The organism is Muricoccus harenae, assembly GCF_009848505.1.
Classification (GTDB): Bacteria; Pseudomonadota; Alphaproteobacteria; order Acetobacterales; family Acetobacteraceae; genus Roseomonas; species Roseomonas harenae.
In genome coordinates this window covers 395,019-449,002 of the sequence record NZ_WWDL01000001.1, presented here as the reverse complement: position 1 = coordinate 449,002, position 53,984 = coordinate 395,019, and the positions used below count along the sequence as shown (strand labels likewise).

Genomic DNA, 53,984 nt, shown 5'->3' with positions numbered 1-53,984 from the left:
CGTCCGGATAACCGCGCGCTGCAGCCCGCCGGTGGAGACGCGGCCGGCATCGGCAACCGCTTTGGCCGGAGTACGGAGAACGGGAGTCTTCGCGATGCTCTTGTCGGACATGGAAGGTTCCTTTGGTTACATTGCGGGGTCGGCATCGGGCGGATGGCCATCGGACCCACAGCCTTGAACCAAGACGAACACCTGCCGTGCATAACGCCGTCAAACAGGCGTCAAACCACCGCCAAATCGGTCTGAGGCCAGCGAAATGCGTGCCGCGGTCAGCGCCCCACGGTCTCCATCCGGAACACGGTGGGGGCCGGGGGCGGCGCGGGCTCAGCCGGAGCCGGTGGCTGGTAATGGGCCGAGGCGGTGGCCGAGCTTTCCTCCGCCGAGGCCATGCTCGGCGGGCGGCGCATGCAGCCGCGGATGATGGGGGCGCAGACGCCATCCTGCCCCACCGGGCGGTCGTTGTTGCCGCTGTAGAAGAGGCCGCTCACTCGGTTGTCGGTGAGGCGGACGGTAGCGGCGCAGGAGGTGCCGCTGCCGCCGATCGTGTAGCCGCCGATCACCGGCAGGTTCACCTCCACCCCACCGGGCGAGTCGATCTTGACGGCGTAGCTGAACAATTCGGTGCGCCCGTCGATGCGCTTGGTCTTGTCCGGAATGCCGGCGCAGGCCTGAAGATCGGCGGCGCTCATGCCCATCATGTCGATCTGGGCCTGATGGGCCATCCGGGAATCCGAATAACCGCAGGCAGCCAGCAGGGCGAGGAGCGAAAGGGTCGCGGGTCGGTGCATGCAGCCTCCATCGGATCGAGGCGCTATGCGGCCCGGCCCATGGCCCTCCGCACGCGCCCCTGGTCACCCTGGGCTTCCTCCCTGCCCGTCCCTTGTCCCATGCGGAGGCGCCGCCCCCCTGGAGGGTGAGCCCTGCGCCGTCGGCCATGATCCGGGGCTTGCGCGCGCCTTTCCGGCGCGGCCAGGCCGCCCTGGGGCGAAGCCGCGCCAACTTAGGTTCGCGTCGAGCCGGTGCTTCTGACTTCAAGGGAGGGGGAATGCGCCTCACAAGAAGGAGCGTGCGGGAAGCCTGAAGCGAGCTGCTCTCCAGCGTGGTCGACGGGAGCGCCGGCGACATCGCTCTAGCCCTGCTGACGGTCCTCTCTATGGAGACGGTGCGGCCGCTGGTGGAGGGCATTGTCGCGCAGATGCTGGTTGGTGCCACGGAGATCCTGGACGACGAAGCGCTGCCTCCTGGGCTTTCGAGCTGGGCCGAGCACGAAGGGTTCACCCGCCCCCCTTTGACTGAGGACGGTGGCGGGAGGTGCCCGAGGAGCTGCGGCGCCACGGCCCGCCCAGCGCTCCGATCCCCTGCCGGCAGCCCGCAGCATGACCCCGCACACCACCCCATCACGGAAGGCTAACCATAGCTGTGTTCCGGATCACGATTGCCCGCCAATGGACATGGCTGGTGTCCACCGCGCCAGACCCTCACGGCTTCCTGCAGACCGAGTTCCGAAAGATGACCGACTTGGTTATGCATAACGACGTCATCACTACCGATCCGCCCGAGTATGACGACGCCGCTCTGGAGAGGGCTGTGGCGAACATCCGGCCGTCATGAACTTGGCGGAGGATCTGCTTCCGCTCAAAGGGTGATGGCGGATTCCGCGAAGCCCTCACGTCTGTGTCCCGCACCCGGAACGAAATTGGAGTGAGGAAATACGGCTGGCGGGCTTAGTGTTCTGCCGGGAGAAATGCCAACACCGAGGCGATCCCAAGGAGACTTGGCAATGGGTAAAATCAGCCGGGAACAACGCTTCGACATGAGGGTGCTGGCGCTGGTCGCGCTGCTCCCCGTGGTCACCGCGATCATCATGCTCACGGTTGCCCGTGACATATTCTGGACGGCATTTGGGTAGGGACGACCTGGGCTGGGCGCCTAGGGAACCGGAAGGCTGCGGGCGGAAGCTATGCCGCCGAGAGGTCTGGCCCCCTCGGTCAACACTGAACCGAGAAGGTAACTGAGGTGAATGCCGCACTGCAGCGGTACCTGTGGAGCGACGAGCGTTACTCAGTATCCTTCAGGGAATTCAACTCATGGCCACTGCTCGGCCACCAAAGGGGCTATGTCCGCCTAATCCTGGTCGAGGTCACCGCTGATCCTGGCGCGGATGATCGGGCGCGGGTCTTCGTCGAGTACGGGACAGCCCAGGGCGTCAGGTCGACCATGCTATTCCCAGAGTGAGCCAGGGAACTCAGCCTTTTCGATGCACATTGGCGGAACCGGCTTGTTCCAGTGCCGAAGCCGTAGGTCTGCTGGTCGAACCGGGCACTGAGGCGATGCGCTCGGCGGGTTCACGCCTCGTGTCGGTCGGCCCGCAGTTCTAAGGCGAGGCCTACTAACCAGCACAGTCCGATGAACCCACCGAGAACTGCCCCGTACCATGGCTTAAGTGCCGACGCCTCGAAGGCTGCGGCACCAATCACTGCTGTGAGGGAAGGCAGCCCTATGGCCGCAAGGCAGATTGCTACAGGACCTTGGTTCCACAATGCCTTGAGCATCGACGCCCCCTGATCTGGTGACGGAACCATACCTTTCATCTCATAACCGCAACAAGCGTCTGCAGATTGAATTTATGTCGGTCGCCTACAACTGGATATCGCGCGCTCAGCGCGGCCGCGGTCCTCGCCCGAGTTAGACCTGAGCTGCCCCGCCAAGCGGCTTATACCGTCTGCATGCTCTCACGAGCTAGCAAACGGCCCAGCGGAATGCGGTTCGCTATCGGTCGCGCACTCGCTGGCACTTTCCATGCGCCACGGAACATCGACGCTGTGCCGGAGCCTATGCCTTCCACGCGCATGAGGGCCCGCATGCTGTCGGGCGTCTCCGGCGTCGCCAGATCTACCAACAGATCCAGCGGCGGCTTGCGGGCAGGCCGGTTCGCAATAGCCTCGGCGGCACGTTGGCATAGGACGAGGGCCCCAACTGTCCGGGCCGCCTCCCGCTCAACCAGGGGCATTGGCCAGCTCGGATGATGCGCCGCGAAGACAGCAACCGCCTGTTCCCAGGCTTGCCACTTCGGCACCCCTCGCTTCACAGCGGACCGGTAGAGCTGCTCGGCGTGTCGGGCAGCCAGCACGTCTAAATCGGCGGGAGGGGCATGGGGGTCTAGGATGTCGCTCATGGGCGGACGCTAGACCGACCGAGAACGATTCGGGAACACGATTCTTAACGAGCCGTTCTGCCTGCTAATCCCTCGCCAGAAAGCGGGCCTGATGCACTTCCTCCCCTGCCGATCGGCAGCAGGCGAGGCCCAGAAAGGATCTACGAGATTTCGGACCCCCGAGGGGTGGCTCGATCGGGAAATTGGAGCGGGCGATGGGAATCGAACCCACGACATTCAGCTTGGGAAGCTGACGTTCTACCTCTGAACTACGCCCGCGCTCCGTCCCACACCTAGCGCAGGGCATCCGGGCGCGCAATCCGCCGTTCGTCGCACTTCTCCCTGCCCCTTGCCCCTGGGCGGCCGGGGGACTAGCTTCGCCCCGCTTCCGCGCCCGGCGCGACGGCGCTCGCGATTTGTCGGCCAGCTTGCGGCGAGCCTAAATAAACGCGCTAAACGGCCGTGGCGGGGGGCTCCCCGCCCGACCGGGCCATCCATGACTTGATGGAACCCGCAATGCCCAGGACCCTCCCGGACGCCCCCCTTCGCCCTGCCACGCTGCTCGTTCGCGGCGGCCAGAACCGCAGCAGCTTCGACGAGATGTCCGAGGCGCTGCACCTCACCTCCGGCTTTATGTACGAGACGGCGCAGCAGGCCGAGGACACCTTCCTCGGCAACATCACGCACTACCAGTATTCCCGCTTCGGCAACCCCACGATCGAGGCGCTGCAGAACAAGCTGGCGGCGCTCGAGGGCGCCGAAGCCTGCCGCGCCACTGCCTCCGGCATGGCGGCGGTCCATGCGGCGATGCTGTCCCACCTCAAGGCCGGCGACCGCGTCGTCGCCTCCCGCGCGCTGTTTGGCTCCTGCCACTGGATCGTCTCCACCCTGCTGCCGCGCTACGGCATCGAGACGGTGTTCGTGGACGGCACCGATCTCGACCAATGGCGCGATGCCTTCCGCAAGCCCTGCGCCATGGTGCTGCTCGAAACCCCCTCCAACCCGATGCTGGAACTTGTGGACCTCCCGGCTGTGGCGGAAATGGCCCATGCGGCCGGTGCCATCGTAGTTGTGGACAATGTTTTCGCGACGCCGCTGCTGCAGAAGCCGCTGACCATGGGCGCGGATGTAGTCGTCTATTCCGCCACCAAGCATTTCGACGGCCAAGGTCGCGTGCTGGGCGGCGCCGTGCTCGGCACGAAGAAGTGGGTGGACGAGGTGCTGACGCCCTTCATCCGCAACACCGGCCCCAGCATCTCGCCGTTCAACGCCTGGGTGGTCCTGAAGGGGCTGGAGACGCTGCACCTGCGCATTCCCGCCATGTGTGCCAGCGCCGCGAAGCTGGCGGATTTCCTCGCCACGCGGCCGGAGGTGTCACGCACCCTGTACCCCTTCCTCGACAGCCATCCGCAGCAGGCGCTGGCGAAGAAACAGATGTCGGCCGGCGGCACGCTCGTCACCTTCGACGTGGCAGGCGGCAAGGAAGCGGCCTTCCGCGTGCTCGACGCGCTGAAGCTGATCGACATCTCCAACAACCTGGGCGACGCCCGCAGCATGGTGACCCACCCCGCCACCACGACCCATATGAAGGTCGGGGCGGAGGAGCGCGCACGGCTCGGCATCAATGACGGCACCGTACGCTTCTCCGTCGGCTTGGAAGACGTGCAGGACCTGGTCGATGACCTGACCCAGGCGCTGGACGGGTTGCGCACCAAGGCAGCGGGCGGCGGCAAGACGGGCGAGGTTCCACGCGCGGCCAGCCCCGCTCGCTGACAGCAGGGGCAGAACCGGCACGGCAGGACCAGCCCGCCCAGGAAGCGTGCCCGGACGCATAATGGACGCGGGGCGGCGACGGGTGGCACGCTCCGCCGCCCGGCGGGTCTGAGCCAACCGGAACCCGAGGACCCAGGCCCTGAGGACCCCAGCCCTGAGGAAAGGACGCCGATGAACCTTGAGACCTGGCTCGCCTTCCTGGCGGCGGCCGCGGCCCTGCTGGTCATCCCCGGCCCGACCATCCTGCTGGTGCTCGGCCAGTCGCTGGGCGGCGGCCGGCGATCCACCCTGCCTCTGGTGGCGGGCGTCGCGGCCGGCGATGCGCTGGCGATGAGCCTCTCGCTTGCCGGGCTGGGAGCGCTGCTCGCCGCCTCAGCCCTTGCCTTCACCGTGCTGAAATGGGCGGGCGCGGCCTATCTCATCTGGCTCGGGCTGCGGATGTGGCGCGCCCCGGTTGAGGGCGCGCCGACCCCACTGCCGCCCCGCCGCGCCGGGATGCAGGCCTTCCTCGTCACCGCCACCAACCCGAAGAGCATCGCCTTCTTCATTGCCTTCGTGCCGCAGTTCCTCGATCCCACGCGCCCCTTCCTGCCGCAGGCGGGGCTGTTGGTTGGCAGCTTCGTCATCCTCGGGGCGGGGAATGCGCTGGGCTACGCGCTGCTTGCCGGCCGGCTTTCGAGTGCCATCCGCCGCCCGCTCACACGGCGTATCCTCAACCGAACCGGCAGCACCATGCTGATCGGCGCGGGGGTGGCCACGGCGTTGCTGGGACGTCGCGCGTGAGCGCGCCGGAGGCAATACGCGTCGGTGCGCCGGGGATGCCGCATGCGAGCGCAACCGGGGCAACGCAAGTGGAAATACCGGGAACCATGCGCATCTGTGCGATGACCGGCATCACTGTGCGGGGAGATTCCGGATGAATGAGACCACCGCCTTCACCGCGGTCACGCGCGGCCTGCGCGTGACGGTGCGCGCCTTCTACCTTGCGGACCAGTCGGACCCGGAGGAAGGCCGCCATGTCTGGGCCTACCGTGTCCGCATCGCCAATGAGGGGCGCGAGACCGTGCAGCTCCTCAAGCGCAGCTGGGCCATCACCGACGGCATGGGCCGCACGCAGCATGTCCATGGCGACGGCGTCGTGGGCGAGCAGCCGGTGCTCGAGCCCGGCGAGGTCTTCGAATATACCTCGGGCACGCCACTCGCGACCTCCTCAGGCTTCATGCGCGGGCAGTACCACATGATCGTCACGGATACGGGCGAGCGCTTCGACGCCGAGATCCCCGCCTTCAGCCTCGACAGCCCGCATGGACAGTTGACGCTGAACTGATGCAGATGCGGCCCCTGCGCCGCACGGGACCGGGCAGCAAGGTCCGGCCAGCGCTCTCATCTGCCCGCGCGCCGAACGGCATCGCGGACCGGCCGTGCCCGAAGCTTGCGGCGCCGCCGCGCCCATTGTCGCCGCGGCCCGGCCGCACCCGGAGGAACGTATCATGACTGCATCCAAGCCTGGCCTTGAGGCCCTTCCGGATACCGCCGTTCCGGCCGAGCAGGCGGGCCACCGCCGTCCGACCCAGGCCGAGGCCGAGGCGGCCGTTCGCACCCTCCTGCTCTGGGCCGGGGACGACCCGGATCGGGAAGGGCTGCTCGACACCCCCAAGCGCGTCGCGAATTCCTACCGCGAGCTCTTCGCGGGCTATGGCACCGATCCCGTGCAGCTCCTCCAGCGCTCCTTCGAAGAGGTGGCGGGCTATGACGAGATGGTGGTGCTGCGCGACATCCGGCTCGAAAGCCATTGCGAGCACCACATGGTGCCCATCATCGGCCGCGCGCATATCGGCTACCTGCCGCGTGGGCGCGTGGTCGGGATCAGCAAGCTCGCGCGGGTGGTGGATGCCTTCGCCAAGCGCCTGCAGATCCAGGAGAAGCTGACGGCGCAGATCGCGACGGCCATCAACGACGTACTGGACCCCGTGGGTGTCGCGGTGGTGCTGGAGGCGGCGCATCAGTGCATGACCACGCGCGGCGTGCACAAGCATGGTGTGACCATGGTCACCAGCACGATGCTCGGCGCCTTCCGGGACAATCACGCCACCAGGCGCGAGTTCCTCTCCATCATCAACGGCCGCAGCGGCACCTTCGAGGGTTGAGCCCGCGCGGCGCCCGGCCCGGGCGCCGCGCGGCGGCACTCAGCAATCGCGGCGGTAGAAGCCCGCGGTGCGGTCGGCACGCGCCGCATCCGCATAGCTGCCGCTGATGGCGGCCTGCTGCTGCGCACCGGCGGCGGCGGCATAGGCCTCCCGGCAATAGGGATCGACAGCCGGGGTGGCGGCATAGGGGGCGCCAGCATAAGCCTGGGCCGCCGGCACCTGACGGTACTCGCCCTGGCCGATATAGGCCGGCATCGGCGTGGTATAGGTGGCGCCGTAGCCTGGGGCGGCGACATAGCTCTGGGCCGGCGTGGCGTAGGAGCCGTAATAGGGATCGGCCGGATAAGGCGCGCAGGCCGCGAGGCCGGCGCCCAGGGCCAGGGCCGGCAACAGGGTCGCGAGGCGGGTGCGGTTCATGGCGGTTTCTCCTTCGATGGAAGGAAAAGCGCGGCAAACCGGCCGATGGTTTCGTTTCAGCCCCGGGGCAGGTCCTGCCGCTGGATGCCATCGGGCGAGTCCACCGGCGCCACCGGGGCGGTCGGCGTGGTGTCCAACAGCCAGTCGCGCAGGTTGCGGCGGACCTGGAGCTCGAACTCCACGTTCAGGTCATCCATGGCGCGGGCGACGACCTCCTCGGCCGCGCGGGCGCGCGCGGAACCGCTATCGGCGGTGCCGGTCAGGCTACGCCGCGCCTCGGCCACGGCGAAGGCGACACGGCGGTCATTGTCCAGCACCTCCACCCGCGCGCGCAGCAGCACGGCGATGGCATCCCCGCTGCGGGTCAGGGTCGCGGCCTCCACCACGAAGCGGGCGCGGCCGGTGGTGCCAGAGGGGATGAGGCGGTCCCGCCCCATCCGCGCCACCTCAGCCGAGGGAACCAGCGGCGCCGGGGGGTCCACCCGGCCATCAACGGGCCGCTCGATCACCTCCAGATCCGCCACGTTCAGCCGCAACGGCGTCAGCCAGGCGTAGCCCTGGATACGCGGCGCGGCGGGCGGGGGCTCCCGCCCGCCGCAGGCGAGCAATAGGAGAGGCGCGCCGAGCGCAAGGCGACGTCCGATCATGGCGGTGCGGAATCCCCGGAAAACGAGGACTCCGCGTTACCCGATCAGGCCCGCCCAGCGCCACCCCTCACCTCTGCCCGGTCGAAACGGAAGGCGAGATTGCAGAACTCGCAGTTCATGGTGATCAGGCCGTTATCGGCCATCTCGTCCAGGTCGCTCTCCGGGAACCCCTGCAGCACGCCGGCCAAGCGGGCACGGGAGCAGCGGCAACCATAGGAAAGGGCCCGCGGCCGGTCGACCAGCAGCCCCTCCGCATGAAAGAGCCGGTGCAGCAGCTGCTCGGACGGGAGCGCATCGTCCAGCATCTCCGCTTCCGTGATCGTCCCCGCCAGGGTGCTGGCAGTGTGCCAAGCATCATCGGCCGCCTCGGTGTCCAGCCCGTCGAGGCCGCCCTGGGCGGCCACGCGCTCCAGGATTAGGGCGGTGGCGCGCCAGCCCTGCGGGCTGCGGCGGCAAGCCAGGCGTACGAAGGCCTGGAGCTGTTCGGAAGTCCGGAAATAGGAATCCGTCATCTCGGCCAGGGTCTCGCCTTCGATGGCGACGATGCCCTGGTAGCGGTCCATGTCCGGCCCCTGGTCGCAGGTGAAGGCCAGATAGCCCTTGCCCAGCAGCGCGCCCGCCTCGCCCTGGGGGCTACCCTCGGCGCGGGCATAGCCGCGGATCTCACCAGAATCGGTGCAGTCGGCCAGCAGCATGGGCACCGGCCCATCACCCTTGGCCTGCAGCGAGAAGGAGCCGCGGAACTTCAGCGCCGCCGCCAGCCCGGCGGCCAGGGCCAGGGACTCGCCGAGCAGGCGGGAGACATCGTTCGGCAGGTCGTGGCGGGCGATCAGCGCATCAGCCAGGGAGCCCAGCCGCACCAGGCGGCCACGCACCGGCCGCCCTTCCAGGTGGAAAGGTAGAATGGCGCGCGGAACCACCGTATCCGGCACGGGGGGCCGTTCATGGTTGAGGAAATCAGGCGTTTCGGAGGGGCGGGTGACATCTTGCACCCGCCCTACATAGTCAGCGCCCCGCCATGGTGACAGGGCCATTCCGTTGCGCCCTGCGCATGGCGCCCTGTTCAGTAGAGGGCGCTGCGGGGTATGCCCTCCTCCATATTGTCCTCGACGCCCTTCACGCCCGGCACTCCATGAGCGATGGCCTGCAGCCCACGCCGGACGGCGGCGGAGCGGGCGAAGCCCTGGAACTGCACCACCCCGTCCTTCACCTCCACGAAGGTGAAGAAGGCATCCGCCCAGGGTTGCTCGCGGATTTCCTTCCAGACGGCCTCGCGGATGCGTTCATCCTCCGCTTTCTCGCTGCCCGCAGGGGCGGGCGGAATCATCACGGCCTGGAGCAGGTCGGCGCGGGAAACCATGCCCACTAGTTCGCCGTCGCGCACCACCGGCACGCGGCGGATACCCCGCTCCTCCATCAGCCGCGCGATGCGCTCGGCCGAGTCATCCTCGCCGACGGTGACGACCTCGCGGGTCATCACATCCTCGGCCAGCGTGCCATGCAGCCTTGCGTAGCGCTCGGCATCGCGGTCCCGGCTGCCGAAGATGCGGTGGAGCCAGCCCGCCCGCCCCTCCCCGCTGCCACCGAGCCGCCGGATCAGGTCCAGCTCGGTCACAATGCCGAGCAGCGTCCCGCTGGCCGAGGTCACCGCCACGGCGGAAAGGCCACGCTCGGCGAGAAGCCGGGCGATGGAGGCGACGGGCATCGAGGCAGGAACGCTCGCCACCTCCCGCGACATCAGGTCACGGGCGGACAGGGTGTCCATCGTGGGAGTCGACATGGGTTTCCTCCAGGCTTCTTGCCTGGGGCCAGTCTACTCCTCCGCCAGCCGGAACGATGTTGATTTGCGTCAACCACCCGCGAGCGGGCAGGGGATCAACCGATTCCCAGCGCCCAGAGCAGCACGCCCTTCTGCGCGTGCAGCCGGTTCTCCGCCTCGTCAAAGACCACGCTCTGCGGCCCGTCGATCACCTCCTGGGTGATCTCCTCGCCGCGATGCGCCGGCAGGCAGTGCATCACGATGGCATCCGGCGCCGCATGGCGCATCAGCGCGGCATTGAGCTGATAAGGCGCCAGCAGGTTGTGGCGGTTGGTCGTGGCCGCATCGGGCTTCTCGTCCGACATGGAAACCCAGGTATCCGTCACGACGCAGCGCGCATCGCGGACAGCGGCGATGGGATCGTCCGTCTCCTCGATCCGCGCGCCCTCGCGCCGTGCCCAGGCCACCAACTCGGCGGGGGCGCGCAGCGCGTCGGGCGTCGCCAGGCGAAGGGTGAAATCGAAGCGTGCGGCGGCCTGGATGAAGGACTGGGCCACGTTGTTGCCGTCGCCCGTCCAGGCGATCGTCTGGCCGGCGATCGGGCCGCGATGCTCCTCGAAGGTCAGCACGTCCGCCATGATCTGGCAGGGATGCGACACATCCGTAAGCCCGTTGATCACGGGCACCGTCGCATGCTCCGCCAGCCCGCGCAGCTTCGAGACATTGTCGGTGCGGAGCATGATGGCGTCCACGTAGCGGGACAGGACCTTGGCCGTATCCTCCGGCGTCTCGCCGCGCCCGAGTTGCATGTCGCGGCCCGAGAGCACCACCGCATGGCCGCCAAGCTGGGTGATTCCCACCTCGAAGGAGACACGGGTGCGGGTGGAGGGCTTCTCGAAGATCAGCGCCACGCTCTTGCCGGCCAGCGGCTTGCCCGGCACGCGGCCCGCCTTGGCATCACGCGCGAGGTCCAGCATCCGGCGCAGCGTCGGCGCGTCGAAATCCATCACCTCGAGGAAGTGGCGGGGGGCTGTTAGCCCCCCCTCCACCGTCTTCAAGGCCGCGCTCACTTCGCCGCCGCCTTCGCCTCGCCCGGCGTCATGCGGAGGCAGGCGCGGTCGAGCAGGCGCAGCGCCTCATCGGCTTCCGATTCGGTGATGATGAGCGGCGGCGCCACGCGCAGCACGTTCATCCCTGCCGCCACCGTCAGCAGGCCCTCCGCCACGGCGGCGCCCTGCATCTCGGTGTTGGACACCGCATCCGTCAGCTTCAGCCCGATCAGCAGCCCTGCGCCCTGCACGCCGGTCACCACCTTCGGGTGACGCTGCGCCAGGGCCTCCATGCCGCGCCACAGATGGCGCGCCACGCGGTCCACAGTCTCGAGGAAGCCGGGGGCGAGGATCACGTCCAGCACCGCATTGCCGGCGGTGCAGGCCAGCGGTCCGCCGCCATAGGTGCTGCCATGGGTGCCGGGCTTCAGATGCTCGGCCACCTTCTCGCGCGCCAGCGTCGCCCCCAGCGGGAAGCCGCCGCCGATGCCCTTGGCGCTGGACATGACATCCGGCTCGATCCCGGCCCACTGATGGGCCCAGAGCTTGCCGGAACGCCCCATGCCGGTCTGCACCTCATCGAGCGCGAGCAGGATGCCGAACTCGTCGCAGGTGGCGCGCAGCTCCTGCAGGAAGCGCAGGTCGGCCGGGCGCACGCCGCCCTCGCCCTGCACCGGCTCGATCATGATCGCCGCCGTCTCCTTCGTGATCGCCTGGCGCACGGCGTTCATGTTGCCGAAGGGGACATGGTCGAAGCCATCGACCGGCGGGCCGAAGCCCTCCAGGTACTTGGCGTTGCCCGTGGCCGAGATCATCGCGAGCGTCCGCCCGTGGAAGGCGCCCTCGAAGCAGATGGTGCGGAAGCGCTCGGGATGGCCGCTGGCGGCGTGGTACTTCCGCACCGCCTTGATCATCGCCTCGTTCGCCTCGGCGCCCGAATTCGAGAAATAGACGCTGTCCGCGAAGGGCGTCGCCTCGACCAGCCGTGCGGCAAGGCGCTCGGCCTGCGGCACGCGGTAGAGGTTGGAGCTGTGCATCAGCCGCCCGGCCTGGTCGGCGATCGCCTGCACCAGATGCGGATGCGCATGGCCGAGGCTGCTGGTCGCGATTCCGGCCCCGAAATCGAGGAATCGTCGGCCCTGCGCATCCCACAGCCAGGCGCCCTCACCCCGCTCGAAAGCGAGATCGGCACGGTTGTAGTTTGGCATCAGAGCGGGGATCACGGGGCGTGGCCCTCCGAAGGTCCCGCGGGCGGGGCGGGTATCGCGGCGCCGGGCGGGAAGCCGGCGAACATGCCGGAAAGCGAAATCCGGGTCAAAGCAAGCCTGTGATGCAAAACGCAAAGGGCGGCAGCCTTGCGGCCACCGCCCCGCTGGCGGGGCGCCCGAAGGCGCCCCGGTTGAACCGGCCCCGATCAGCGGCGGCTGCGGCGCGTGACCGGCGCGCAGTCGCTGGGGTCGGTTGTCCCGAGAGTGCGGGAGACGGCGGTGCCCGGCGGGTTGCCCGGGGCGCAATCCGGGCGGCCGGCGGTGTTCAGCGGGTCGCCGATGCGCTCGTTGGTGCGGGAGACGGCGGTGCCCGGCGGGTTGCCCGGGGTGCCGTCCGGACGGTTCGCCGTGTTCAGCGGATCGCCGATCCGGGCATTGGCGCGGGTCGCTTCGGTGCCGGCGGGGTTGCCCGGGGTGCCGTCAGGGCGGTTGGCCGTGTTCAGCGGGTCCTGGGTACAGGCAGCCAGGCCGCCAATGGTGAGGACCAGCGCCGCAGCGCGGAAGGTGTTGAACAGCATCAGGAGTTCTCTCCGGTCGGGTTGTTCTGATCCCGCCTTGCCAGCGGGATCTACAAGGGCAACGCCGCATTCCCGTTCCGGTTCCGTCCGCCATCGCGCTTCATGGCAACATATGACAGAGCGTGACACGAGCCGGGCGACCGGACATGCCGAAGGGCCCGGATGCGCCAGCATCCGAGCCCTTCGATGAGACGGCCGGATCAGCCGCGGCGGGCGGAGTCGTAGGAGTAGGAGGGGAGCGAGGTGAGGCTCTCCTTCGTCGCGCCGGTGATCGTCCAGCGGTTGTCGGCGGCGGACCAGCGCAGGTCGGAAATCGGCACCGCCACGAGCTTCGCGCCGATCCCGAGGAAGCCGCCAACCGACACCACCGCCATCGGCGAGGCATTGCCCTGCGGCAGAATCAGGTCATCCACGGAGCCAATGGACTCGTTGCGCTCGTTGTAGACCGTGGCGCCGATGATGCGGCTCGCCCGGTCGGTCTGCGCAGCCGGGGCCTTGGCGGTCGTGTTGGCTGCCCCCGCGTTGGCTGCCCCGGCAGCGGGCGCATTCGCCGCGGCGTTGCGGTCTGTGTTCGCGCCGCCGTTCGGGCCGGACGGATTGGCCGGCGCATTGCCGGCGGCCTGGTTCTGCAGCGGCACATTGGCCGTGCCGGCACGCGCCTGGCCGCCGTCCGGTGTCGTGTTCACCGCGCCGGGCATGCCGGTCTGCGAGGTGCTGGGGCCCGCCTGCGGACCGGATTGGGCCTGGGTGCTGCCCATCGCCCGCGGATTGGCATTGGCCGCCGGCGGCTCGTTGTCGCGGCTGCCGCCCTGGGCGGCAGGGCCGCGGCCGGTCACGGTGCCGCGCTCGGTGCCCGCCGAGCCCTGGGCGCCCGGGTTGCTCCCCTGGTTGTTCTGGGCCTGCCGGTTGTTCCGGTCGCGCTCATTCTCCGGGAAGGCGCCCGAGGTGTTGCTGCCCAGCGCACGATCGATGCCCCGGGTGACAACCGTGCCCGGCGGGTTGCCCTGCGTGCCGTCCGGGCGGTTCTGGGTATTTGCCGGATCGCCGGCGCGCTGGTTGGCGCTGCTGGCATTGTCACCCGCCCGGTCCGCCGCGCCGCTGACAGCATTGCCCGCGCGCTCGGCGGCGCGTCCCAGGGCGGTGCCGGGCGGGTTGCCGGGGGTGCCGTCGGGCGGCGTCTGGTTGCCCGTCGCAGCATCGGCCGCGCGCTGGGTGGCGGTGGAGGGCGGATTGCCGGGAGCGCCGTCGCGCGACTGCGCCTGGGTTTGGGTCTGGGCGAAAGCAGGGGCGGCGAGCAGTGCGGCAGCGGCGGTGAGGCTCAGTAGGCTGGACTTGGTGGAACGGGCGGACATGCGGCGCCTCCTTGCGTTTGCGTCTTCCGGCTGCCGAGGGAACGCCCTCGGCCCGAGCGGGGTTGCGCCCCGGCGCCTCTCCCCCCGCGTTCCCCAGCGTGGCAGGCTGGCGGCATGGCCGAGGACAAGCCGACCCCAGCGCGCCGCCGCCCACCGCGGGAGCGCCGTGCGCCCACCGCCGGTCCCGCCCCCACCGAGGCCCGGCTGCACGAGGCCGCGCTGAACCATCTGGCCCGCTTCGCCGCCACCGAAGCGGGGCTCGCGCGCGTGCTGCAGCGCCGCGTCGCCCGCTGGGCGCAGCGGGCCGAGCGGGAGGGAATGGCGCCCGAAGCCATCGCCCCCATCGTGGCCCAGGGCCGCGCGGCGGCTCTGGCCGTGGCGCGCCGCATGGTCGCGGCCGGCACAGTGGACGATGCCGCCTTCGCCGCCGCCCGCACCCGCCGCCTTGCCCGCGCCGGTCGTTCCCGCCGCGCCATCGCCGCCCATCTGACGTCCAAGGGCGTGGGGGGGGAAATAGCCTCCGAAATGCTGGAGGAGGCCGCGACCGATGAGGTGACGGCCGCCCTGGCCCATCTGCGCCGCCGCCGCCAGGGTCCCTTCGATCCTGCCCCATCGGAGGAAACCGAGGCGGCCCGCGCCGCCCGGATGAAGGCCCTGGGTTCCCTCGCCCGCGCCGGCTTCCCGCGCGACGTGGCCGAGACAGCACTGGACTTCGATCCGGCTGAAGCCGAGGCACGGATCATCGAATCCCGGCGCGGCTAGTCGTCTAGGGGAAGGCGAAAGCAGGCGGCCTCGCAAACCTGCCTGCCCACCCGCGTTACTGGACGGGAGCCCGAGCGGGCGTCCCGATCAATGAAAACGCGGAGGTCCGCCATGGCGACCAGCCATTCCGAGTCGCATGACAAGAAGCAGTCCGGCAGCCACGACGCCGCCGCGGGCAAGAAGGGCGTCTCCCAGGAGACGGTTGGAAGCGGCAAGGAGAACGACCCGAACAACTTCGCCAACAACCCGGACCGCGCCTCCTCGGCCGGCACCAAGGGCGGGATGAACAGCCACAAGAACGACTGACGGCGCGGCCATTCACGGCCGCGAAACTCGAAGGGGGGGCGGCGCATGGCGCCAGCCCCCCTTCCCTTTTATACCGCCGCGCATGCGCATCACCTTCACCCCGGCCGGGATCCTGCGCGGGGTCCGGAGTGGCATCCCACTGCTGCTTGGGATCGCGCCCTTCGGGGTGATCGTCGGGGTGATCTCCCTGCGCCACGGGCTGAGCCTGGCCGAGACGTTGCTGATGAGCGGCGTCGTCTTCGCCGGCGCCTCCCAGCTCCTCGCGCTCGAGCTGTGGACGAACCCGCCCGACATCCTGGCCGTCGCCATTGCGGCGCTGGTGGTGAACATCCGCATGGTGCCGATCGGCGCCGCCCTCTCCTTCTGGCTGGATCACCTGCGGGGCTGGCGCCTCTGGGGCTCGCTCTTCTTCCTGGTCGACCATTCCTTCGCCCTGTCGGTCGCGGCGAACCGGAAGGGCGAGCGGGATGCGGGCTATCTCTTCGGCCTTGGCCTCTTCACCTGGATCGGATGGGTCGCGGCCACGGCGGCAGGCCATCTCCTCGGCTCGGTGGTGGCGCTGCCGCCGGAACACCCGCTTTTCTTCGCGGCCACTGCCAGCTTCGTGGCGATCCTCGTCGCGCTGTGGCGTGGGCCGCGGCAGGACGTGCCACCCTGGCTGCTGGCGGCCGGGAGCGCGGTGGCCGTGCAGGCGCTGCACCTTCCGCCGCCGCTGCCGCTACTGGTCGGCGCCTTCGCGGGCGCCACCCTGGCGGCGTGGCGCGAGACCCGGCGACCGGGAGCACGGGCATGACGATGCGCTGGGACGTGACCCTGGCGATCCTCGCCATGGGTCTGGTCACCTATTTCTGCCGCGCCGGGGGCTATGCCGTGCTGCGCGCGGTGCGGACGCCGCCCTTCCTCGATGCGCTGCTCCGCAACCTGCCGGCGCCGCTCTTCGCCGCCTATGTGGCGCTGGCGCTTTCGCGCCAGGACATGGCCGCGGCGCTGGCCAGCATACCCTGCGCGGCGGCCCATGCGCGCTGGAGCAATTTCGGCCTGTCCATCGTCATCGGCGTTGCGGCGATGGCGCTGCTGCGCTGGGCCGGGATGTAGGCGCTCAGGCGGCTTCCCGCCGCAGCAGCCGCCCGGCTGGCGTATCGCTCGCGCCGCCGGACCGCGTGTAGACAGACTGCCCGTTCACCCAGGTTTCCAGGATGCCCTCCGCCACCTGGCGCGGCTCGGCGAAGGTCGCACGGTCGCGCACCGTTTCGGGATCGAACATCACCAGATCGGCGAAGGCACCTTCCCGCAGCACGCCGCGATCGGGGATGCCGAAGACCGAAGCCGTGCGCCCCGTCATCTTGTGGACCGCCGCCTCAAGGCTGAAGAGGCCCAGCTCCCGGCTGTAATGCCCGAGTACCCGCGGGAAGGTGCCCCAGAGGCGCGGATGCGGCTGCTTTGCCAGCGGCCCGCCATCGCTGCCGATCATCGCGAGCGGATGCGCCATGATCCGCCGCACATCCTCCTCCACCATGTTGTGAAAGACGCCGCCGGCCGGCATCAGCCGCTCCGCCGCCGCTTCCAGCGTCACGCCCCATTCCTCCGCGACGTCGGCAAGCATCCGCCCCGCCATCTCCGGATGCGAGACCGAGAAGGTGATCTGCACCGGCACGTCCGACCGCGGCTTGCGCGCTGCGAGGGAGGTGGAGGAGGCGGTGTAGGAATAGACGTCGAAGGCGACCGGATAGCGCTCCGCATGGCGCGCGATGCGCGGCAGCGTTTCCACGGAACGGCCATGGTTCTCGGGCTGGGCGCATTTGTGATGGCTGATCACCACTGGCGCGCCCACGGCCTCGCCGATCTGCAGCGTTTCCTCGATCAATTCGAGCACGCCCTCCGCCTCGTTCCGCATATGCGTGACATGGAGCCCGCCCGTGCCGCGCAGGGCCTCCGCCACTGCGATCACCTCATCGGTCGGGGCATGCTTGCTGGGCGGATAGAACAGGCCCGTCGAGAAGCCCGCCGTACCTTCGGCCAGGCATTGCGCGAGCTGCCGCCGCATCCGCTCCGCCTCGCCATCCGTCGCTGGGCGGTCCGTATCGCGGCCCATGGCGCCGACGCGCAGCGACATATGCCCGATCAGCGCCAGCGTGTTGACGGAGGACGGCGTGGCGCGCAGCCGCTCCGCATAGGCGGCGAAGCTGTCGAAGATCCACCATTCGGGTGCGCAGATACCATCAAGCGGCGCCGGCGGGCGCTCCGCCATCGGCACGGGGGCGAGGCTGATGCCGCAATTGCCGGTCACGACGGTGGTGACGCCCTGGCTTGTCTTGCAAAGCATGCAAGCGGGGCCGCAGAGCACCACCTGGTCGTCATGCGTATGCGCGTCGATGAAGCCGGGCGCGACGGCGCGCCCCTCGGCCATCACCTCCCGGTCCGCGCTGGCCGCGGAGAGGTCGCCCATGGCAAAAATCCGGTCACCCCTCACGCCGATGTCGCCGCGGCGGCGGGGCGCTCCCGTGCTGTCGATCAGCGTTGCGTCGCGGATGATGAGGTCGCAGCGCAGGGCCATGATCGCCTTCCTCGCGGATGAGCGGCGAAAGGATGCGCTGGCCCCCGGCCGGGCGCCAAGAGCGCCCCGCATCCCGCTTCCCATGGCGGGCGAGATCGGGCTCGAAGCCCCGCGTGGCCCACGCGACCTGTAGAAGCTCCGCCGCGAACTCGCTGCCGCCGGCTAAGGACTGGGTTCTAAAGGCGGTGGACGAGGTTGCGCTCGATCATGCACGCCTGCGCCGGGATGAACCCCGAGGCTCATGCCGCCGGCTGGGGCGCCTGCCCCAACTGCCGCCGGATCAGTTTGATCGCGTGGCCGCCCATCAGGCGAACCCACGGGACGACCAGGCTGGGCTTTCCACCTTTACCCGCATCCGGCAGGTCTGACCGGACACTTTGCCACCCTGCGTGAATTAAGCTTTCGTACGAACCTTGATCGGGATATTTCCGGGACCACATCGCAGCCCGTCCCGGAGGCGCCTTTATGTCCAAGATTCACGTTATTCACGAAAATCCCGAGTGGCTTCCGCCCCTCGCCCGTGCCTTCGACCAGCGCGGCCTGCCCTGGGCGGAGTGGAATCTCTCCTCCGGCGCCTTCGACCTGTCCCAGCCGCCGCCGGAAGGCGTGTTCTACAACCGCATGTCCGCCTCCTCCCACACCCGCGGGCATCGCTACTCGGCCGAGCTCACCGCGGCCGTGCTGGCTTGGCTGGAGCGCTTCGGCCGCCGCGTCGTGAACGGCCCGCGCGCCCTGGACCTCGAGATCAGCAAGGCGCGCCAATATGCCGCGCTGGAAGCCGCCGGCATCACCGTGCCCGGCACCGTCGTGGTGCGCGGCGAGGCCGATGACGTGGTCGCCGCCGCCCGCCGCCGCTACGGCAATGGCCCGCTGATCCTGAAGCCCAACCGCGGCGGCAAGGGCCTGGGCGTCCGCCTCTTCGCCGATCCGGATGCGCTGGCCGCCTTCCTGGCCGATGCGCCGGAGGATGAGCTGCCCGCCGATGGCCTCTGGCTGCTGCAGGACTATATCCGCGCCGCCCGTCCCTTCATCACGCGCGCCGAATTCGTCGGCGGCCGCTTCCTCTACGCGGTGGAAGTCGACACCTCCTCAGGCTTCGAGCTGTGCCCGGCCGATGTCTGCGAGGTGCCCGCCCCCAGCGCCGCCATTGGTGACGCCGCCTGCCCCGTCGGCACCGCGCCCGGACCCCGCTTTCGCGTTATCCCCGAAGGCATCGACGCCGCGCAGCGCGAGAAGCTGGAAGGCTTCCTGGCTGCGAATGGCGTCGAGGTGGCCGGCATCGAGTTCATCCGCACGCCCGAAGGCCAGGTCCTGACCTACGACGTGAACACCAACACCAACTACAACCCGGATGCCGAAGCCGCGGCCGGGCTGGCGGGCACGGACCGCTCCGGTCCGGGCGCCATCGCCAGCTTCCTCGGCCGCGAACTGGCCGCCACGCAGCGCGCGGCAGCCTGACGAAACGGCGCCGCGGCGGATCAGAGCCGCGGCGTTGTCTTCCCGGCCAGGGAGGCCGCCAGCTGCCCGATGGCTTCGGCGATCTCCTTCGCGGAGCCGACCAGATTGACCTGGCCGTCATAGCGGATGGCGTTCCGGGGCATCTCCGGAAAGGTCCGCCCCGTGGGATCGAGTACCATGGTGGTCCCGCCGGCGGCGTGAATGGCCGCCAGTCCGCGCGACCCGTCATCGAGGGATCCTGACAGCACCACCCCAATCATCCGCGGGCCGGCATGGCGGGCGACGGAGCGAAACAACGCGTCGATCGTCCGGTTGCGGTGGCGGTTCGACGGATCGTCGATCATCTCCGCCAGGCTGTGCGCCGCCAAGGTCAGGTGCTGGTCAGGCTCGCCGATATAGCAGACGCCCGGCTCGAACCGCTCATCCTGCGAAGCCACCCGCACCTCGGCCGCGAAGGCCCGCGCCAGGATCCCGCGAAGATGGCTGATCTGGTTCACCGGGCGGTGAAGCACGACAAGGATGACGGCCGGGATGGGGTTCGGAAGGGCGCTCAGCAGCACCTTGATGTCGTCAAGCCCGTCAGAGCCCGAGGCTCCGATCGCGACGACGACGGGAAGCGATTTCGGGGTGATGGTGACTCCTCCGGCCCTCCGAGACCACAGCGAGGATCGCATGCTGGCCGGGTCGGAACAATGGAACTGCCCTCAGCCCGGCGGGGGCAGGCCCTCCATGAAGGCGGCCGCCTGGTCCAGCGCCGGCCGCGCCTCGGGGATCGGCATCATCATCCAGACATGGATCATCCCCGCGCCTTCGTGGAAGACGAGCTGCGCCCCCTCCTCGGCCGCCTTGGCGCGCAACCGGCAGGCATCCGCATGCAGCATGTCCCGCGTGCCGGTGAAGACCGCCATGGGCGGCAGCCCAGCGAGAGAGCCGAAGACCGGGCTGATGCGCGGATCGTCCAGGGGCAGGTCCCCAGCATACCATTCCCCCGCCAGCCGCGCGGGCGCGACGGCCAGGAACGGGTCGCGCGGGTCGATCGCGAGCGCGCCCGGATCGCGCATGGTGACATCGAGCCAGGGCGAGAACATCACCAGCCGCGCCGGCAACTTCTCCCCAGCATCACGCAGCTGCTGCGCCAGGGCCAGCGCCATGCCGCCCCCGGCCGAATCGCCCATGACCGTGAGGTTCTCGGCTCCATGCCGCGCGGCCAGCGCGGCATGGAGCGGCCGCACCATGGCGAAGGCGTCGCGCCATGTATGGACGGGCGCCAGCGGATAAATCGGAATGGTCACCGAGGCGCCGGTGCGCGCAATCATTCCCTCGATCACCCGCCAGTGCAGGTCCGCCAGGCTGAAGGCATAGGCGCCGCCATGCAGGTAGAGGATGTGGTGCCGGCTTCCGCCCTCACGCGGCGCGGCGGTGAAGACCGGATGGCCGCCGAAGCTCGCCCGGCTGATGGCCAGGCGCCGTTCCCGCTGCCGGCCCGGCCCAGCGGGGCCATGCCTCTGCGCCCAATGCACGAAGCGGGTGAAGCGTTCCGTGTTGCCGGCCACCTGCTTGACGCGGCAGAGCCGGAGCGCCGCCACCAGCAGCCTTGCGCGCAGGCTGGGCATGCGGGTCAGAGTCCCGCGAAGAGCTCGGTCGAGAGATAGCGTTCGGCAAAGCTCGCCGCGATGCCGACGACCAACCTGCCCTCCATCGCCGGATCGCGCGCCACTTGCAGCGCCGCATGCAGCACGGCGCCGGAGGAGATGCCGATGGGGATTCCCTCCTCCCGCGCGCAGCGGCGGGCGGCGGCGATCGCCTCGCGCTCGGAGACACGCATCACCGCATTCATCCGATCCAGCTCCAACACCTTCGGGCAGAAGCCGGCGCCGATGCCCTGGATGTCATGCGGCCCGGCCTCGTCGCCCGACAGCACGGCGGACTCCGCGGGTTCCACCGCGATCACGCGCAAGCCCGGCCGGCGCGGCTTCAGCGCACGCGCGATGCCGGTCAGCGTGCCGCCGGTGCCGACTCCGCCCACCACCGTATCTATCTCCCCCGCCGTATCGGCCCAGATCTCCTCAGCCGTGGTGCGGGCGTGGATGTCAGGATTGGCGGGGTTGTCGAACTGGCGCGGCATCCAGGCCCCGGGCGTGGAGGCGACGATGGCATCCGCCTTCTCGATCGCCCCGGCCATGCCGCGCTTCGCCGGCGTCAGCACCAACTCGGCGCCCAGCAAGGCCATCATCTTGCGGCGCTCCTCGCTGGCGCCGTCCGGCATGACCACCACCAGCCGGTAGCCCTTGGCGGCGGCCACGAAGGCAAGCGCGATTCCGGTATTGCCGGAAGTCGGTTCCACCAGGGTGGAATCACCCGGGCGGATGAGGCCGGCGCGCTCCGCCTCCTCCACCATCGCCAGGCCAATGCGGTCTTTCACCGAGCCCAGCGGATTGAAGAACTCCAGCTTCAGTGCCAACCGCGCGGCCAGCCCCTCGGCGGCTTCCAGCCGGGGCAGGCGAACCAGCGGCGTCGCGCCGACAGCCTCGAGCACGCTTCCATAGAGGCGGCCGCGCGGGGGATTGCTGGGCTGGACGGGATTGGATGGCATGGTTCGGCCTTAATACGGGATGCCTGGGCGGCGTCCACCACCGAAGCCGGGCCGGGCAACAGCTTCATCCCCCATATACGACGAAATTCAATCGTTTCATTTCGTTGACGTACGCCCTGATGGCGTTGAATCTTAGGCCATCCACACGGGAGTCGGGGATTTCGCAAGCCCCGGGTTTAGCAAGCGATGTTCCAACTGCCCCGCCGCTGTCGGCCCTGACCGCACCGCACCACCCTCCTCATCCCTCCATCCAGGCCCTGATGGCCGGAGACGGACACCATGCTTCAGACCCGCACCCTGCGCGGCCCCTTCACTTCCCTGCGAAACCTCTTTGCGCGCCTCTTCCCGCGCACGCCGGCCCCGCCGCGCCAGTCGGACATCGAGCGCGCCCTGCTGCGCGCCCTGGGTGGGCTGTGACGATGAACGCCTCCCGTCCCATCAGTGTCGAGGGACGCTTCGTGGGTGTCGCTGTGGCGCGTGAGGCCGACTGGCTCTTCCTCGCCACCGATCCCGTGCTGGAGGATCTGGAAGGCGCCGCCTTCCCAGATCTAGCAGAGGCGACGCGTGTCGCCCGGATCGTGCTGATGCGCGGACGCGGCACGCGGCCGCTGGCCTGAACCTGCCGCTCAGGCTGGCGCGGCGCGGTGCGCTACCACATCGTTTCCTTCGCTCGCGCCGCCCAGTTCGAGTCATAGGGCTCCCCGCCCACCTGCCCCGCGCTCAGCGAGGCCAGGATGCGCCCCGGCGTCGGCAGGCTGCCCGGCGCCACCCGCGCCTGCGCATCCCAGAGCCGCGCCCGGATGACCGCGCGCGCGCACTGGAAGTAGACGCTCTCCACCGCGACCACGATGACGCTGCGCGGCGCCTTCCCCTCCACCACGAAGCTCTCCAGCAGCGAGGGCTCCACCGAGAGATGCGCGCGCCCGTTCACCCGCAGCGCATTGCCATGGCCAGGGATGAGGAACATCAGCGCCACCCGCGGATCGCGGAGGATGTTGCGCAGCGAATCCACCCGGTTGTTGCCGCGCCGGTCGGGCATGAGCAGGGTACGCTCGTCCGCCAGGCGCACCAGCTCCCCTGGCCGGTCGCCGCGTGGGGAGCAGTCCAGCCCCTCCGGTCCGCTCGTCGCCAACGCCAGGAAGGGCGAGGCCTCGATCATGGCGCGGTATTCGGGCGTGACGAGCGCCACCTCCTTCACCGTCGAGGCGTCGTTCGGCACCCCGTAGAGCGCTTCGAGCTGCGCGATATCGTCGATCCTATGGGCCATGGAACCATCCTTTCGTGCCCCGTGCTGCGCCCGCGACAGGGTCACCGCAAGCGCGTTGCGCGCCTGTCACGGAACTGTCCCGCGAAGGGCCGGACAAGCGAAGACACCGGCTGGATGACTTGGCAGCCTGTCCATCCTCCCTTTCGTTGACCGAAACCGACATTGCCACCCTGGATATCCACGCGAAGCACACGTAAATAACGGGCATGCCGCAACTTCTCCGCCTGCTGCGCCAGGACCGTGCCCTGACCGCCATTTCCGTCCTGCTGGACGTGGCCTTCCACGCCGGGCGAGGAACGAATGGCGCGGTCGCGGGCGGCGCCGAGGTGGCGGACCGCCTCGGCGCCGCCCGCCGCGGCATCGAGCCGGTTTTCCAGGCCCTGTCCCGCGCCGGGCTGCTGGAAGGGGTGCGCGGTCCGCGCGGCGGCTACCGCCTTGGCCGCCGCCCGCGCGACATCCGCCTTTCCGAAGCCGTCGCGGCGGTCGCCGATGGCACGGAGGGCGGCAGCGATCTCTCCGGCGCGCTCCATTCCGGCGTAATCGTGCCCCTCTGGGCCGAACTGGATGAGGCCCTGCGCGAAAAGCTCGAAGGGCTGACGCTGGAGGATCTGCTGCGCCGGGCACAAGCCGCCGGGCTGCAACGGCCTTCCTCGGAACCGTTGAACTTCGCGATCTGAGTCTGGCCAGGGGCTTTGAACGCTGCCGGTGTAGTTAGCGCCGACCAAGTTGGGCGATGAGCGGCTATGGCGTCTCCGCCACGGCCAGGGTCGTCCGAACATCGCGCTGCACGTCCAGCCCCTCCGTCACCACGGCCCGCACCTCGATGCGGATCGGAGTCGCGTCGCCATGGAACTCGGCGAAGGCTGCCTCCGCGGCGTCGCGCCCCTGCCCGATCCGGACCAGCGCCTCCAGCGGCGCCTGGCGTGTCGCGTCGAAAAGCCACCATTTGTCGCCAAGGAAGGCCTCGAAGACTGCGTGGAAATCCGGCGGCACCAGGCCGGGTGCATGGGCGGAGATATAGCGTGCTGGAATGCCCAGGGCGCGGCACAGCGCCACCGAGAGATGCGCGAAGTCGCGGCACACGCCGGCGCCCGACACCATCGTCTCGATCGCGGTGGTGGTCGGGCCGGAAGCGCCGCGCAGATAGGCGATGCGGTCGTTCACCCAGTTGCAGATGGCCGTCACCCGTGCATGGCCGGGCGGGGTATCGCAGAACTCGCGCTGGGCCAGGCGCTGCAGGCGGTCCGATTCGCAGAAGCGGGAGGGCCAGAGATGCGGCAGCGCCTCGGGCGGCAACTCGCCCGGCGGAACCTCGGTCAACTCTGAGGGGTCCACCACATGCGCATCCAGCTCCACCTCCGCCTCATGATGGATCTGCAGCTCCGTCCCAGCCTCGGCATGGATGCGGAGGTAGCGGTTGCCGGTCTCCGGCACCGTCCAGCTTTCCGTCCGTGTGCCCTCGGGCGTGATGGCAAGCGTCTCGCTCAGGATCCGCTGCCGCGGAGTACTGGCAGGCTGGATGTTCAGAATGAAGGTGGTGGGGCCGGTGACCTGGTATCCCAGGTCGCAGCCGAGCTGGATCTTCATGGCATCTTCAGGACGGATCGGGGTTGCGTCGCCGGCACAACGGGCGGGCCGCCGATCCGCTGCGCTGCGGCATCGGATTTCCCCGCCGCCGCATTCGGCCCCGTCGCGCCCGCGATCTTGCAGCGGCCTGCAGGTCGTCCCGCGTAGGTTGTGTGTCCTTCCACAGCATTCCGCCATGAAGACCAGACCGAAACCCCACCCGCCGAGGAAATGATCTCGCCCTGCCCTTCGAATGGCTTGGGCAGCACGGCTTCGTGGGGACTGTCGGGGTGGACAGAATGTCTGAACCTATGCCGCGCATAACCCGCGCCTGAAGGCGGGCATCGCTTGGTGGGGGCAGTGGCCAGCCGGCGTCCTACAACGAAGCCGACACCGGAATCCCGGTCGAGAGTCTGCACCGGATAGAGACGGCCATGCGCGATGCCGGCAAGCGCTTCGTCCTGGTGATCCATCCTAGCGCCCTGCACGGCTTCCACGCCGGCCACCGCCCGGAGCAGGCAAGGCAGGCTCGCAGCTGATGCTCGACTTCCTGAAGGGGAACGGCGTCACCCGATCAGGCCCGGAGGCGCAGCATCCCCTGCGCCGCCGCCCGCCCCGTGGCGAGGCAGGCGGTCAGCAGGTGCCCACCGGTCGGTGCCTCCCAATCCAGCATCTCCCCGGCCGCAAAAAGGCGGGAGATGCGGCGCAGACCGTAATCCTCGTCCAGCTCGTCCCAGCGCAACCCGCCGGCGGAGGAAATCGCCCGCTCCAGCCCTGCTACACCCGTAACGCGAAGTGCAAGCGCCTTGATGGCCGCCTCGGGCGGCGCCGTGCCCTCGCGCAGCAGGGCGATGGCGGCGGGCGGAAGGGTGAGTTGCCGGCGCAGGTGGTTCGAAAGCGACTGGCCGCGCCGGGGTGCCGCCATGCGGCGGGCGACCTCCTCCGCCGGCATGTCCGGCCGCAGGTCGAGCGTGACCTCCGCCTCTCCGCTTACGGCCACGGCGTCGCGGATAGCGGCGGAGAGTGCGTAGACGGCGCCGCCCTCCAGCCCATGCGCGGTGATCACCGCCTCCCCCCGCACCGTGCGACCGCCGAAGGAGAGCGCGATGCGCTTCAACGGCGTTCCGGCGAAGCGGTCCCGTAGATGCTGCGACCAGGGAATGAGGAGACCGGAATTGGCTGGGGCGAAGGGCGCCACCGCCACGCCGCGCGCCGACAGGATGGGCGCCCAGCCGCCATCGGATCCGAGCCGCGGCCAGGAGGCGCCGCCCAATGCCAGGAGGGTGGCGTCCGGCTTCAGATGCAGGGGCTCATCGCCAGGTCGGTCGAAGGTTAGGGCGCCATCGGCATTCCAGCCGGTCCAGGCATGCCGCGTGAGCAGGGTGACGCCGCGCTCCCCCAGCCGCGCCAGCCAAGCGCGCAACAGGGGGGCCGCCTTCATCACGTTCGGAAAGACGCGCCCGCTGGTGCCCGCGAAGGTCGGCTGTCCCAGCCCCTCGCACCATGCGCGGATGGCTTCCGGCGGAAAGGCGCGGATTGCCGGCTCCAGGCACGGCCGCGCCTCACCGTAGCGGGAGAGAAAGGTTCCGAAGGGCTCGGTATGCGTCAGGTTCAGCCCGCCGCGCCCGGCCATCAGCAACTTGCGCGCTGGGCTGGGCATGCGGTCCAGAACGGTGACCGCAACGCCCGCTTCCGAAAGCACCTCCGCCGCGGCCAGCCCTGCGGGGCCAGCGCCGATGATCGCGGCCCTCATGCGAGAGGAGGGCTGGTCAGCCCTCGCGCTCGGCCAGCAGCACCTTGATCTCGCCGATGGCCTGGGCCGGGTTCAGCCCCTTCGGGCAGGTCCGGGCGCAGTTCATGATCGTGTGGCAGCGATAGAGGCGGAACGGATCCTGGAGCTGGTCCAGGCGCTCGCCCTGATACTCGTCGCGGCTGTCAGCGATCCAGCGATAAGCCTGCAGGAGCACGGCCGGGCCGAGATAACGGTCGCCGTTCCACCAGTAGGAGGGGCAGGCGGTAGAGCAGCAGAAGCACAGGATGCACTCCCAGAGCCCATCGAGCTTGGCGCGCTCCTCCTTGGACTGCAGGCGCTCGCTGTCCGGCGGCGGGGCGGTGTCGGCCTTCAGCCAGGGCTGGATGGAGGTGAGCTGGGCGTAGATCTGCGACAGATCCGGCACCAGGTCCTTCACCACCGGCATATGCGGCAGCGGGTTGATCCGCACCGCGCCCGTCACGTCCTCGATCGGCTTGAGGCAGGCGAGGGTGTTCAGCCCGTCGATGTTCATCGCGCAGGAGCCGCAGATGCCCTCGCGGCAGGAACGACGGAAGGTGAGGGTCGAGTCCGTCTCGTTCTTGATCTTGATTAGCGCGTCCAGGACCATCGGCCCGCACTTGTCGAGATCGATCTCGTAAGTGTCCATCCGCGGGTTCTCGCCCGTATCCGGATCCCAGCGGTAGATCTTGAAGGAGCGCACGTTCGTCGCCCCGGCCTCGGCCTTGTAGGTCTGGCCGGGCTGGACGGTGGAGTTCTTCGGAAGGGTAAAGGTCGCCATGGGTTCCGGGCTTCCTAGAGCGCGATCGTCGCAGGCGTGGATCGCGCGATCCAACAAAGGGCTAGAGCATGGTGTGCCATGCTCTAGTAAACGCGTGCCTTGGGCGGGAAGACCTGAACCTCGTTGGTGAGGGTCCGCATCTTCACGTCGCGGTAGTCGAGCCGCACCTGATACTTGTCGTTCACCCAGGCGAGGGTGTGCTTCATCCAGTTCTGGTCGTCGCGCTCAGGGAAGTCCTCATGCGCATGGGCGCCGCGGGACTCGTGCCGGGCCTCGGCGCCCACAACCGTGGTCAGCGCATTGCCGATCAGGTTGTCCAGCTCCATCGCTTCCACTAGGTCGCTGTTCCAGATCAGGCTGCGGTCGGCGATGCGGATGTCGTCATAGCCCTGGGCCACGACCGCCATCTTGTCGACGCCTTCCTTCAGCAGGTCGGAAGTGCGGAACACTGCGGCATGGGCCTGCATCGTGCGCTGCATCTGCAGGCGCAGCTCGGCGACCGGGGTGCCGCCCTTCGCGTAGCGGACCTTGTCGAGGCGAGCGAGCGCGTTCTCGCCCGCGCCCTCCGGCAGCGGCGCCTGGGTGGCACCAGGGCGGATCGTGTCCTTGGCGCGCAGCGCGGCCGCGCGGCCGAACACCACGAGGTCGAGCAGGGAGTTGGTGCCGAGGCGGTTCGCACCATGCACCGAGACGCAGGCCGCCTCGCCCACTGCCATCAGCCCGGGCACCGTCGCGTCCTGATCGGTCGCGGTCGGGCGCAGCACCTCGCAATGGATGTTCGTGGGGATGCCGCCCATATTGTAATGGACGGTCGGGAGCATCGGGATCGGCTCCTTCGTCACATCCACTCCGGCGAAGATCTTCGCCGTCTCGGAAATGCCGGGCAGGCGCTCATGCAGCAGCTCGGCGCCGAGATGCTCAAGATGCAGGTGGATGTGATCCTTCTCCGGGCCGACGCCGCGGCCCTCGCGGATCTCCATCGACATGGCGCGGGAGACGACGTCGCGGGACGCGAGGTCCTTCGCCGTCGGCGCATAGCGCTCCATGAAGCGCTCGCCCTCGGAATTGGTGAGGTAGCCGCCCTCGCCGCGCGCCCCCTCGGTGACGAGGCAGCCGGAGCCGTAGATGCCGGTCGGGTGGAACTGCACGAACTCGTTGTCCTGCAGCGGCAGGCCGGCGCGCAGCACCATGCCGCCACCATCGCCCGTGCAGGTATGCGCGGAGGTGCAGGAGAAATAGGCGCGGCCATAGCCGCCCGTCGCCATCACCGTGGTCTGGGCCCGGAAGCGGTGGATCGTGCCGTCCTCGAGGTTCCAGGCCATCACGCCGCGGCAGGCGCCTTCCTCGTCCATGATCAGGTCGAGGGCGATGTATTCGACGAAGAACTCGCAGTTATGCTTCAGCGACTGCTGGTACAGCGTGTGCAGGATCGCATGGCCCGTGCGGTCGGCCGCGGCGCAGGCGCGCATCGCCGGCGTCTTACCGTAATGCTGCATGTGGCCGCCGAAGGGGCGCTGGTAGATCTTGCCGTCCTCGGTGCGGGAGAACGGCACGCCGTAATGCTCCAGCTCGATGATCGCCGGCACGGCCTCGCGGCACATGTATTCAATGGCGTCCTGGTCGCCGAGCCAGTCCGACCCCTTCACAGTATCGTACATGTGCCAGCGCCAGTCATCCTCGCCCATATTGCCGAGCGAGGCACCGACCCCGCCCTGCGCCGCCACGGTGTGGGAGCGGGTGGGGAAGACCTTGGTGATGCAGGCGGTCTTGAGGCCCGCGGCCCCCATGCCGAAGGTCGCGCGCAGGCCCGCGCCACCGGCACCGACCACGACCACGTCATAGGTGTGGTCCACGATTCGATAGGCGCCGCCGTTGATCCCGGGGCGCGGCGGCTGGCTAATGGCGTTCATCGCGGGCTCTCGTCAGTCTTGGCGCCGCATCCGGCGCGTGTCTCGTCACGCCCCTCAGGGCGCGGAAGCCGGACGCACGGGCGCCCGACCTGGATATGGGGAGCCTTCGCGCGGCCGGACAGGGAATGCCGCGCGAGGCGCATCAGATGGCCAACCGGAGGACGGAAAGCGCCGCCAGCAGGCCCAGCAGCACGCAGACCGCCTTGATCGCCAGGTTCGACAGCATGACCGCGCGTTCGGGGCGGACATAGTCCTCCACCACCACCTGCAGGCCGCTGGCCGTGTGGTAGAAGCCCACCGCGATCAGCACGATCAGCAGAACGGCGTTCACCGGCCGGCCGATCCATTCGGCCATTACTTCCCAGGGCGCGCCGGCCTTGGCGGCGATGGAAAAGGCGAACCAGATCATCAGGGGCAGCAGCGACAGGGAGGTGACGCGCTGCATCCACCAGTGATGCGTGCCGCCCTTGGCAGAGCCGGCGCCGCGCACGCGGCCCAACGGGGTCTGGAGGCGGGATTGATGCTCGGTCATGCGTGCCTCCTCACGAAGCCCAGGCGATGATGGCCACGATCCAGGTCAGGACCGTCATCACGCCCGTGCCGATGATCACCGCCCAGCCGGTGCGGTAGGTCGTCGGGATGTCGTAGCCATAGCCCGCATCCCAGACCAGGTGCCGCACCCCGGCCAGCGTGTGGTACCAGGCCACCGCCGTGATGCCGAACAGCATGATCACGCCGATGAAGCTGCCCATGAACCACTGCACGCCGGCATAGGCATCAGGCCCCGAGGCTGCGGCCGCCAGGAACCAGACGAAGAAGATGAGCCCGATCGCCCAGGCACTGCCGGTGATACGGTGCATGATGGAAAGCGCACTCGTCATCTGCATCATGTCGTAGACCTGCAGATGCGGGGAGAGCGGCCGGCGGACGATCGTGCCGTCCGTGCGGCGGCCGATCATGGTCGCCTCTCGCGCGTCGTGGGAATTGGCCATGCGGCGTCCTGTATTCTCGCCGGGCGCGTGACAGGTCCGCGGACGGCTGCGGGGCTTTTATGGTGCGGTACGTCAAAGCGTCAATCGCACGAAATCAAAGTGTTGCGAAGCGCTCGCAAGTAGATGGCCCGCAAGCGCTGCAGGCCCTTGTAACCGCACCCTTCTTGGCACCCTCAGATGTCCAGGACGCCCCGCCGCAGCATCTCCTCGGCGATCTGTACGGCGTTCAGCGCCCCGCCCTTGCGCAGGTTATCCCCCGCGCACCACAGGGCGAGTCCGTTCGGCACGGTCGGATCCACCCGCAGACGGGAGACGAAGACGGGATCCTCCCCCGCGGTCTCCAGTGGGGTGACATAGCCGCCATCGTCCCGGCGATCGAGCAGGGTCAGCCCCGGCGCGGCGCGGATGGCCTCCCGCGCCTCCGCCTCATCCACCGGCTGGTCGAAGGCGGCATGGATCGCAAGGGCCTGACCGATGAAAACCGGCACCCGCACGCAGGTCGCCGCCACCGCCACGCCACCCAGCAGGCGCGCCGAATCCTCGGCGATCGCTTCCTCCTCCTCCGTCACCCCGGCCTCGCCGAAGCCGCCGATATGAGGGATCAGGTTGAAGGCGATAGGCTTCGTGAACTGCTCGGGCGTGGCCGTGTCATTCACGAAAACGCCCCGGGTCTGGCTGAACAGCTCGTCCATCGCATCCCGCCCTGCGCCGGAGACGGGCTGGAGGGAGGTCACCACCACCCGCAGCAGCTTGCCCTGGGCCTGCAGCGGATGCAGCACCATGGCCAGCAGGATCGCACCGGCCGCCGGGGAGGCGACGGCGCGCGGATTCGAGGCGAGGACACCTGGATTCACTTCCGGCACCACCACCGGGGCATCGGGATCGCCCGATCCGGTCACGTCGATCACCACGCATCCGGCGCCGGTCACCTTGCGGGACAGGGAGGCCGGGGCAGGCGTGCCGGGAGCGAGGAAGGCCAGGTCCGTCTCGGACCAGTCGTGCCGCTCCACCGCCTGCACCTTGAGGTCCTGCTCCCCATAGGAGAGATTGCCCCCGACCGCGCGGCCAGTAGCCAGGGCGACAACGGAGGAGGCCGGAAAGCTTCGCTCCGCCAGCGTCTTGATGATCTCGCGCCCGAGCTGACTGCCAGCGCCGGCAACCGCAATCCGATAAGCCATCAACAAAACCCTCCCGCCGGCACCCTCCGCCGGGAACGGCGGGCCGCAGATAGGGTGGGGCGCCCCCTTTGCGCAAGCGGCGGGGGGGCGATCCCCTCAGGCGGCGCGCACTGCCCGCAGGAACCCGGCCGACTTTTCCCGCAGGATGGTGGTCTGCCCGGCCAGCGCCTCGGTGGCAGCCAGCATGCCGCCAGCAGCCTCCCCGGTCTCCTCGGCGGCGGCGCGGATCCCGGCGATCGCCTGGTTCACCGTATCCGTGCCCCCGGCCACCTGGGCGGCGCTGCGAGCAATTTCCCGCGTCGTCGCCCCCTGCTCTTCTACCGCGGCGGCGATGGCGGTGGCGATGCCGCTGGTGCGCTCGACCGTCGCCCCGATGCCGCGAATCGCCTCCACCGCACCGCTCGTCGCCGCCTGCATCTGCTGGATCTGGGTGGAGATCTCCTCCGTCGCCTTGGCGGTCTGGGCAGCCAGGGTCTTCACCTCGCTGGCCACCACCGCGAAGCCGCGCCCGGCCTCCCCGGCCCGTGCCGCCTCGATGGTGGCGTTCAGGGCAAGCAGGTTGGTCTGGCCGGCGATGCCGCCGATCAGCCGCACCACGTCGCCAATCCGGGCCGCGCTGTCGGACAGGCCGCGCACCGTGCCATCCGTCGCCCGCGCCTCGGACACGGCCTGGGCCGCCACCTCGGCCGCTTCGGCCACGCGCCGGGTGATCTCGGTGATCGAGGCCGCCATTTCCTCTGCGGCAGCGGCGACCGCGCCCACCTCGCCGCTGGCGCGGGCAGCGGCCTCGGCCACCTGCCCTGCCTCCCGGCCGGAGCGATCGGCAGTGCCATGCACCTCGCCCGCGGCACGGCGCAGCTGCTCCACCTGCCCGGCCAGGTTCTCCACCACGGCACCCACCTCCTCCTCGAAGGTATCGGCCAGCCGCGCCTCCTCCGTCGCCAGGCGCCAGGTCAGCATCGGCCCGGCATAGGCCCCGGTGCCGTCGGTGATGGCGGAAGCCTGCAGGTCCACCACCTCCGCGCCGATCGGCAAGCGAATGCGGTGCGGCAGGGAAGCGGGGTCGGAGAGGGTGGCGCGCAGCCCGGCGAGCCCCTCCAGGGGCAGCTCGTCCAGCGTCAGGCCCAGCACCGGTCCGTCCACACCCAGCCGGGCGAGCACCGCGCCCATCTCCGCATTCGTATGGGTCACGCGAAGGGAGGGGTCGGCCGCCATCAGCCCCAGCGGCATCTGCTCGATCATCTGCGCTTGGCCGAAGGCGCGCCCCACCGTGCCGCGGAGATCCTCCAGCGCCGCAGCGATCCGGCCGATCTCGTCCCGCCGCGCGCGATCCGCCATCTCGGCCGCGCCACCTGGCGAGGTATCGCCTGCCGCAATCGCCCACACCCGACCCGCGGCGCGGCGCAGCGGCCCGCCGATGGCCCGCGCACTGGCCCAGGAGGAGGCGAGCAGGATCAGCGCCACCGCGCCGCCGATCCAGAGGGTGAAGTCCTCCACATCCGCCAGCGCTCCATCCATGGCGTCGCGCTGCGCCACCTCATCATCGCGCAGGATGCGGGTGGCATCGCTCAGCGCGGCCCGCACCGCGGCCGCGCCGGGCTCGGCCTGCTCCCGGCGGATCGTCGCCAGATCGGCGATCGTGGCCAGGATCGTCTCCGACGCCTCGGCCAGCCCCGTTGCCAGCACGCCGATCCGGTTCACGTCATCCTTGAGCCGGTCCGACAGGGCGTAGGACAGCACGCCACGGAGATGCACGCGCTGCTGCGCGATGGCGCGGCGCACCCGGCGCGCCTGCGCCTCCTCGCCCGTGATCAGGAAGCGCTGGATCGCCAGCCGCACCTCGTTCGCGGCATTGCTGAAGGCCATGACGCGGCTACGCACCTCATCCACCTGGGCACGATCGGGCACCTCGAACTCCAGTGCCCCCAGCACGGCTTCCATGCCCTGGTCGAACTCGGAGTTGAGGCGATAGAGCTTGTCGTCCCGCGCCTCGATCATGCGGGAGCGGGCCTCTAGCATCCGACCTATCGCGGCCTCGTAGCCGCCCGTCGCGGGGATGGCGGCGCGCGCCGCATCGCGCGCCGCGGGGAGCGTGGTGGCCGAGGCGGCCTCCTCGGCCAGGGTCCGGGCGGCCGCCAGGGCCTCGCGCGCCTTCGCGGCGGCACCCTGGGCCGCCTGCAGGTCCTGGGCGGTGTTCAGATCGGCCTCCGCCACCGGTGCCTGGGCCGCGCGGGCGCCCGCACGCTCCACCAGGGCCAGCACCCGGGCCGCGCCGCGCAGGTTCTCCTGCTGCTGGGCCACCGCCTGCAGCTCGGACCAGACGAGGCCGACAAGCCCGGTGAGGAGAAGCATCGCCAGCCCGGCGGTGGCGCCGAGCTTCCGGGCGACGGATAGGTTCTGGAACGCGCGCATGGCCTTGGACCGCCCCTTCAACTGAACGGCCCCCAGTCTGCGTGGCGATTCCCTAACCGACCGATAAGCACGGGCTCCGGCTGCGGCATCGCGCCTTGCACGGCGCCCGCTGAGAGCGCAGATCGCCTGGCGTGCTGCACATCATCAAGCTGGCCGTGGGGCCGAAGGACGTGGCCGCGATGGCCCGCGCGCAGGCGGCCCGCGCGGCGAGCGCCGAAGGCCTGCGCCATGTTACCCGCATGACGCCGCGCCGGGCGCCGGAGATCCTGCAGGGCGGCTCGCTCTACTGGGTGGTGGCGGGGATCCTCAGCGTGCGCCAACGGATCCTGGCGCTCGAGCCGGTGAAGCGTGCCGACGGCACGGCGGCCACGGCCATCATCCTCGAGCCTGGGCTGGTGCCGGTGCATCCCCGACCGATGAAGCCCTTCCAGGGCTGGCGCTACCTCACGGCGGAGTCCGCGCCGCCCGACCTGGCGGCTGGCGAGGCAGTGGCAGAAGGCATCGAGGCCCTGCCCCCGAAGCTGCGCCGAGAGCTGGCCATTCTCGGGCTGCTGTAGCCCTGCCCATGGGCCGTGCCCGTGACCTGCAGGCGGACCCGTGTTAGGGCCGCCGCATCCCATGGCACGCTTCCCATGCTCCGGCGGCTGACCGCCCCCTCCTGCCCCAGGCCCGCGCAGCCTGGCCCCCAGGCATTTCCTTCACGCCGGCGCATTGAAGAAGGCGCCTCCACCACCTCCCTGGCTAGAGCGGCTTGAGCACGCCCCCCGAACCGGGCTGGTGCGCCGCGCTACCGCTCCTGGCCTGGCGCGCCGCGACCACGGCCGCAGCCCCCCTCATGCCGCTCTGGCTCACGCGTCGGGCGCGCCGCGGCAAGGAGGATCCCGCACGACTGCGCGAGCGCCGTGGCGAGGGGGCGGACCGCCCGGCCGGGCCGCTCCTCTGGTTGCATGGCGCCAGCGTGGGCGAAAGCCAGTCGGCCCTGCCGCTGATCGAGGCGCTGGCCGCCACACGCCCGGCCCTGCACTTCCTGGTCACCACCGGCACCGTCACCGCCGCGCGGCTGCTGGAGGAGCGCCTGCCGCCCTCCCTGGCCGCCCGGGTGCAGCACCGCTTCGCGCCGCTGGACGTGCCGGGGCATGTCGCCCGCTTCCTCGATGGCTGGCGACCAGATGCCGCGGTGTTCATCGAGAGCGAGATCTGGCCGAACCTCATCCTTGCCGCCGCAGCGCGGGGCGTGCCGATGGCGCTGGTGAATGCACGGGTCTCCGCCCGCTCCGCGAAGGGCTGGGGTCGGATGCCGGGGATGGCAAGGCGGCTCTTCGGCGCCTTCCGGCTGGTGATCGCGCAGACGGAGCTGGATGCGGCACGCCTGCGTGCGCTGGGGGCCGAATCCGCCCGCGCCTGGGGTAACCTGAAATTCGCCGCCCGCCCCCTGCCCGCGCCCGAACCCGCCCTCGCCGCCCTGCGCAGGGCCATCGGCGCCCGCCCCGTGCTGCTGGCCGCCAGCACGCATCCGGGCGAGGAGGCTCAGATTGCCGAGGCCCATGGGCTGTTGCGCGCGCGCCTGCCAGATCTGCTGACCATCGTCGCCCCGCGGCACCCGGAGCGCGGTCCGGCCCTGGCGCGGGAATTGGCTTCCCTCCTGGCCGCAGACGAGGGCCCACCGCCCCTCGTGCTGCGGTCTGGCGGCGCGCTGCCGACGCCCGGCACCGCGATCTATGTTGCCGACACCCTCGGCGAGCTCGGCCTGCTCTACCGTGTCGCCGGAGCGGCGCTGATTGGCGGATCCCTCATTCCCCATGGCGGGCAGAACCCCCTGGAAGCGGCCCGGCTCGGCTGCCCCATCCTGCTGGGGCCCCACACTGCCAACTTCACCGCCATCGCCGACCGGCTGCTCGGGGCCGGAGCCGCCCTGCGGGTGGCGGATTCCGCCGCGCTGGCCGAGGCGGCGGCGCTCGTGCTAACCGATCCGCTCCGGGCCCGGTCCATGACCTCAGCCGCCGCCCGGATCGCGGCGGATGCCGGGGCCCTGCCCGAACGGATGGCCGTCGCGATCGAGACTCTCCTGCCCGCTTTCTCGCTGTCCCCCTCCGGGACCGGGGCCGCGGCAGGACCAGGATAAGGACGCCCGACGGCACCATGCGTGCCCCCGATTTCTGGACCGGGGACGGAAGGGGAATCGCGCCCTTTCTGCTCTCCCCTATCTCCGCCCTCTATGCCCGGGCCACCGAGCGCCGCGTGGCCAAGCCTGGCTGGCGCGCGCCCATACCGGTGATCTGCTGCGGCAATGCCACGGCAGGCGGCGCCGGCAAGACGGGCCTCGCCCTCGATATCGGCCAGCGCCTGGCCAACCGGGGCGTGGCCGTGCATTTCCTCACCCGCGGCTATGGCGGCAAGCTGCGCGGGCCCGTCCGCGTCGAGCCCGGCCGGCATGATAGCCAGGCCGTGGGAGACGAAGCCCTGCTCCTGGCCGCCGAGCGCCCCACCTGGGTCGCGTCGGACCGTGCCGCTGGCGCCCGCGCCGCGATCGAAGCCGGTGCCCAGGTGCTGGTAATGGATGACGGGCTGCAGAACCCGACGCTGGAAAAGGACCTCTCCTTCCTCGCAGTCGATGGTTCCTACGGCTTCGGCAACGGGCGGGTGATCCCCTCCGGCCCGCTTCGCGAGCCGGTGGCCAACGCCGCTTCCCGCGCCCAGGCCGCCGTGCTGATGGGCAATGACGATCACGGCGCCCTGGCGCAGCTCCCCCCCGGCATGCCCGTTCTCCGCGCCCGCACCGTGCCGGGACCGGAGGCGGCGCAGCTGAAGGGCCAGCCGGTCTTTGCCTTCTGCGGCATCGCCAATCCGCGCAAGTTCTTCACCACCCTCTCGGAGGCGGGTGCCATCATCGCTGGCCGCGCCTCGTACGCGGACCATTATCCCTATGACGCCGGCGATCTGCGCGAGCTGTTGGCCGAGGCCGACCGGCTGCGCGCCGTGCCGGTGACGACGCGCAAGGACTTCGTCCGCATCCCGCCCGCCTTCCGCGCGCGGGTCACGGTGGTAACGGTGACGCTGGCCTGGGACGAACCGGCGCAGCTCGAGATGATGCTGGACCCGCTTGCGGGGCGCGTGCCGGTCCCGGCCTAGCCGGGCCGGCCGTGCGGCTGCAATCGAGAATGCCTCCCGATTGCGGTTAACCGCCTGATTTCATTGTCCTTCCCTTCCCGCCCCCGCAGGCGCTACCAAGGGGCATGAAGCGCTTCGAGGACCTGTCGGAGGCCGAAACCCTCGCCCTCGCCATCGCGAATGAGGAGGAGGATTCGCGGATCTACGCGACCTTCGCCATGCGGCTGCGGCGGGATTTCCCCGCCACGGCGGCGGTGTTCGACGGCATGGCGACGGAGGAGAACAGCCACCGCAACCAGCTTCTCGCCCTGTATGAGCAGAAGTTCGGGCGCGAACTTCCGCTCATCACTCGCCAGGACGTCCGCGGCTTCCTCCGCCGCAACCCGATCTGGCTGGCCGAGGATCTGCGGATCGACCAGGTGCGCCGCCAGACATCGGTGATGGAGCTGGAGGCGGGTGAGTTCTACGCCCGCGCCGCGGAACGCGCCCGCGACACCGAGGTGCGCCGCCTGCTGGGCGATCTGGCTCTCGTCGAGCGCAAGCACGAGGCGGTCGCCCATCGACTTGAGCAGACGCATCTGACCGAATCGGCGCGCGCCGGCGAGGCCGAGACGTCCCGGCGCCTGCTCGTGCTGCAGATCGTCCAGCCGGCCCTGGCGGGGCTGATCGACGGCTCCGTCTCCACCCTCGCCCCCATCTTCGCCGCGGCCTTCGCCACCCATTCGACGCATGACACCTTCCTGGTCGGCCTCGCCGCCTCGGTTGGCGCCGGCATCTCCATGGGACTGACCGAGGCGATGTCGGATGATGGCGCCATCACCGGTCGCGGCCGTCCCTGGATTCGTGGCCTCGCCTGCGGGCTCGCGACGATGCTCGGCGGGCTCGGCCATGCGCTGCCCTATCTCATCCCCGATTTCTGGACCGCCACCGCCGTCGCCGCCGTGGTGGTGGTGGTGGAGCTGATCGCGATTGCCTGGATCCGCTGGCGCTACATGGAGACACCTTTCACCGGCGCGCTTGTGCAGATCGTGCTGGGCGGGCTGCTGGTTCTGCTGGCCGGCATCTTCATCGGCAGCGGCTGAGCCGCCCTCCCCAAGACCCGGACCTCATTGTAGAAGCGGGACGAAACCCGGTCATGCTACGCCGCGATACCTGCTCATGCGCCAGCTGCCGCTCCTTGCCTTCCTCCTGCTCGTGGCCGCCTGCGCCACCACCGAAGCCCCGTCCGATAAGGCCCCGCCACGCACCGCCGCCAAGCGCGAAGCGGTCGGCCCCGGGGCCGCTGGATTGGTTGCCGTCGCCGAGCGGGAATGGCGCGACTGGGGGAGCATCACGGTGGAAGGCTGGCCCGCGGCGCTGGACCGCACGCCGGACGCCACGCCCGCGCTGTTCGACCGGCTGATGGCCTATTGGTCCGCCACCCCCGAGGGGCCGGAGGTCACCAACGCGCATCTCCACTACCGCGACACCATTGCCGCGCCCGAGGCCTCCACCGCCTCCCTCGACCCCGTCTCCGGGCTGCCCTTCAACGTAGTGCCGGCGAATGTCGCGATCTCCGCCTATAACCATCCCGCCTGGTCGGCAGCCTTCATCAGCTATTCGGTGGGCGGCGCCGGCATCCCGCGTGCGGATTTCGACCCTTCGGCCAGCCACGCGCTCTATCTCGACCGATTGCTCGAAAGCGCGATGCTCTACCCGGAGAATGCCGCCTTCCGCCCGCATGCCCTAGCGGACTACGCCCCACGCCCGGGCGACCTGATCTGCGCCGACCGCTCGGCCGAGCCCCTGCCAAGCTGGCAGGCGCGGCTGGCCGAGCCGGGCCGTTTCCGTCCCATGCATTGCGACATCGTGGTGCGCGCCGGCGGCGGGTCACTGGAGATGATCGGCGGCAATGTCCTGGATGTGGTGCTGCGCCGGCGCGTCCCGACCGATGCGGAGGGGCATGTGCAGCAGCCGCCCCTCGACCGCCCTCCCTATTTCGTGGTCCTCGAGAACCGGCGGTAGCATGGGCGGTCCGACCAGGAGTCTTCCATGCCGCGCATTGCCTGCCTCCATACCGCCGAGAGCAATGCCGCTGTCTTCGACGCCGCCCTGCGGGAACTCGACCTGCCAGGGGTGGAGCTCAAGCATGATGTCCGGCCCGGACTGCTCGCGGAAGCGGAGCGCTCCGGCGGCCTGCCCCCGGAACTCAAGGCCCGTACGGAGGAGGCGCTGCATGCCCTCTGCAACGGCGCCGACGCGGTGCTGCTGACTTGCTCCACCCTCGGGCCGGTGGCCGAAACCGCGGCCCGGACGGGATCCTGCCCCATTCTGCGCGTGGACGCCGCCCTCGCCGCGGAGGCCGTGCGGGACGGCGGCCGGGTGGTCGTGCTCTGCTCGGCGGAAACCACCATCGTGCCGACGCGCCTGTTGTTCGAGGACGCGGCACAGCGGACCGGGGCGACGATCACCATGCGGCTGGTCCCCGGCGCCTGGGATGCCTTTCGGGCTGGGGAGGCGAAGCGCTACCATTCCCTCATCGCCCAGGCGGCCGAGGCAGCCTCGCATGGCGGCGCCACCCGCGTGGCACTCGCCCAGGCCTCGATGGCGGGCGCCGCGCGGCTCGCCGCGATCGAACCCCCTGCCCTCTCCAGCCCGGAGGCAGGCCTCCGGGCGGCGCTGGAAGCGCTGCGCGGCTAGGTCGTCAGGTAGCGGCCGCGCAGGTGCTCCATGAAGGCCGCGGCGTCGAGTGGCCTGCCGGTGGCCGCTGTCATCAGGTCCTGAAAGCCCAGCCGCGAGCCCTGGCCGTGCACTGAGGCACGCAGCCAGCCCATCAGCGGCCCGAAATCGCCCTGCCGGAGCGAATCATCCAGGCCCGGCAGCGCCGCGCGCGCCGCCGCCATCAGCTGTGCCGCCGCCATGGCCCCCAGCGTGTAGGAAGGGAAATAGCCGAAGGCACCATCATGCCAGTGGATGTCCTGCAGGCAGCCACGCGCATCGTCGGGCGGGGTGATGCCGAGCAGGGATTGCATTCCCTCAGCCCAGGCGCCCGGCAACTCGGCCACCCGCAGATCGCCGCCAATCAGCGCCCGCTCCAGCCGGAAGCGGAGGATGACATGGGCGGGGTAGGTCAGCTCATCCGCCTCGGTGCGGATGAAGCCGCGCTCCACGCGGCGCCAGAGGCGCGCCAGGTTCTCGGGCGCATAAGGCGCTGGATCGCCGCCGAAAGCCGCCTGCAGCTCCGGCCCAAGCCAGGTGAGGAAGGCGTCGGAGCGGCTGGCCTGCATCTCGACCAGCAGGCTCTGGGATTCATGCGCGGCCATGCCGGCGGCCTCGCCCACGGGCTGGCGGGCATAGGTCCCGGGCAGGCCGCGCTCGTACATCGCGTGGCCGGTCTCATGCAGGATGCCGAGCATCGCCTGCTCGAAGGACTCGGGCGTGTAGCGGGTGGTGATCCGCACATCCGTCGGCGTGCCGCCGCAGAAGGGGTGCAGGCTCTCATCCAGCCGGGCGTGGTCGTAATCGAGGCCGACCCGCTCCGACAGGCTGCGCCCAAGGGCGCGCTGCACCTCCGTGGGGAAAGGTCCCTTCGGCTGAATGGGCGCGGGGCGGCGGGCCTGGATCTCCTCGGCACGCGGAAGGGCGTCGCTGAGGAAGGCCTCATAGGCGGTGAAGATCGGCTCCACATCGGCGGCGCCAATGCCGGGCTGGAAGCCATCCATCAGCGCATCATAGGCCGAGAGGCCGGTGGCGGCGGCCAGCGCGGCGGCGGATTCGCGCTGCAGCGCCACCACCTCCTCCAGCCAGGGGCACACGGCGGCGAAATCGGACCTCGCCCGCGCGTCGCGCCACACCTTCTCGCAAGCGGAATTGGCGCGGGCGGTCGCCTCCACCAGCGCGGCGGGCAGCGCCGTGGCGCGGGTGTGGGCGCGGCGCATGAGGGCGAGATTGGCCTCGTCCCAGGGCCCCTCGGCACTGGCTGCGGCCAGGTCCTCGGCCACTTCGGGCGCCACCAGCATCCCGTGCGACACGCCTGCCAGCACGGCCAGCTGTTCCCCGCGCGCTGCGCCGCCGCCGGGCGGCATCATCGCCGAGGCGTCCCAATGCAGCATGGCGGCCGCCTCGCCGATGGTGGCGATGCGCGCGAAGCGATCCTTCAGCCGGGCATAGGCGCTGGAATCGGTGTTGCTCACGAATCTTCCTTCCTGACGGCCCAGGCGATCAGCACCCCGACAAGGGAGGCCGCCAGCCCGTACCAGGTGATGGCATAGCCAAGATGGGAATTCCGAGGGCGCGGCAGGGTGAGGGCCGGCTGCGGCAGCGCCTCGCCCCGACGCGGTCCGGCCAGCGCCACCAGCAGGTCCGGGGCCACGCTGGGCAGCCCAAGTGCCGCCCCGATGGCCTGGGGATCGGCGGTGTAGAAGCGACGGCCGGCGGTGTCGTCCGTGGCGGCGAAGAAGTCGCGCTCCTGCGGCGGGGAGACATAGCCGGTGACGGTCACTTCCCCCTCCGGCCGCTCGATCGCGAGGCGGGCGCGCGCCATCGGAACCCAGCCGCGATTCACCAGCATGGTGGGAAGCCCCTGCATCTCGAAGGGCGTGACCAGATGCGTGCCGAGCTGGTTGCCGCGCACCTCCACGCCGAGGCTCGCCTCCAGCTCGTGGCGGAAGCGGCCCCTCGCCTGCACCTTGGTGTAGGGCTGCGGAGAGGCGGTCAGCGGCACGGGCGGGCCCGCCTCGGCCATTGCGATCTGCGCCAGCAGATCGGTCTTCCAGTGCAGGCGCCGCACCTGCCAGGTCCCGAGCGCCAGCAGGATCGCCAGCACCGGGATCGAGGCCAGCACGGCCGGAAGAATTCGCCGCCAGCGGGGCGCCATGGGGGAGCCTTTTCAGAGAACCGAAATGAAGAACCCCGCCCGGCGGGCCGGACGGGGTTCGGAGCTTCGGCCGGGGAGCCTCAGTGCTGGGCGATCTCGCCCGCGCCCCACAGATAGATGCAGACGAAGAGGAACAGCCAAACCACGTCCACGAAGTGCCAGTACCAGGCGGCCGCCTCGAAGCCGAAGTGCCGGCGCGGGGTGAAGTCGCCACCCACGGCGCGGAAGAAGCATACCGCGAGGAAGATGGTGCCGACGATCACGTGGAAGCCGTGGAAGCCAGTGGCAAGGAAGAAGGTGGAGGAGTAAATGCCGCCGCCTGCGAAGGCGAAGGGCGCCTCGGCATATTCCACCGCCTGCAGGGTGGTGAAGAACAGGCCCAGCAGCACGGTAATGGCCAGGCCTTGGATCAAGCCCTTGCGGTCGCCCTCGATCAGCGCGTGATGCGCCCAGGTGACCGTGCAGCCCGAGAGCAGCAGGATCATCGTGTTCAGGAAGGGCAGGCCGAAGGGATCGAAGGTGTGGATGCCCTTGGGCGGCCAGATCGCGGTCTCAGCGCCGGCCACGTGCTCGGGATAGAGCGCGAAGTGGAAATAGGCCCAGAAGAAGGCCACGAAGAACATCACCTCGGAGGCGATGAACAGCATCATGCCGTAGCGCAGGCCGATCCGCACGATCGGGGTGTGCACGCCGGGGACCTTCGATTCGCGGATGACGTCGCGCCACCAGAAGAACATCGAGGCCAGCGTGCCGAGCAGGCCGAGGCCGAGCACCCAGTGGATGTTGTAATGCGCCCACATCACGATCCCGAGCAGAAGGCAGCCCGCCGAGAAGGCGGAGACCAGCGGCCAGGGGGACGGATCCACCAGGTGGTACGGGTGCTTGTGCGGCGCCGGCGGCTCGTTCGGATCGAGCGAGATGTCGGCGGTGGTGGTGTCGAGGGAAGCCATCGCGCGTCCTGGTGATGCGGGGCCGAGGCCCCCCTGGTAAGTTGCGAAGCCGGAGGCCCCGGGCGTCTCGGACCATCAATCCCGCAAACGCGCGCAAGGATCAAGGGTTAGGGACCAAGGCTTCGGCCTGCAGAACTCGTGGGCCGGCAAGCGCCTAGCGCGTGGCCGTCGGCTGAGTCCCCATTCGCCCAACATGCGGCCCGGCGCTGGCGAGCACGCCCGCGCGCTCGGCATCGGCCAGGGTGCGGAAGAAGGTGTAGTTCAGGGTGATGGTGTGGATGTCGCGCGTGCTCGGGTCCCGCGCCATCGCCGGGTCCACCCAGAAGCTGACCGGCATCTCGACGGACTGGCCAGGTTGCAGCGTCTGCGCGTCGAAGCAGAAGCAGGCGGTCTTGTGGAAGTACTTGCCCACCACCTCCGGCGTAACGTTGTAGGTGGCCACCCCTTCCACCGGGACGTTCGCCTCATTGGCCGCGCGATAGAAGGCAAGGCCCTGCTGGCCGAGATGGATAGGAAGCGCGTTCTGCGCCGCCTCGAAGCGCCAGGGCAGCGAGGGGTGGGTGTTCGCGGCGAAGCGCACCGTCACCTCGCGCTCCACTGCGCCGGGCGCGGCCGGGCCGCCGGTCTGCACCGTGCCGTTGTAGCCGGTGACGCGGCAGAACACCGCGTAGAGCGGCACCGCTGCGAAGGAAAGGCCCACCATGCCCGCCACCGTCCCGAAGGCGGCGAGGACCACGCGCCGGTTGCGGCGGGCAAGCCCGTCCTTGCTATCCATTGGAACCAGTTCCCTCAACTGACGGAGGAGGTCAGCTTCGCCATGGTGATCAGGTAGAAGATGATCACCAGCGCGATCAGGACCACGATCATGCCGATGTTCCGACTGCGGCGCCGGCGGAGGAAGGCAACTTCCTCCTCCTTGGTCATGCGGGCGGGTTCCATCAGCTGATGATTCCCAGTGCGCTCAGCCAGTGGTCAATGGCCAGGGCGCTGAACAACCCCGCCAGGTGCAGCAGCGAGAAGCGGAAGGCGTTGCGCGCGGCCACGTCGCCGATCAGACTCACGCCCTTGCGGTCCTGTGGCTCCGCCAGCACGCGCAGGGCGTGGAACAGGAAGCCGGCGCCGAGCGAGATGGCGAAGGCGCCATAGACCCAGCCGGCCAGGCCCAGCAGCGTCGGCAACAGCCCCAACGGCGCCAGCACCAGCGTGTAAAGCATGATCTGGCGCCGCGTTTCCTTCGCGCCGGAGACCACCGGCAGCATCGGCACGCCGGCCCGCTGGTAGTCGTCATGCGCCCAGAGACTGAGGGACCAGAAATGGGGGGGCGTCCAGGCAAAGACGATGGCGAATAGGATGAGCGGCAGGACATCCACGCTGCCCGTCACCGCCACCCACCCGATGATCGGCGGGAAGGCCCCGGCGGCGCCGCCAATGACGATGTTCTGCGGCGTCCGGCGCTTCAGCCACATGGTGTAGATGAAGACGTAGAACAGGATCGATCCGGCCAGCCAGGCCCCGGCCGCCCAATTGGTGGCCAGTCCCATCAGCATGACGGAAAGGCCGGACAGGATCACGCCGAAGCTCAGCGCCGCCTCCGGCGCGATGCGGCCGGCGGGGATGGGGCGGCGGGCGGTGCGACGCATCACCGCGTCGATGTCGCGGTCGTACCACATGTTGATGCAGCCGGCGGCGCCCGCCCCCAGGGCGATGCAGAAGATGGCGGCAGCACCCAGCACCGGGTGGATGTGCCCAGGCGCCACCAGCATCCCCACCAGCCCGGTGAAGACAACCAGGGTCATCACCCGGGGCTTGAGGAGCGCGAACCAGTCGCGCAGCTCCGACCAGTCGGCGGAAATGGCAAGGGGGGCCGTGGCCCCCCTATCGATCAGGTCACTCATGGCAGGTCACTCATGGTGCCGCTCCATAGCCCCCCGGAGCGGCGAACCGCAACCGGGAAGCGTAGGCCATCAACGGATACGGGGCAGTTCCTCGAAAGTGTGGAAGGGCGGGGGGGAGGAAACCTGCCACTCCAGTGTCGTCGCACCTTCGCCCCAGGGGTTCGCCTCGGCCTTCTGCTTCCGCAGGAAGGTCAGGGCGACCACGTAGATGAAGACCAGGAAGGAGATGCCCGAGATATAGGCACCCACCGACGCCACCATGTTCCAGCCTGCAAAAGCGTCGGGGTAGTCCGGATAGCGGCGCGGCATGCCCTGCGCACCCAGGAAGTGCATCGGGAAGAAGGTCAGGTTCACGCCGATGAAGGTGAGCCAGAAGTGGATCTGGCCCCAGCGCTCCGGGTACTGGTAGCCGCTCATCTTGCCGATCCAGTAGTAGAAGCCGGCATAGATGCCGAAGACGGCGCCCAGCGACAGCACGTAGTGGAAGTGCGCGATGACGTAATAGGTGTTGTGCAGGATCACGTCGACGCCGGCATTGGCCAGCTTCACGCCCGTGACACCGCCGACGGTGAACAGGAAGACAAAGCCGATGGCGAAAAGCATCGGCGTCTTGAAGCTCAACGACCCGCCCCACATCGTTGCGATCCAGGAGAAGATCTTGATGCCGGTCGGGACGGCGATGATCATCGTCGCCGCCATGAAGTAGGCCCGCGTGTCCACCGAGATGCCCGAGGTGAACATGTGGTGCGCCCAGACCACGAAGCCGACCACGCCGATGGCCACCATGGCATAGGCCATGCCGAGATAGCCGAAGATCGGCTTGCGGCTGAAGGTGGACAGGACGTGGGAGACAATGCCGAAGGCCGGCAGGATCATGATGTAGACTTCGGGGTGGCCGAAGAACCAGAACAGGTGCTGGAACAGCACCGGGTCGCCACCGCCCTCGGGCTTGAAGAAGGCGGTGCCGAAGTTGCGGTCCGTGATCAGCATGGTGATCGCACCGCCGAGGACAGGCACGGACAGCAGCAGCAGGAAGGCGGTGACGAGCATGCCCCACACAAAGAGCGGCATCTTATGCAGCGTCATGCCCGGGGCGCGCATGTTGAAGATGGTGGTGATGAAGTTGGCCGCGCCCAGGATCGAGGAGGCGCCGGCCAGGTGCAGGCCGAACAGGGCCATGTCGAGGCCCGGGCCGCCCTGGTACTGGCTGTCCGACAGCGGCGGATACAGCGTCCAGCCCGTGCCCGTGCCGCCCACGAAGAGGCTGCCGATCGTCAGCATGAAGGCCGGAACCAGCAGCCAGAAGGAGATGTTGTTCAGGCGCGGGAAGGCCATGTCCGGCGCGCCGATCATGATCGGCACGAACCAGTTGCCGAAGCCGCCGATCAGCGCGGGCATGACGACGTAGAACACCATCAGGATGCCGTGGGCCGTGACGGCGACGTTCCACATCTGGCCATCGGCAAAGAACTGCATCCCGGGGGACTGCAGCTCGAGCCGCATCAGCATGGACAGAGCGACGCCGACGAAAGCCGCCACTACCGCGAAGATGATGTAGAGGCTGCCGATGTCCTTGTGGTTGGTCGAGAAGAACCAGCGCGACAGGAAGCCTGGCGCATGGTCGTGATGGGCATCGTGCCCGTGATCGGTGTCGTGCGCGGGGTGCGCCATGGTGCTCTTCCTGTCAGGCCGCCTTAACGGCGGGCCTCCGCGGACGGGTCGGTGTTGGAAATGGCGGCGACGTTCGTGGTCCGGTCACGCTCGGGCCAGCCGGGCGCGCCGCCATCGGCGAATTTGGTGCGGGCCTCGGCCACCCAGGCATCGAACTCGGCACGCGGCACGGCACGGACCGCGATCGGCATGAACCAGTGATTGTTGCCGCAGATCTGGTTGCACTGGCCGTAGAAGGTGCCCTCCCGGTCGGCGCGCATCCAGGTCTCCATGGTACGGCCGGGGATGGTGTACTTCTGCACGCCCAGGCTCGGCACGAAGAAGGAATGGATCACGTCATGCCCGGTGGTCAGCACCCGGATGGTGGCGCCAACGGGGATCACGAGGGGATTGTCGACCGACAGGTTCCGGAGCTGGCCGGGGCGCAGCTCGTTCTCCGGGATCGGGTAGCTGTCGAAGGCGAAGTTCCCGTTATCCGGATAGGCATAGTGCCAGTACCACTGGCGGCCCTGCACGTTGATCGTCAGGTCCGCATCGCGCGCCCGGTCCTCATAGTAGATGAGGCGGAAGGACGGGATGGCGATCACCAGCAGGATCAGCACCGGGATCACCGTCCAGGCGACCTCGAGCAGGGAGTGGTGGCTCGTGCGGGACGGTACCGGGTTACGAGCGGCGCTGTAGCGCCACATCACCCAGGCCAGCAGGATCGCCACGAAGACCGTGATGGCGATGATGATCCAGAGAACAAGGCTGTTGAAGTCGTGAATGGCCACCTTCACCGGCCCCATGGGGTCCTGCAGGTCGATGCCCCAGGGCACGGGCGCGCCGATCGCCTCGCCTGTGGGAGCTGGCGGGGGGGACTGCGCCATCGCGCCCGTCCCGGCCATCAACATCAAAGCCAGGGCTATCGAGAGAATCCGCCGCATTCCGCTGTCCTGATCCCGTATCCCGCCCGGCGCATCCGCACCGGCGGCCACACGCCGCGCCATGTTATTCCACCCGGCGCATTGCCTCGCCAGGCACGTCCTACCCCCGCTTGAACGCGGTGCGGAACGCAACCGGACACTAATCACGGGGCGGCTTCGCGCACAAGCTTGGGAGCCCGCAGGGAACCGGAACGATCCGGCCGGGGCAGCCCTAGCCAGGCGCCACCGCCTCCCCTTCCGCCTCGCCCTCGGCCACATGGTCCACCATGTCCGTGAGCATGGAGCGGATGTGCTCGTCCATCACTGCATAGAAGACCTGCCGCCCCCGACGATCCGCCTGGAGCAGCCGCGCAGCGCGCAGGAGCCGAAGGTGATGGGAGACGAGACTGCCCGAAATCCCGATCCGGTCGGCCATCTCCCCGACCGAGGCAGGGGCATCCAGGCAAGCCAGGATGATGCTCAACCGCGTGGGGTCGCTCATCAGCCGGAACATCTCGGCGAGTTCCACAACCTGGTCGTCGCCAATCCTGCCCCGCACCCTGCGCCTCCACCTGCCGCCACCGAGTCTCGGGGGGACAGGCCAATCTGTCCAGGGCAGCGCCTCAGGCGGCGACGGCGCGCAGCCCGGCCACCCCCGGGCCGGTTCCAGGGCGAGCCCGCCTTCGGTCCTCCCCGCGCCAGGCGGCGCTCCATCAGCCACTGCGCCCGGGCGGAGAGCGCGATCGGGGACACCAGACCGGTCAGCCGCTCCCGCAGCCTCCGCCGATGCGTCACAAGATCGGCACCGTCGCGCAACGCGCCGAGCAGGCCATAGGCCCAGCGCGGCGCCACCGGCTGCTCAGCCGCCGCCAGCAGCACCGGGGCGCCGGCCACACCCAGCCTGTCGGCCCAGGCCATGGCGCGGCGGACCGCATGGGCGGCATCGCCTGCCCCCTGCTCCACCCTCAGCGGGAAGGGACAATCCGGCGCCAGCGCCTCCGTGATCGAGAGCGCCTGCGCATCCGGCGACAGGATCAGCACCGCCAGGGCACCCGGCGCCACGGGCAGCTCCCCGGCCCCGCGCGACCGCCCGAGCGAGGCGAGAAAGGGGCGGAGCGCCTCCGGCCGCCCCGGCGGCACCGACACGACCACGACGGCAGCGGGCACCGGCCGCGACACCCGGCGGGCTTCTGCGGCCAATCGCCCCGGCGCCAAGACAGGCGCTGCGGGGATGGGCGCGGGCGGTTCCAGCGTGGCGGTCGGCATATCCATGGGGATAAGGAGACCGCCAGACGCCTTGCCGAAAGATTAACGTCGTGCGGGAACGCGGAACGCCTGACACACAGGTTTTGCGCCCAGCCCCTTCCCCCGCGCCGCGTGGCGGGCCATTTCGCCCTCATGCGCCGACGCCATCTTCTCTCCGCCCTTCCCCTCCTGCCGCTGCTCGCAGTCCCGGCCCTGGCCCAGGCGCCCGCCCTCTCGGCGCAGGACCGCGCGGATCTCCAGCGCGTCGAGGCCTATCTCAATGCCATGACGACCCTGCGGGCGCGCTTCATCCAGATCGCCCAGAACGGCGCCACGGCCCAGGGCACCGCCTTCATCTCGCGCCCCGGACGCATGCGCTTCGACTACGACCCGCCGGAGCCGCTGCTGCTGATCGCGAATGCCGGGCAGTTCATGCATTACGACAAGGAGCTGCGGCAGCCCTCCATCGTGCCGGTAGGCTCCACCCCCGTGGGCATCCTGCTGCGCGAGAACATCCGCCTCTCCGGTGACGTGACCGTCACCGGGGTGCAGCGGGAGCAGGGACTGCTGCGCATTACACTCTTCCGCACCGGCAATCCGGCCGAGGGACGCCTCACCCTCGTTTTCGCCAACAACCCGTTGGAGCTGCGCCAGTGGCTGGTGGTCGACGGCCAAGGCCACACGACGCGCGTCACCCTCTCGGCCATCGAGACGGGCGTGCGGCTGGACCGTGCGCTGTTCGACTTCAACGATCCGCGCTTCACCACCGGCCCCGTCGACAACAACTGAGCGCAAGGCGACTGCAGCGCGGGGGCCACAGGCATCCCGCGCCGATCTGCCCCGCCGAATCGGCGCGCCTTCTGCCTTGATGGCGCCATGGTGCAGTTGCAACATGTCTGTCCATGCGGCCCCTCATAGGCATCTCCTGCTGCGTGAAGCCCTTCGGCCCCACTGGGATGCCGAACCATGCAGCGTCAGATCATTACGTTCGCGTCATCCTCGGCCCCGTTGGCGGCATGCCCGTGCTGCTGCCCGCCGCTGGCGAGGATGTGTCGCGAGAGCTCCTCTCCCGTCTGGACGGGCTGCTGCTGACGGGCAGCCGCTCCAATGTCTGCCCGGTCTATTACGATGGCCCCTCCCATGCCGAGGGCACGCCAGAGGATCGGGATCGGGATTCAACCACCCTCCCGCTGATCCGTGCCGCCGTCGCGGCCGGGGTACCGCTGTTGGCGATCTGCCGCGGCTTCCAGGAGCTGAACGTTGCCCTGGGTGGCTCGCTGGACCAGCGGATCCAGGATCTCGATGGGCGGATGGACCATTCCACTCCCTCGGACCAGACCATCCAGCGGGTGAAGACCGGCAAGGCCCATCCGGTGCGAATCGCGCCCGACAGCGGCATCGCCCGCCTCTGGGCCGGGTTGGACTATGATCCTGCCGCGGTGCCGGTGAACTCTCTGCACAACCAGGGTGTGGCGCGGCCGGCCTCCCGGCTGCGGCCCGAGGCCTGGGCACCGGACGGAACGATCGAGGCCGCCAGCATCGATGGCGCCCCGGGATTCGCCGTGGGCGTGCAGTGGCACCCGGAATATGACTGGGAGCAGGATGCCCTCTCCCGCCGCATCTTCGACCGGTTTGGCGCCGCGGCCGCCGCGTTTGCCGCTCGTCGCAACAGCCACGGAATAATCCGGATACCTGTTGCCGCAGAGTAGAACGGCTTAGCACCGGAAGCGGCTATGCGCCCGCCTCACGGGAGACGCATGTCCGCGTCTCACGCCACTGTGATCGGTGCAATAACTTCCACTTTTGCATTCTGCCTGTGGATATGGGTAATCTTCGGACGCCGGACCTAGAAAGCCGGTGGTGTACCGGTATCCCCTGCCGGCTCACCCGACCATGAAGACTATTCCGATCGGAAGTATGAGTACCCGGCGCCCGGTGACCCCCCTCACCGGGCGCCATTTCTTTCTGCGTCCTGTTCCCGCCCCCTCGGATCCCCCTCCTGCCTGGCCTGGAGGATGAACCAGCATGCCCGGGCGCAGGTTTCGGGCCGGCATCGTCGGCCCGCGCGCCTGTTGCAGGGCTGCCGCTATCCGCCTTCCACGGAGCGCCGTATATCCTTCGGCCGTTCCAGGAACCGGATCGGATCTCCGCCCCATGGCCGACTACGTCATCGCCCCGCCGCCCGTCGCCGCCCTGCCCGTGCGCGGGGGTGGCCTGTTTCCCGTGCGGCGCATCTTCTGCGTCGGCCGCAACTATGCCGAGCATGCCCGCGAGATGGGCAGCGACCCGGATCGCGAGCCGCCCTTCTACTTCACCAAGCCCTCCGACGCGGTGGTCATCAACGGGGCCGACATGCCCTACCCGACCGAGACGAAGGAGCTGCACCACGAGATGGAGCTGGTCGTCGCCATCGGCATCGGCGGCAGCGACATCGCCGAGGCGGACGCGCTGAACCATGTCTGGGGCTATTGCGCCGGCCTCGACATGACCCGCCGCGACATCCAGAACGCCGCCAAGAAAACCGGCCGTCCCTGGGACATGGGCAAGGGCTTCGACCACTCCGCCCCGATGGGCGAGCTGGTGCCGGCCGGCTCCATCACCCCGGGCAAGGGGTTGATCGAGCTGAAGGTGAACGGCCAGGTCCGCCAGACCTCCGACCTGTCCAAGATGATCTGGTCGGTGCCCGAGGTGATCGCCAACCTCTCCCGCCTCGTGAAGCTCGCACCGGGCGACCTGATCATGACCGGCACGCCCGAGAACGTGGCGGCCGTGCAGAAGGGCGACCTGCTGGAAGGCGTGGTTGAGGGCGTCGGCACGGTGACGGTGCGCATCGTTTGACTCCGGTTCCGCCCGCAATCGTCCCGGTGGCCGCGCCCCTGCGCGTGGCCACCTGGAACATCAACTCCGTCCGCCTCCGCGCCCCGCTGCTCCGGCACCTGCTGGACGAGCTGGACCCCGACGTCCTCTGCCTCCAGGAGACGAAGACGCCGGACGAGCACTTCCCCCATGAAGCCGCCGAGGCGCTCGGCTACACCCATCGCATCATCCGCGGGATGAAGGGCTACAACGGCGTCGCCGTGCTGTCCCGCCGCCCCATCGCGCTGATGGAGGATGGGCGCGACTGGTGCAGCAAGGGCGACTGCCGGCACCTGGGCGTGCAGGTGGACACCCCCGGCGGCCCGCTGGAGCTGCACAACTTCTACGTCCCCGCCGGCGGCGACACGCCGGACCGGGAGGTGAACCCGAAATTCGCCCATAAGCTCGACTTCGTCGCCGAAGTCACCGCCTGGACCGCCGCGCGCGGCCCGGCGACGCGCTCCGTGCTGGTGGGCGACCTGAACATCGCACCGCTCGAGCATGACGTCTGGAGCCACAAGCAGATGGTCGGCGTCGTCTCCCACACGCCCGTGGAAGTGGAAGCCATGACCCGCTGGCAGCAGGCGGGGGACTGGTACGACGCCCTGCGCCACTTCACGCCACCGGACCAGAAGCTCTACACATGGTGGTCCTATCGCGCGAAGGACTGGCGCGCCTCGGATCGCGGGCGGCGCCTGGACCATGTCTGGGTCAGCCAGGACCTGGCGGGCGCCCTGCGCCGCCATGTGGTGCTGAAGGATGCGCGGGACTGGGTGCAGACGAGCGACCATGTGCCCGTGATGATAGAGATCGCGCTGTAAGGTCGGCCGCGCTCCATCAGGGGCGGGACTGGACTTGGCTGCTTGTTCTGAATTGCGGGAGCGGTTGGAACCGGGGAGGCGCCGCCTCCCGGACCCTCCGCCGGGGAGCCTGAGGCTCCCCGGACCCCAGCATCTTGTTTGGAAGTGCGCCTGAGGTCCACGACCTCAGGCGCTGACATGACCCCCTGCGAGGCGAAGTGAATCGGCCTGCGGCGCTGCCTTACCTAGCTGAATCCGAGAAAAACTCGACGCGGGGTCCGGGGTGGCCGCTGCCACCCCGGCGGAGGTCCGGAGGCAGCGCCTCCGGGACCACCCACTCGGGACGAACCCGTGGGATCAGTGCGCCTCGCGCCGCGCCGCGTCCCGCTCGCTCTCGGTAAGGCCGTGCACCACGCCCACCGGGTCGCGCCGGCCGATCCCGAGCAGTTGGTACAGCCCGATGGCCGCAATGGTCGCCGTGCCGATGCCGGCGATGGAGAAGCCGCCGATCGCGACCGTGAAGTTGCCCGCGCCCAGCACCAGCGCGGCACCCACCGTCAGCAGGTTGCGCGGGTCGGAGAAGTCCACGCGGTTGTCGACCCAGAGCCGGATCATCGCCGCGGCGATCAGTCCGAACACCACCACGGCCAGCCCGCCCAGCACCGGCCCGGGAATGGTCCGCAGCAGCGCGCCGAATTTCGGCGAGAAGCCCAGCGCGATGGCCGCAAGCGCCGCGACCACGAAGATCAGCGTGGAATAGACGCGGGTGACGGCCATCACGCCCATGTTCTCGACATAGGTGGTGACGCCCGTGCCGCCGCCGGAGCCCGAGACCATGGTGGCAATGCCGTCACCCAGGAAGCCTCGGCCGATATAGGGATCGAGGTTGCGCCCGGTCATCGCGCCGATCGCCTTGATGTGCCCCAGGTTCTCCGCGACCAGGATGAAGGCCACCGGTGCGATCAGCAGCATCGCGCCGGTCTCGAAAGTCGGTGAATGGAAAGTCGGCATGCCGATCCAGGGCGCGGTGGACAATTCGGCGAAGGAGATGGGAGGCAGCAGGCCCATGACGTTGCTGATGATCAGATACAGCACGTAGCCGCAGCCGATTCCGGCCAGGATCGAGATGCGGCGGATCGCCAGCGGTGCATAGACGGCGATGCAGGAAGTCGCGATCAGCGTCGCCATCGCGACAATCACATGCGGCCCCGTTCCCTCGATGCCCCTCACCGCCACGGGCGCGAGGTTGAGGCCGATGGCCGCGCCTACCGCGCCCGTCACGGCCGGTGGCATCAGCCGCTCGACCCAGTTGGAGCCGGTGAACATCACCAGCACACCGATGGCCGCATAGAGCGCGCCGCAGGCGATGATGCCGCCCAGCGCAGGGCCGATGTTCGGATTCGGTCCCTGCCCCGCATAGCCGGTGACCGCGATCACCACGGCGATGAAGGAAAAGGATGAGCCGAGATAGCTCGGCACCCGCCCGCCCACGAGCAGGAAGAAGATGAGCGTGCCAATGCCGGAGAATAGGATGGCGAGGTTCGGGTCGAAGCCCATCAGCAGCGGGCCGAGGATGGTGGAGCCCGACATGGCCACCAGGTGCTGGATGCCCAGGACGCCCGTGGTGCCCCAGGGCAGGCGCTCATCGGGAGGCACGACTGGGCCCCGGGCGAGGGGCCAGCTCGGGAAGAACGACATGCCGGAATGTCCTCGAAATCGGTGAGGTGCCGGCAGGACTCCGGCGCCAGGTTGCATTGAGGGCATGATGCCCGCGCGAGACCAGGGGCGCGAGGCTCCGCCAGGCACAGGCGCTTGCCCCAGCGTCAATAAGCGGCGCTGTGGCCGCAAGAACCGGAGTGCCATCTACCACAGCGCCCCTACTCTCCGCCGGGCGCGGGGGAGCGGCGGCGATGGGTGATCACGTGACGGTAGCGAGGATGGGCGGCCGCGAATGGGCGATGCTGCTGGCCTTGGCCGTGCTCTGGGGTGGTTCCTTCTTCTTCAACGGCGTCGCCGTGCGGGAACTGCCGTCCCTGACACTGGTGTGGCTGCGCGTCGCCGTCGC

The 53,984-nt window shown here is 69.5% G+C and carries 59 protein-coding genes, 1 tRNA gene, 1 pseudogene and 1 riboswitch (2 of these 62 cut by a window edge); of the genes and pseudogenes, 26 read left to right on the top strand and 35 right to left on the bottom strand.

Annotation, left to right across the window (positions count from 1 at the left end; genetic code table 11):
* Together GSE44_RS02080 and GSE44_RS02075 are read right to left on the bottom strand one after the other, a co-directional pair.
* Positions 1–111 carry the 5' portion of a hypothetical protein gene (locus tag GSE44_RS02080; RefSeq protein ID WP_159346738.1) on the bottom strand. 63 nt of this gene lie to the left of the window's left edge, so the window shows 111 of its 174 coding nt (coding positions 1–111); its start codon is at positions 109–111; its stop codon lies off the left edge, out of view.
* A 158-nt stretch (positions 112–269) separates the two neighbouring features.
* A complete protein-coding gene (locus GSE44_RS02075; RefSeq protein ID WP_159346736.1) occupies positions 270–788 on the bottom strand; it encodes a hypothetical protein in 519 nt (172 codons plus the stop codon).
* Between the two features lie 992 nt (positions 789–1,780).
* Here GSE44_RS02075 and GSE44_RS26125 point away from each other — a divergent pair.
* Positions 1,781–1,909: a hypothetical protein gene (locus tag GSE44_RS26125; RefSeq protein ID WP_268893613.1), complete on the top strand. Its 129-nt coding sequence runs from the start codon at positions 1,781–1,783 to the stop codon at positions 1,907–1,909.
* Between the two features lie 1,449 nt (positions 1,910–3,358).
* Here the strand turns inward: GSE44_RS26125 and GSE44_RS02070 are convergent.
* A tRNA-Gly gene (locus GSE44_RS02070) sits at positions 3,359–3,433 on the bottom strand.
* A gap of 119 nt (positions 3,434–3,552) precedes the next feature.
* Positions 3,553–3,630, top strand: a riboswitch (SAM riboswitch).
* A gap of 40 nt (positions 3,631–3,670) precedes the next feature.
* Here GSE44_RS02070 and metZ point away from each other — a divergent pair.
* The 4 genes from metZ (at position 3,671) to folE (ending at position 7,074) form a co-directional block, all read left to right on the top strand.
* Positions 3,671–4,927 (top strand): O-succinylhomoserine sulfhydrylase, encoded by a 1,257-nt coding sequence (gene metZ / locus GSE44_RS02065; RefSeq protein ID WP_159346734.1) that lies wholly within the window; start codon positions 3,671–3,673, stop codon positions 4,925–4,927.
* A gap of 171 nt (positions 4,928–5,098) precedes the next feature.
* A complete protein-coding gene (locus GSE44_RS02060) occupies positions 5,099–5,710 on the top strand; it encodes a LysE family translocator (protein WP_159346731.1) in 612 nt (203 codons plus the stop codon).
* Positions 5,711–5,843: 133 nt separating this feature from the next.
* Complete coding sequence (apaG, locus tag GSE44_RS02055) at positions 5,844–6,254, top strand: Co2+/Mg2+ efflux protein ApaG (RefSeq protein WP_159346730.1); 411 nt, start codon at positions 5,844–5,846, stop codon at positions 6,252–6,254.
* A 163-nt stretch (positions 6,255–6,417) separates the two neighbouring features.
* Complete coding sequence (gene folE, locus GSE44_RS02050) at positions 6,418–7,074, top strand: GTP cyclohydrolase I FolE (protein WP_159346729.1); 657 nt, start codon at positions 6,418–6,420, stop codon at positions 7,072–7,074.
* A 39-nt stretch (positions 7,075–7,113) separates the two neighbouring features.
* Here folE and GSE44_RS02045 read toward each other — a convergent pair whose 3' ends face one another.
* The 8 genes from GSE44_RS02045 to GSE44_RS02010 form a co-directional block, all read right to left on the bottom strand.
* Positions 7,114–7,491 carry a hypothetical protein gene (locus GSE44_RS02045; RefSeq protein ID WP_159346728.1) on the bottom strand — a complete coding sequence of 126 codons (378 nt, stop codon included), beginning with the start codon at positions 7,489–7,491 and terminating at the stop codon, positions 7,114–7,116.
* A 56-nt stretch (positions 7,492–7,547) separates the two neighbouring features.
* A complete protein-coding gene (locus tag GSE44_RS02040) occupies positions 7,548–8,138 on the bottom strand; it encodes a hypothetical protein (RefSeq protein ID WP_159346727.1) in 591 nt (196 codons plus the stop codon).
* 44 nt (positions 8,139–8,182) lie between these two features.
* Positions 8,183–9,172, bottom strand: coding sequence for an Hsp33 family molecular chaperone HslO (hslO, locus tag GSE44_RS02035; RefSeq protein ID WP_159346726.1), 990 nt, complete (start codon positions 9,170–9,172; stop codon positions 8,183–8,185).
* Positions 9,173–9,201: 29 nt separating this feature from the next.
* Positions 9,202–9,918: a CBS domain-containing protein gene (locus GSE44_RS02030; RefSeq protein ID WP_159346725.1), complete on the bottom strand. Its 717-nt coding sequence runs from the start codon at positions 9,916–9,918 to the stop codon at positions 9,202–9,204.
* Between the two features lie 95 nt (positions 9,919–10,013).
* A complete protein-coding gene (gene argF, locus GSE44_RS02025) occupies positions 10,014–10,967 on the bottom strand; it encodes an ornithine carbamoyltransferase (RefSeq protein WP_159346722.1) in 954 nt (317 codons plus the stop codon).
* Positions 10,964–12,169 (bottom strand): aspartate aminotransferase family protein, encoded by a 1,206-nt coding sequence (locus tag GSE44_RS02020; RefSeq protein ID WP_201305883.1) that lies wholly within the window; start codon positions 12,167–12,169, stop codon positions 10,964–10,966. The genes argF and GSE44_RS02020 overlap by 4 nt, the downstream gene beginning before the upstream one ends.
* Before the next feature lie 191 nt (positions 12,170–12,360).
* Positions 12,361–12,732, bottom strand: coding sequence for a hypothetical protein (locus GSE44_RS02015; protein WP_201305882.1), 372 nt, complete (start codon positions 12,730–12,732; stop codon positions 12,361–12,363).
* Between the two features lie 200 nt (positions 12,733–12,932).
* Positions 12,933–14,084, bottom strand: a complete 1,152-nt coding sequence (locus GSE44_RS02010; RefSeq protein WP_159346720.1) for a PRC-barrel domain-containing protein — start codon at positions 14,082–14,084, stop codon at positions 12,933–12,935.
* Positions 14,085–14,198: 114 nt separating this feature from the next.
* Between GSE44_RS02010 and GSE44_RS02005 the strand changes: the two genes are divergently transcribed.
* The 4 genes from GSE44_RS02005 (at position 14,199) to GSE44_RS01990 (ending at position 16,247) form a co-directional block, all read left to right on the top strand.
* On the top strand, positions 14,199–14,846 hold the full coding sequence (locus GSE44_RS02005) for a RecX family transcriptional regulator (RefSeq protein ID WP_159346718.1): 648 nt from the start codon (positions 14,199–14,201) through the stop codon (positions 14,844–14,846).
* Between the two features lie 111 nt (positions 14,847–14,957).
* A complete protein-coding gene (locus GSE44_RS02000) occupies positions 14,958–15,152 on the top strand; it encodes a KGG domain-containing protein (RefSeq protein ID WP_159346717.1) in 195 nt (64 codons plus the stop codon).
* Positions 15,153–15,234: 82 nt separating this feature from the next.
* Positions 15,235–15,945: an AzlC family ABC transporter permease gene (locus tag GSE44_RS01995; RefSeq protein ID WP_235924502.1), complete on the top strand. Its 711-nt coding sequence runs from the start codon at positions 15,235–15,237 to the stop codon at positions 15,943–15,945.
* Positions 15,942–16,247, top strand: coding sequence for an AzlD family protein (locus tag GSE44_RS01990; RefSeq protein WP_235924501.1), 306 nt, complete (start codon positions 15,942–15,944; stop codon positions 16,245–16,247). The genes GSE44_RS01995 and GSE44_RS01990 overlap by 4 nt, the downstream gene beginning before the upstream one ends.
* Before the next feature lie 4 nt (positions 16,248–16,251).
* On the opposite strand, the gene GSE44_RS01985 is transcribed toward GSE44_RS01990, so the two are convergent.
* Entirely contained in the window at positions 16,252–17,706 is a 1,455-nt protein-coding gene (locus GSE44_RS01985; RefSeq protein WP_159346715.1) for an N-acyl-D-amino-acid deacylase family protein, read from the bottom strand.
* Here GSE44_RS01985 and GSE44_RS26120 point away from each other — a divergent pair.
* Both GSE44_RS26120 and GSE44_RS01980 read left to right on the top strand, forming a co-directional pair.
* On the top strand, positions 17,705–17,839 hold the full coding sequence (locus GSE44_RS26120) for a hypothetical protein (RefSeq protein WP_268893612.1): 135 nt from the start codon (positions 17,705–17,707) through the stop codon (positions 17,837–17,839). The two genes, GSE44_RS01985 and GSE44_RS26120, sit on opposite strands and share 2 nt — an antisense overlap.
* Before the next feature lie 332 nt (positions 17,840–18,171).
* Complete coding sequence (locus tag GSE44_RS01980; RefSeq protein ID WP_159346713.1) at positions 18,172–19,164, top strand: ATP-grasp domain-containing protein; 993 nt, start codon at positions 18,172–18,174, stop codon at positions 19,162–19,164.
* A gap of 20 nt (positions 19,165–19,184) precedes the next feature.
* Here GSE44_RS01980 and GSE44_RS01975 read toward each other — a convergent pair whose 3' ends face one another.
* Genes GSE44_RS01975 through cysK form a run of 3 tightly spaced genes read right to left on the bottom strand, consistent with a single transcriptional unit; the run spans position 19,185 to position 21,757 of the window.
* Positions 19,185–19,838, bottom strand: coding sequence for a chemotaxis protein CheB (locus tag GSE44_RS01975; RefSeq protein WP_159346711.1), 654 nt, complete (start codon positions 19,836–19,838; stop codon positions 19,185–19,187).
* Between the two features lie 30 nt (positions 19,839–19,868).
* On the bottom strand, positions 19,869–20,777 hold the full coding sequence (locus GSE44_RS01970) for an alpha/beta hydrolase fold domain-containing protein (RefSeq protein ID WP_159346709.1): 909 nt from the start codon (positions 20,775–20,777) through the stop codon (positions 19,869–19,871).
* Positions 20,778–20,782: 5 nt separating this feature from the next.
* Positions 20,783–21,757, bottom strand: a complete 975-nt coding sequence (gene cysK, locus GSE44_RS01965) for a cysteine synthase A (protein ID WP_159346707.1) — start codon at positions 21,755–21,757, stop codon at positions 20,783–20,785.
* A 279-nt stretch (positions 21,758–22,036) separates the two neighbouring features.
* Between cysK and GSE44_RS01960 the strand changes: the two genes are divergently transcribed.
* Positions 22,037–22,174, top strand: a complete 138-nt coding sequence (locus GSE44_RS01960) for a hypothetical protein (RefSeq protein ID WP_159346705.1) — start codon at positions 22,037–22,039, stop codon at positions 22,172–22,174.
* Between the two features lie 2 nt (positions 22,175–22,176).
* Positions 22,177–22,374, top strand: coding sequence for a hypothetical protein (locus tag GSE44_RS01955; RefSeq protein WP_159346703.1), 198 nt, complete (start codon positions 22,177–22,179; stop codon positions 22,372–22,374).
* 32 nt (positions 22,375–22,406) lie between these two features.
* Here the strand turns inward: GSE44_RS01955 and GSE44_RS01950 are convergent, their stop codons facing one another.
* Entirely contained in the window at positions 22,407–23,024 is a 618-nt protein-coding gene (locus GSE44_RS01950) for a pyridoxamine 5'-phosphate oxidase family protein (RefSeq protein ID WP_159346701.1), read from the bottom strand.
* Positions 23,025–23,230: 206 nt separating this feature from the next.
* Between GSE44_RS01950 and GSE44_RS01945 the strand changes: the two genes are divergently transcribed.
* Positions 23,231–23,701 (top strand): RrF2 family transcriptional regulator, encoded by a 471-nt coding sequence (locus GSE44_RS01945; RefSeq protein ID WP_159346699.1) that lies wholly within the window; start codon positions 23,231–23,233, stop codon positions 23,699–23,701.
* 64 nt (positions 23,702–23,765) lie between these two features.
* On the opposite strand, the gene GSE44_RS01940 is transcribed toward GSE44_RS01945, so the two are convergent.
* Positions 23,766–24,611 carry a transglutaminase domain-containing protein gene (locus GSE44_RS01940; RefSeq protein ID WP_159346697.1) on the bottom strand — a complete coding sequence of 282 codons (846 nt, stop codon included), beginning with the start codon at positions 24,609–24,611 and terminating at the stop codon, positions 23,766–23,768.
* Positions 24,612–24,976: 365 nt separating this feature from the next.
* Between GSE44_RS01940 and GSE44_RS01935 the strand changes: the two are divergent.
* A pseudogene (locus GSE44_RS01935) lies at positions 24,977–25,129 on the top strand (dienelactone hydrolase family protein); the annotation flags it as partial.
* A gap of 35 nt (positions 25,130–25,164) precedes the next feature.
* Here GSE44_RS01935 and GSE44_RS01930 read toward each other — a convergent pair.
* From GSE44_RS01930 to GSE44_RS01900, 7 genes are all read right to left on the bottom strand, one after another.
* Positions 25,165–26,343 carry a TIGR03862 family flavoprotein gene (locus GSE44_RS01930; protein WP_159346695.1) on the bottom strand — a complete coding sequence of 393 codons (1,179 nt, stop codon included), beginning with the start codon at positions 26,341–26,343 and terminating at the stop codon, positions 25,165–25,167.
* A gap of 16 nt (positions 26,344–26,359) precedes the next feature.
* Positions 26,360–27,142: a succinate dehydrogenase iron-sulfur subunit gene (locus tag GSE44_RS01925; RefSeq protein WP_159346693.1), complete on the bottom strand. Its 783-nt coding sequence runs from the start codon at positions 27,140–27,142 to the stop codon at positions 26,360–26,362.
* An 83-nt stretch (positions 27,143–27,225) separates the two neighbouring features.
* Positions 27,226–29,052, bottom strand: a complete 1,827-nt coding sequence (gene sdhA / locus GSE44_RS01920; RefSeq protein ID WP_159346691.1) for a succinate dehydrogenase flavoprotein subunit — start codon at positions 29,050–29,052, stop codon at positions 27,226–27,228.
* A gap of 142 nt (positions 29,053–29,194) precedes the next feature.
* The gene (gene sdhD / locus GSE44_RS01915; RefSeq protein WP_159346689.1) at positions 29,195–29,584 is read right to left on the bottom strand and encodes a succinate dehydrogenase, hydrophobic membrane anchor protein; all 390 of its coding nucleotides are present in this window, start codon (positions 29,582–29,584) and stop codon (positions 29,195–29,197) included.
* Between the two features lie 10 nt (positions 29,585–29,594).
* Entirely contained in the window at positions 29,595–30,044 is a 450-nt protein-coding gene (gene sdhC, locus GSE44_RS01910) for a succinate dehydrogenase, cytochrome b556 subunit (protein ID WP_159346687.1), read from the bottom strand.
* Positions 30,045–30,217: 173 nt separating this feature from the next.
* Positions 30,218–31,222, bottom strand: a complete 1,005-nt coding sequence (locus GSE44_RS01905; protein ID WP_159346686.1) for an aspartate-semialdehyde dehydrogenase — start codon at positions 31,220–31,222, stop codon at positions 30,218–30,220.
* Between the two features lie 96 nt (positions 31,223–31,318).
* On the bottom strand, positions 31,319–33,634 hold the full coding sequence (locus tag GSE44_RS01900) for a methyl-accepting chemotaxis protein (RefSeq protein ID WP_159346678.1): 2,316 nt from the start codon (positions 33,632–33,634) through the stop codon (positions 31,319–31,321).
* A 131-nt stretch (positions 33,635–33,765) separates the two neighbouring features.
* On the opposite strand from GSE44_RS01900, the gene GSE44_RS01895 reads away from it, so the two are divergent.
* From GSE44_RS01895 to GSE44_RS01870, 6 genes are all read left to right on the top strand, one after another.
* Positions 33,766–34,191 (top strand): DUF1489 family protein, encoded by a 426-nt coding sequence (locus GSE44_RS01895; RefSeq protein ID WP_159346676.1) that lies wholly within the window; start codon positions 33,766–33,768, stop codon positions 34,189–34,191.
* Between the two features lie 194 nt (positions 34,192–34,385).
* Positions 34,386–35,756, top strand: a complete 1,371-nt coding sequence (locus GSE44_RS01890) for a 3-deoxy-D-manno-octulosonic acid transferase (RefSeq protein WP_235924499.1) — start codon at positions 34,386–34,388, stop codon at positions 35,754–35,756.
* 17 nt (positions 35,757–35,773) lie between these two features.
* Positions 35,774–36,763 (top strand): tetraacyldisaccharide 4'-kinase, encoded by a 990-nt coding sequence (gene lpxK / locus GSE44_RS01885; protein ID WP_159346670.1) that lies wholly within the window; start codon positions 35,774–35,776, stop codon positions 36,761–36,763.
* A gap of 104 nt (positions 36,764–36,867) precedes the next feature.
* Positions 36,868–37,824 carry an iron exporter MbfA gene (gene mbfA / locus GSE44_RS01880; protein WP_159346656.1) on the top strand — a complete coding sequence of 319 codons (957 nt, stop codon included), beginning with the start codon at positions 36,868–36,870 and terminating at the stop codon, positions 37,822–37,824.
* Positions 37,825–37,900: 76 nt separating this feature from the next.
* The gene (locus GSE44_RS01875; RefSeq protein WP_235924498.1) at positions 37,901–38,746 is read left to right on the top strand and encodes a DUF2272 domain-containing protein; all 846 of its coding nucleotides are present in this window, start codon (positions 37,901–37,903) and stop codon (positions 38,744–38,746) included.
* Between the two features lie 27 nt (positions 38,747–38,773).
* Positions 38,774–39,421: an aspartate/glutamate racemase family protein gene (locus GSE44_RS01870; protein ID WP_159346654.1), complete on the top strand. Its 648-nt coding sequence runs from the start codon at positions 38,774–38,776 to the stop codon at positions 39,419–39,421.
* On the opposite strand, the gene GSE44_RS01865 is transcribed toward GSE44_RS01870, so the two are convergent.
* The 10 genes from GSE44_RS01865 to GSE44_RS01820 all read right to left on the bottom strand — a co-directional run bounded on the left by GSE44_RS01865 (position 39,418) and on the right by GSE44_RS01820 (position 48,197).
* Entirely contained in the window at positions 39,418–40,914 is a 1,497-nt protein-coding gene (locus tag GSE44_RS01865) for a carboxypeptidase M32 (RefSeq protein ID WP_159346653.1), read from the bottom strand. The genes GSE44_RS01870 and GSE44_RS01865 overlap by 4 nt on opposite strands.
* Positions 40,911–41,597 carry an SURF1 family protein gene (locus GSE44_RS01860; RefSeq protein ID WP_159346651.1) on the bottom strand — a complete coding sequence of 229 codons (687 nt, stop codon included), beginning with the start codon at positions 41,595–41,597 and terminating at the stop codon, positions 40,911–40,913. Before GSE44_RS01860 ends, GSE44_RS01865 begins: the two co-directional genes overlap by 4 nt.
* Before the next feature lie 80 nt (positions 41,598–41,677).
* Entirely contained in the window at positions 41,678–42,547 is an 870-nt protein-coding gene (locus tag GSE44_RS01855; RefSeq protein WP_159346649.1) for a cytochrome c oxidase subunit 3, read from the bottom strand.
* A gap of 154 nt (positions 42,548–42,701) precedes the next feature.
* Positions 42,702–43,322 (bottom strand): cytochrome c oxidase assembly protein, encoded by a 621-nt coding sequence (locus GSE44_RS01850; RefSeq protein WP_159346647.1) that lies wholly within the window; start codon positions 43,320–43,322, stop codon positions 42,702–42,704.
* 14 nt (positions 43,323–43,336) lie between these two features.
* On the bottom strand, positions 43,337–43,486 hold the full coding sequence (locus GSE44_RS01845) for a hypothetical protein (RefSeq protein WP_159346646.1): 150 nt from the start codon (positions 43,484–43,486) through the stop codon (positions 43,337–43,339).
* Complete coding sequence (locus GSE44_RS01840) at positions 43,486–44,442, bottom strand: heme o synthase (RefSeq protein ID WP_159346644.1); 957 nt, start codon at positions 44,440–44,442, stop codon at positions 43,486–43,488. Before GSE44_RS01840 ends, GSE44_RS01845 begins: the two co-directional genes overlap by 1 nt.
* Before the next feature lie 69 nt (positions 44,443–44,511).
* On the bottom strand, positions 44,512–46,113 hold the full coding sequence (ctaD, locus tag GSE44_RS01835) for a cytochrome c oxidase subunit I (protein ID WP_159346642.1): 1,602 nt from the start codon (positions 46,111–46,113) through the stop codon (positions 44,512–44,514).
* A gap of 23 nt (positions 46,114–46,136) precedes the next feature.
* Complete coding sequence (coxB, locus tag GSE44_RS01830; protein ID WP_201305897.1) at positions 46,137–47,039, bottom strand: cytochrome c oxidase subunit II; 903 nt, start codon at positions 47,037–47,039, stop codon at positions 46,137–46,139.
* 211 nt (positions 47,040–47,250) lie between these two features.
* The gene (locus GSE44_RS01825; RefSeq protein WP_235924507.1) at positions 47,251–47,520 is read right to left on the bottom strand and encodes an ArsR/SmtB family transcription factor; all 270 of its coding nucleotides are present in this window, start codon (positions 47,518–47,520) and stop codon (positions 47,251–47,253) included.
* Positions 47,520–48,197, bottom strand: a complete 678-nt coding sequence (locus tag GSE44_RS01820) for a hypothetical protein (RefSeq protein ID WP_159346638.1) — start codon at positions 48,195–48,197, stop codon at positions 47,520–47,522. The genes GSE44_RS01825 and GSE44_RS01820 overlap by 1 nt, the downstream gene beginning before the upstream one ends.
* A 219-nt stretch (positions 48,198–48,416) precedes the next feature.
* Between GSE44_RS01820 and GSE44_RS01815 the strand changes: the two genes are divergently transcribed.
* The 4 genes from GSE44_RS01815 (at position 48,417) to GSE44_RS01800 (ending at position 51,940) form a co-directional block, all read left to right on the top strand.
* The gene (locus GSE44_RS01815; protein ID WP_159346636.1) at positions 48,417–49,052 is read left to right on the top strand and encodes a LolA family protein; all 636 of its coding nucleotides are present in this window, start codon (positions 48,417–48,419) and stop codon (positions 49,050–49,052) included.
* A 113-nt stretch (positions 49,053–49,165) separates the two neighbouring features.
* The gene (locus tag GSE44_RS01810) at positions 49,166–49,972 is read left to right on the top strand and encodes a gamma-glutamyl-gamma-aminobutyrate hydrolase family protein (RefSeq protein ID WP_159346634.1); all 807 of its coding nucleotides are present in this window, start codon (positions 49,166–49,168) and stop codon (positions 49,970–49,972) included.
* Between the two features lie 445 nt (positions 49,973–50,417).
* Positions 50,418–51,101, top strand: coding sequence for a fumarylacetoacetate hydrolase family protein (locus GSE44_RS01805; protein WP_159346632.1), 684 nt, complete (start codon positions 50,418–50,420; stop codon positions 51,099–51,101).
* 17 nt (positions 51,102–51,118) lie between these two features.
* The gene (locus tag GSE44_RS01800; protein WP_408015084.1) at positions 51,119–51,940 is read left to right on the top strand and encodes an exodeoxyribonuclease III; all 822 of its coding nucleotides are present in this window, start codon (positions 51,119–51,121) and stop codon (positions 51,938–51,940) included.
* 336 nt (positions 51,941–52,276) lie between these two features.
* Here the strand turns inward: GSE44_RS01800 and GSE44_RS01795 are convergent, their stop codons facing one another.
* Positions 52,277–53,617 carry a solute carrier family 23 protein gene (locus GSE44_RS01795; protein ID WP_159346630.1) on the bottom strand — a complete coding sequence of 447 codons (1,341 nt, stop codon included), beginning with the start codon at positions 53,615–53,617 and terminating at the stop codon, positions 52,277–52,279.
* Positions 53,618–53,829: 212 nt separating this feature from the next.
* Here GSE44_RS01795 and GSE44_RS01790 point away from each other — a divergent pair, with 212 nt between their 5' ends.
* Positions 53,830–53,984 carry the start of a DMT family transporter gene (locus GSE44_RS01790; protein ID WP_235924496.1) on the top strand. The gene runs 793 nt beyond the window's last position, so only the first 155 of its 948 coding nucleotides appear in the window; its start codon is at positions 53,830–53,832; the stop codon falls past the right edge of the window.

Coding starts and splice junctions, on each gene's coding strand:
- GSE44_RS02075 (WP_159346736.1), bottom strand. CDS start 788: ATGCACCGACCCGCGACCCTTTCGCTCCTCGCCCTGCTGGCTGCCTGC.
- GSE44_RS02015 (WP_201305882.1), bottom strand. CDS start 12,732: ATGCTGTTCAACACCTTCCGCGCTGCGGCGCTGGTCCTCACCATTGGC.
- GSE44_RS01925 (WP_159346693.1), bottom strand. CDS start 27,142: ATGGCGACCTTTACCCTTCCGAAGAACTCCACCGTCCAGCCCGGCCAG.
- GSE44_RS01955 (WP_159346703.1), top strand. CDS start 22,177: ATGAACGCCTCCCGTCCCATCAGTGTCGAGGGACGCTTCGTGGGTGTC.
- GSE44_RS26120 (WP_268893612.1), top strand. CDS start 17,705: ATGATCGCCTTCCTCGCGGATGAGCGGCGAAAGGATGCGCTGGCCCCC.
- ctaD (WP_159346642.1), bottom strand. CDS start 46,113: ATGGCGCACCCCGCGCACGACACCGATCACGGGCACGATGCCCATCAC.
- mbfA (WP_159346656.1), top strand. CDS start 36,868: ATGAAGCGCTTCGAGGACCTGTCGGAGGCCGAAACCCTCGCCCTCGCC.
- GSE44_RS01985 (WP_159346715.1), bottom strand. CDS start 17,706: ATGGCCCTGCGCTGCGACCTCATCATCCGCGACGCAACGCTGATCGAC.
- GSE44_RS26125 (WP_268893613.1), top strand. CDS start 1,781: ATGGGTAAAATCAGCCGGGAACAACGCTTCGACATGAGGGTGCTGGCG.
- GSE44_RS01930 (WP_159346695.1), bottom strand. CDS start 26,343: ATGAGGGCCGCGATCATCGGCGCTGGCCCCGCAGGGCTGGCCGCGGCG.
- cysK (WP_159346707.1), bottom strand. CDS start 21,757: ATGCCATCCAATCCCGTCCAGCCCAGCAATCCCCCGCGCGGCCGCCTC.
- GSE44_RS01795 (WP_159346630.1), bottom strand. CDS start 53,617: ATGTCGTTCTTCCCGAGCTGGCCCCTCGCCCGGGGCCCAGTCGTGCCT.
- GSE44_RS02000 (WP_159346717.1), top strand. CDS start 14,958: ATGGCGACCAGCCATTCCGAGTCGCATGACAAGAAGCAGTCCGGCAGC.
- GSE44_RS01815 (WP_159346636.1), top strand. CDS start 48,417: ATGCGCCGACGCCATCTTCTCTCCGCCCTTCCCCTCCTGCCGCTGCTC.
- apaG (WP_159346730.1), top strand. CDS start 5,844: ATGAATGAGACCACCGCCTTCACCGCGGTCACGCGCGGCCTGCGCGTG.
- GSE44_RS01970 (WP_159346709.1), bottom strand. CDS start 20,777: ATGCCCAGCCTGCGCGCAAGGCTGCTGGTGGCGGCGCTCCGGCTCTGC.
- GSE44_RS01960 (WP_159346705.1), top strand. CDS start 22,037: ATGCTTCAGACCCGCACCCTGCGCGGCCCCTTCACTTCCCTGCGAAAC.
- GSE44_RS01870 (WP_159346654.1), top strand. CDS start 38,774: ATGCCGCGCATTGCCTGCCTCCATACCGCCGAGAGCAATGCCGCTGTC.
- coxB (WP_201305897.1), bottom strand. CDS start 47,039: ATGCGGCGGATTCTCTCGATAGCCCTGGCTTTGATGTTGATGGCCGGG.
- hslO (WP_159346726.1), bottom strand. CDS start 9,172: ATGGCCCTGTCACCATGGCGGGGCGCTGACTATGTAGGGCGGGTGCAA.
- GSE44_RS01875 (WP_235924498.1), top strand. CDS start 37,901: ATGCGCCAGCTGCCGCTCCTTGCCTTCCTCCTGCTCGTGGCCGCCTGC.
- GSE44_RS01805 (WP_159346632.1), top strand. CDS start 50,418: ATGGCCGACTACGTCATCGCCCCGCCGCCCGTCGCCGCCCTGCCCGTG.
- folE (WP_159346729.1), top strand. CDS start 6,418: ATGACTGCATCCAAGCCTGGCCTTGAGGCCCTTCCGGATACCGCCGTT.
- GSE44_RS02010 (WP_159346720.1), bottom strand. CDS start 14,084: ATGTCCGCCCGTTCCACCAAGTCCAGCCTACTGAGCCTCACCGCCGCT.
- GSE44_RS01845 (WP_159346646.1), bottom strand. CDS start 43,486: ATGGAACCCGCCCGCATGACCAAGGAGGAGGAAGTTGCCTTCCTCCGC.
- lpxK (WP_159346670.1), top strand. CDS start 35,774: ATGCGTGCCCCCGATTTCTGGACCGGGGACGGAAGGGGAATCGCGCCC.
- metZ (WP_159346734.1), top strand. CDS start 3,671: ATGCCCAGGACCCTCCCGGACGCCCCCCTTCGCCCTGCCACGCTGCTC.
- GSE44_RS02005 (WP_159346718.1), top strand. CDS start 14,199: ATGGCCGAGGACAAGCCGACCCCAGCGCGCCGCCGCCCACCGCGGGAG.
- GSE44_RS02030 (WP_159346725.1), bottom strand. CDS start 9,918: ATGTCGACTCCCACGATGGACACCCTGTCCGCCCGTGACCTGATGTCG.
- GSE44_RS01860 (WP_159346651.1), bottom strand. CDS start 41,597: ATGGCGCCCCGCTGGCGGCGAATTCTTCCGGCCGTGCTGGCCTCGATC.
- GSE44_RS01975 (WP_159346711.1), bottom strand. CDS start 19,838: ATGCGATCCTCGCTGTGGTCTCGGAGGGCCGGAGGAGTCACCATCACC.
- GSE44_RS02060 (WP_159346731.1), top strand. CDS start 5,099: ATGAACCTTGAGACCTGGCTCGCCTTCCTGGCGGCGGCCGCGGCCCTG.
- sdhA (WP_159346691.1), bottom strand. CDS start 29,052: ATGAACGCCATTAGCCAGCCGCCGCGCCCCGGGATCAACGGCGGCGCC.
- GSE44_RS01855 (WP_159346649.1), bottom strand. CDS start 42,547: ATGGCTTCCCTCGACACCACCACCGCCGACATCTCGCTCGATCCGAAC.
- GSE44_RS01995 (WP_235924502.1), top strand. CDS start 15,235: ATGCGCATCACCTTCACCCCGGCCGGGATCCTGCGCGGGGTCCGGAGT.
- GSE44_RS01900 (WP_159346678.1), bottom strand. CDS start 33,634: ATGCGCGCGTTCCAGAACCTATCCGTCGCCCGGAAGCTCGGCGCCACC.
- GSE44_RS01905 (WP_159346686.1), bottom strand. CDS start 31,222: ATGGCTTATCGGATTGCGGTTGCCGGCGCTGGCAGTCAGCTCGGGCGC.
- GSE44_RS01850 (WP_159346647.1), bottom strand. CDS start 43,322: ATGGATAGCAAGGACGGGCTTGCCCGCCGCAACCGGCGCGTGGTCCTC.
- GSE44_RS01990 (WP_235924501.1), top strand. CDS start 15,942: ATGACGATGCGCTGGGACGTGACCCTGGCGATCCTCGCCATGGGTCTG.
- GSE44_RS01840 (WP_159346644.1), bottom strand. CDS start 44,442: ATGAGTGACCTGATCGATAGGGGGGCCACGGCCCCCCTTGCCATTTCC.
- GSE44_RS01945 (WP_159346699.1), top strand. CDS start 23,231: ATGCCGCAACTTCTCCGCCTGCTGCGCCAGGACCGTGCCCTGACCGCC.
- GSE44_RS02040 (WP_159346727.1), bottom strand. CDS start 8,138: ATGATCGGACGTCGCCTTGCGCTCGGCGCGCCTCTCCTATTGCTCGCC.
- GSE44_RS01940 (WP_159346697.1), bottom strand. CDS start 24,611: ATGAAGATCCAGCTCGGCTGCGACCTGGGATACCAGGTCACCGGCCCC.
- sdhD (WP_159346689.1), bottom strand. CDS start 29,584: ATGACCGAGCATCAATCCCGCCTCCAGACCCCGTTGGGCCGCGTGCGC.
- GSE44_RS01950 (WP_159346701.1), bottom strand. CDS start 23,024: ATGGCCCATAGGATCGACGATATCGCGCAGCTCGAAGCGCTCTACGGG.
- sdhC (WP_159346687.1), bottom strand. CDS start 30,044: ATGGCCAATTCCCACGACGCGCGAGAGGCGACCATGATCGGCCGCCGC.
- GSE44_RS01980 (WP_159346713.1), top strand. CDS start 18,172: ATGTCCAAGATTCACGTTATTCACGAAAATCCCGAGTGGCTTCCGCCC.
- GSE44_RS01825 (WP_235924507.1), bottom strand. CDS start 47,520: ATGAGCGACCCCACGCGGTTGAGCATCATCCTGGCTTGCCTGGATGCC.
- GSE44_RS01810 (WP_159346634.1), top strand. CDS start 49,166: ATGCGGCCCCTCATAGGCATCTCCTGCTGCGTGAAGCCCTTCGGCCCC.
- GSE44_RS02045 (WP_159346728.1), bottom strand. CDS start 7,491: ATGAACCGCACCCGCCTCGCGACCCTGTTGCCGGCCCTGGCCCTGGGC.